At 73.6% G+C, this 57,671-nt stretch carries 48 protein-coding genes and 1 tRNA gene; 12 read left to right on the plus strand and 37 right to left on the minus strand.

Annotated elements, in window-relative coordinates:
* Window positions 1-17 precede the first annotated feature (17 nt).
* From FH969_RS01240 to uvrB, 3 genes are all read right to left on the minus strand, one after another.
* Window positions 18-995, minus strand: coding sequence for a TerC/Alx family metal homeostasis membrane protein (locus tag FH969_RS01240; protein WP_139985575.1), 978 nt, complete (start codon window positions 993-995; stop codon window positions 18-20).
* Window positions 992-2,044: a TerC family protein gene (locus tag FH969_RS01245; protein WP_139985576.1), complete on the minus strand. Its 1,053-nt coding sequence runs from the start codon at window positions 2,042-2,044 to the stop codon at window positions 992-994. Before FH969_RS01245 ends, FH969_RS01240 begins: the two co-directional genes overlap by 4 nt.
* 334 nt (window positions 2,045-2,378) lie before the next feature.
* The gene (uvrB, locus tag FH969_RS01250; protein ID WP_108717318.1) at window positions 2,379-4,484 is read right to left on the minus strand and encodes an excinuclease ABC subunit UvrB; all 2,106 of its coding nucleotides are present in this window, start codon (window positions 4,482-4,484) and stop codon (window positions 2,379-2,381) included.
* A gap of 196 nt (window positions 4,485-4,680) precedes the next feature.
* Here uvrB and FH969_RS01255 point away from each other — a divergent pair, with 196 nt between their 5' ends.
* On the plus strand, window positions 4,681-5,112 hold the full coding sequence (locus tag FH969_RS01255) for an OsmC family peroxiredoxin (RefSeq protein ID WP_108719844.1): 432 nt from the start codon (window positions 4,681-4,683) through the stop codon (window positions 5,110-5,112).
* Between the two features lie 38 nt (window positions 5,113-5,150).
* Here FH969_RS01255 and coaE read toward each other — a convergent pair whose 3' ends face one another.
* The 4 genes from coaE to gabT all read right to left on the minus strand — a co-directional run bounded on the left by coaE (window position 5,151) and on the right by gabT (window position 9,946).
* Complete coding sequence (gene coaE / locus FH969_RS01260) at window positions 5,151-6,296, minus strand: dephospho-CoA kinase (protein ID WP_108717317.1); 1,146 nt, start codon at window positions 6,294-6,296, stop codon at window positions 5,151-5,153.
* The gene (locus FH969_RS01265; protein WP_108717316.1) at window positions 6,290-7,003 is read right to left on the minus strand and encodes a pyroglutamyl-peptidase I; all 714 of its coding nucleotides are present in this window, start codon (window positions 7,001-7,003) and stop codon (window positions 6,290-6,292) included. The genes coaE and FH969_RS01265 overlap by 7 nt, the downstream gene beginning before the upstream one ends.
* Entirely contained in the window at window positions 7,000-8,433 is a 1,434-nt protein-coding gene (locus tag FH969_RS01270) for an aminobutyraldehyde dehydrogenase (RefSeq protein ID WP_139985577.1), read from the minus strand. Before FH969_RS01270 ends, FH969_RS01265 begins: the two co-directional genes overlap by 4 nt.
* Before the next feature lie 154 nt (window positions 8,434-8,587).
* Complete coding sequence (gabT, locus tag FH969_RS01275) at window positions 8,588-9,946, minus strand: 4-aminobutyrate--2-oxoglutarate transaminase (RefSeq protein ID WP_139985578.1); 1,359 nt, start codon at window positions 9,944-9,946, stop codon at window positions 8,588-8,590.
* A gap of 190 nt (window positions 9,947-10,136) precedes the next feature.
* Between gabT and efeU the strand changes: the two genes are divergently transcribed.
* The 3 genes from efeU to efeB are packed head-to-tail and all read left to right on the plus strand — an operon-like array spanning window position 10,137 to window position 13,674.
* Window positions 10,137-11,051, plus strand: coding sequence for an iron uptake transporter permease EfeU (gene efeU / locus FH969_RS01280; protein WP_108717314.1), 915 nt, complete (start codon window positions 10,137-10,139; stop codon window positions 11,049-11,051).
* Window positions 11,048-12,367 carry an iron uptake system protein EfeO gene (efeO, locus tag FH969_RS01285; RefSeq protein WP_139985579.1) on the plus strand — a complete coding sequence of 440 codons (1,320 nt, stop codon included), beginning with the start codon at window positions 11,048-11,050 and terminating at the stop codon, window positions 12,365-12,367. The genes efeU and efeO overlap by 4 nt, the downstream gene beginning before the upstream one ends.
* Before the next feature lie 8 nt (window positions 12,368-12,375).
* A complete protein-coding gene (efeB, locus tag FH969_RS01290) occupies window positions 12,376-13,674 on the plus strand; it encodes an iron uptake transporter deferrochelatase/peroxidase subunit (RefSeq protein ID WP_108717312.1) in 1,299 nt (432 codons plus the stop codon).
* 79 nt (window positions 13,675-13,753) lie between these two features.
* Here efeB and FH969_RS01295 read toward each other — a convergent pair whose 3' ends face one another.
* From FH969_RS01295 to FH969_RS01305, 3 genes are all read right to left on the minus strand, one after another.
* Window positions 13,754-14,311 (minus strand): NUDIX domain-containing protein, encoded by a 558-nt coding sequence (locus FH969_RS01295; protein ID WP_108717311.1) that lies wholly within the window; start codon window positions 14,309-14,311, stop codon window positions 13,754-13,756.
* A gap of 119 nt (window positions 14,312-14,430) precedes the next feature.
* Window positions 14,431-15,894, minus strand: a complete 1,464-nt coding sequence (rpsA, locus tag FH969_RS01300) for a 30S ribosomal protein S1 (RefSeq protein ID WP_108717310.1) — start codon at window positions 15,892-15,894, stop codon at window positions 14,431-14,433.
* 196 nt (window positions 15,895-16,090) lie between these two features.
* Window positions 16,091-17,116, minus strand: coding sequence for a 6-phosphofructokinase (locus FH969_RS01305; RefSeq protein WP_139985580.1), 1,026 nt, complete (start codon window positions 17,114-17,116; stop codon window positions 16,091-16,093).
* Between the two features lie 68 nt (window positions 17,117-17,184).
* Here FH969_RS01305 and FH969_RS01310 point away from each other — a divergent pair, with 68 nt between their 5' ends.
* Window positions 17,185-18,030, plus strand: a complete 846-nt coding sequence (locus FH969_RS01310) for a class I SAM-dependent methyltransferase (protein WP_108719842.1) — start codon at window positions 17,185-17,187, stop codon at window positions 18,028-18,030.
* A 21-nt stretch (window positions 18,031-18,051) separates the two neighbouring features.
* On the opposite strand, the gene polA is transcribed toward FH969_RS01310, so the two are convergent.
* Complete coding sequence (gene polA / locus FH969_RS01315) at window positions 18,052-20,685, minus strand: DNA polymerase I (protein ID WP_139985631.1); 2,634 nt, start codon at window positions 20,683-20,685, stop codon at window positions 18,052-18,054.
* A 75-nt stretch (window positions 20,686-20,760) separates the two neighbouring features.
* On the opposite strand from polA, the gene FH969_RS01320 reads away from it, so the two are divergent.
* Window positions 20,761-21,195, plus strand: coding sequence for a hotdog fold thioesterase (locus FH969_RS01320; RefSeq protein WP_108719841.1), 435 nt, complete (start codon window positions 20,761-20,763; stop codon window positions 21,193-21,195).
* Here the strand turns inward: FH969_RS01320 and FH969_RS01325 are convergent.
* Window positions 21,105-21,929: a GNAT family N-acetyltransferase gene (locus tag FH969_RS01325; protein WP_180359612.1), complete on the minus strand. Its 825-nt coding sequence runs from the start codon at window positions 21,927-21,929 to the stop codon at window positions 21,105-21,107. The genes FH969_RS01320 and FH969_RS01325 overlap by 91 nt on opposite strands.
* 240 nt (window positions 21,930-22,169) lie before the next feature.
* Between FH969_RS01325 and FH969_RS01330 the strand changes: the two genes are divergently transcribed.
* The 4 genes from FH969_RS01330 to FH969_RS01345 are packed head-to-tail and all read left to right on the plus strand — an operon-like array spanning window position 22,170 to window position 26,402.
* Window positions 22,170-23,624 carry a branched-chain amino acid ABC transporter permease gene (locus FH969_RS01330; protein WP_246071634.1) on the plus strand — a complete coding sequence of 485 codons (1,455 nt, stop codon included), beginning with the start codon at window positions 22,170-22,172 and terminating at the stop codon, window positions 23,622-23,624.
* A gap of 9 nt (window positions 23,625-23,633) precedes the next feature.
* Window positions 23,634-24,620, plus strand: a complete 987-nt coding sequence (locus tag FH969_RS01335; RefSeq protein WP_108719839.1) for a branched-chain amino acid ABC transporter permease — start codon at window positions 23,634-23,636, stop codon at window positions 24,618-24,620.
* The gene (locus FH969_RS01340) at window positions 24,610-25,569 is read left to right on the plus strand and encodes an ABC transporter ATP-binding protein (protein ID WP_108719838.1); all 960 of its coding nucleotides are present in this window, start codon (window positions 24,610-24,612) and stop codon (window positions 25,567-25,569) included. The genes FH969_RS01335 and FH969_RS01340 overlap by 11 nt, the downstream gene beginning before the upstream one ends.
* On the plus strand, window positions 25,566-26,402 hold the full coding sequence (locus FH969_RS01345) for an ABC transporter ATP-binding protein (RefSeq protein ID WP_108719837.1): 837 nt from the start codon (window positions 25,566-25,568) through the stop codon (window positions 26,400-26,402). Before FH969_RS01340 ends, FH969_RS01345 begins: the two co-directional genes overlap by 4 nt.
* A gap of 187 nt (window positions 26,403-26,589) precedes the next feature.
* Here FH969_RS01345 and FH969_RS01350 read toward each other — a convergent pair whose 3' ends face one another.
* Both FH969_RS01350 and FH969_RS01355 read right to left on the minus strand, forming a co-directional pair.
* Entirely contained in the window at window positions 26,590-27,885 is a 1,296-nt protein-coding gene (locus FH969_RS01350) for an ABC transporter substrate-binding protein (protein WP_139985582.1), read from the minus strand.
* A gap of 202 nt (window positions 27,886-28,087) precedes the next feature.
* Window positions 28,088-28,675: an ANTAR domain-containing response regulator gene (locus FH969_RS01355; protein ID WP_234417997.1), complete on the minus strand. Its 588-nt coding sequence runs from the start codon at window positions 28,673-28,675 to the stop codon at window positions 28,088-28,090.
* An 86-nt stretch (window positions 28,676-28,761) separates the two neighbouring features.
* Between FH969_RS01355 and FH969_RS01360 the strand changes: the two genes are divergently transcribed.
* Window positions 28,762-28,835 (plus strand) — tRNA-Leu (locus FH969_RS01360).
* Between the two features lie 88 nt (window positions 28,836-28,923).
* Here the strand turns inward: FH969_RS01360 and FH969_RS01365 are convergent.
* The 14 genes from FH969_RS01365 to hisI form a co-directional block, all read right to left on the minus strand.
* Window positions 28,924-29,562 carry a hypothetical protein gene (locus FH969_RS01365; protein ID WP_139985583.1) on the minus strand — a complete coding sequence of 213 codons (639 nt, stop codon included), beginning with the start codon at window positions 29,560-29,562 and terminating at the stop codon, window positions 28,924-28,926.
* A 92-nt stretch (window positions 29,563-29,654) separates the two neighbouring features.
* Window positions 29,655-31,094: a pyruvate kinase gene (gene pyk, locus FH969_RS01370; protein ID WP_108719834.1), complete on the minus strand. Its 1,440-nt coding sequence runs from the start codon at window positions 31,092-31,094 to the stop codon at window positions 29,655-29,657.
* Window positions 31,095-31,260: 166 nt separating this feature from the next.
* Window positions 31,261-32,721 carry a glutamate synthase subunit beta gene (locus FH969_RS01375; protein ID WP_139985584.1) on the minus strand — a complete coding sequence of 487 codons (1,461 nt, stop codon included), beginning with the start codon at window positions 32,719-32,721 and terminating at the stop codon, window positions 31,261-31,263.
* Window positions 32,714-37,294: a glutamate synthase large subunit gene (gltB, locus tag FH969_RS01380; RefSeq protein ID WP_139985585.1), complete on the minus strand. Its 4,581-nt coding sequence runs from the start codon at window positions 37,292-37,294 to the stop codon at window positions 32,714-32,716. Before gltB ends, FH969_RS01375 begins: the two co-directional genes overlap by 8 nt.
* Before the next feature lie 92 nt (window positions 37,295-37,386).
* Complete coding sequence (lgt, locus tag FH969_RS01385) at window positions 37,387-38,472, minus strand: prolipoprotein diacylglyceryl transferase (RefSeq protein WP_108719831.1); 1,086 nt, start codon at window positions 38,470-38,472, stop codon at window positions 37,387-37,389.
* A complete protein-coding gene (gene trpA / locus FH969_RS01390; RefSeq protein WP_139985586.1) occupies window positions 38,469-39,326 on the minus strand; it encodes a tryptophan synthase subunit alpha in 858 nt (285 codons plus the stop codon). The genes lgt and trpA overlap by 4 nt, the downstream gene beginning before the upstream one ends.
* Entirely contained in the window at window positions 39,323-40,669 is a 1,347-nt protein-coding gene (gene trpB / locus FH969_RS01395) for a tryptophan synthase subunit beta (RefSeq protein WP_139985588.1), read from the minus strand. Before trpB ends, trpA begins: the two co-directional genes overlap by 4 nt.
* Window positions 40,670-40,817: 148 nt before the next feature.
* Window positions 40,818-41,630: an indole-3-glycerol phosphate synthase TrpC gene (gene trpC, locus FH969_RS01400; RefSeq protein ID WP_139985590.1), complete on the minus strand. Its 813-nt coding sequence runs from the start codon at window positions 41,628-41,630 to the stop codon at window positions 40,818-40,820.
* A gap of 278 nt (window positions 41,631-41,908) precedes the next feature.
* A complete protein-coding gene (locus tag FH969_RS01405) occupies window positions 41,909-42,466 on the minus strand; it encodes a DUF2752 domain-containing protein (protein WP_139985592.1) in 558 nt (185 codons plus the stop codon).
* A 31-nt stretch (window positions 42,467-42,497) separates the two neighbouring features.
* Window positions 42,498-43,130, minus strand: a complete 633-nt coding sequence (locus FH969_RS01410) for a DUF308 domain-containing protein (RefSeq protein ID WP_139985594.1) — start codon at window positions 43,128-43,130, stop codon at window positions 42,498-42,500.
* A 150-nt stretch (window positions 43,131-43,280) separates the two neighbouring features.
* Complete coding sequence (locus tag FH969_RS01415; RefSeq protein ID WP_108719827.1) at window positions 43,281-43,547, minus strand: hypothetical protein; 267 nt, start codon at window positions 43,545-43,547, stop codon at window positions 43,281-43,283.
* Between the two features lie 131 nt (window positions 43,548-43,678).
* Window positions 43,679-44,377 carry a Trp biosynthesis-associated membrane protein gene (locus tag FH969_RS01420; RefSeq protein WP_108719826.1) on the minus strand — a complete coding sequence of 233 codons (699 nt, stop codon included), beginning with the start codon at window positions 44,375-44,377 and terminating at the stop codon, window positions 43,679-43,681.
* Window positions 44,374-45,942: an anthranilate synthase component I gene (locus tag FH969_RS01425; protein ID WP_139985596.1), complete on the minus strand. Its 1,569-nt coding sequence runs from the start codon at window positions 45,940-45,942 to the stop codon at window positions 44,374-44,376. The genes FH969_RS01420 and FH969_RS01425 overlap by 4 nt, the downstream gene beginning before the upstream one ends.
* The gene (gene hisI, locus FH969_RS01430; RefSeq protein ID WP_139985598.1) at window positions 45,939-46,304 is read right to left on the minus strand and encodes a phosphoribosyl-AMP cyclohydrolase; all 366 of its coding nucleotides are present in this window, start codon (window positions 46,302-46,304) and stop codon (window positions 45,939-45,941) included. Before hisI ends, FH969_RS01425 begins: the two co-directional genes overlap by 4 nt.
* A gap of 172 nt (window positions 46,305-46,476) precedes the next feature.
* Here hisI and FH969_RS01435 point away from each other — a divergent pair, with 172 nt between their 5' ends.
* Window positions 46,477-47,178, plus strand: coding sequence for a maleylpyruvate isomerase family mycothiol-dependent enzyme (locus FH969_RS01435; RefSeq protein WP_139985600.1), 702 nt, complete (start codon window positions 46,477-46,479; stop codon window positions 47,176-47,178).
* A 72-nt stretch (window positions 47,179-47,250) separates the two neighbouring features.
* Here the strand turns inward: FH969_RS01435 and FH969_RS01440 are convergent, their stop codons facing one another.
* Genes FH969_RS01440 through dop form a run of 9 tightly spaced genes read right to left on the minus strand, consistent with a single transcriptional unit; the run spans window position 47,251 to window position 57,654 of the window.
* Window positions 47,251-49,029 (minus strand): ABC transporter ATP-binding protein, encoded by a 1,779-nt coding sequence (locus FH969_RS01440; RefSeq protein ID WP_139985602.1) that lies wholly within the window; start codon window positions 49,027-49,029, stop codon window positions 47,251-47,253.
* The gene (locus tag FH969_RS01445; protein ID WP_246071635.1) at window positions 49,026-50,999 is read right to left on the minus strand and encodes an ABC transporter ATP-binding protein; all 1,974 of its coding nucleotides are present in this window, start codon (window positions 50,997-50,999) and stop codon (window positions 49,026-49,028) included. Before FH969_RS01445 ends, FH969_RS01440 begins: the two co-directional genes overlap by 4 nt.
* 7 nt (window positions 51,000-51,006) lie before the next feature.
* The gene (hisF, locus tag FH969_RS01450; protein ID WP_139985604.1) at window positions 51,007-51,777 is read right to left on the minus strand and encodes an imidazole glycerol phosphate synthase subunit HisF; all 771 of its coding nucleotides are present in this window, start codon (window positions 51,775-51,777) and stop codon (window positions 51,007-51,009) included.
* Window positions 51,778-51,804: 27 nt separating this feature from the next.
* On the minus strand, window positions 51,805-52,794 hold the full coding sequence (locus tag FH969_RS01455; protein WP_139985606.1) for an FKBP-type peptidyl-prolyl cis-trans isomerase: 990 nt from the start codon (window positions 52,792-52,794) through the stop codon (window positions 51,805-51,807).
* Window positions 52,791-54,161, minus strand: a complete 1,371-nt coding sequence (pafA, locus tag FH969_RS01460) for a Pup--protein ligase (protein ID WP_139985636.1) — start codon at window positions 54,159-54,161, stop codon at window positions 52,791-52,793. Before pafA ends, FH969_RS01455 begins: the two co-directional genes overlap by 4 nt.
* A 47-nt stretch (window positions 54,162-54,208) precedes the next feature.
* On the minus strand, window positions 54,209-54,925 hold the full coding sequence (gene prcA, locus FH969_RS01465; protein ID WP_139985608.1) for a proteasome subunit alpha: 717 nt from the start codon (window positions 54,923-54,925) through the stop codon (window positions 54,209-54,211).
* A gap of 11 nt (window positions 54,926-54,936) precedes the next feature.
* The gene (gene prcB / locus FH969_RS01470) at window positions 54,937-55,761 is read right to left on the minus strand and encodes a proteasome subunit beta (protein WP_246071636.1); all 825 of its coding nucleotides are present in this window, start codon (window positions 55,759-55,761) and stop codon (window positions 54,937-54,939) included.
* Entirely contained in the window at window positions 55,758-55,937 is a 180-nt protein-coding gene (locus FH969_RS01475) for a ubiquitin-like protein Pup (RefSeq protein ID WP_108719816.1), read from the minus strand. Before FH969_RS01475 ends, prcB begins: the two co-directional genes overlap by 4 nt.
* Before the next feature lie 34 nt (window positions 55,938-55,971).
* Complete coding sequence (dop, locus tag FH969_RS01480) at window positions 55,972-57,654, minus strand: depupylase/deamidase Dop (protein WP_139985610.1); 1,683 nt, start codon at window positions 57,652-57,654, stop codon at window positions 55,972-55,974.
* Window positions 57,655-57,671 lie beyond the last annotated feature (17 nt).

The raw sequence follows: 57,671 nt of genomic DNA on the forward strand, positions 1-57,671 counted from the left end.
GCGAGCGCCGCGAGCCGTCAGGCCGGGGCGTCCTGTCGCGGCGGCTTGAGGACGCTGACCAGCCCCGCCACCCCGAGGCAGCCCGCGATCACCACGAGGGACACCCACGTGGCGATCTCGGGCGCCCACCCGACGGGCTCGCCGTGGTTGATGAACGGCAGCCGGTTGGTGTGCAGCGCCTCGAGCACGAGCTTGACGCCGATGAACGCGAGCACCGCGGCGAGCCCGTACTTGAGGTAGGCGAGCCGCTCCATGAGCCCGCCGAGCATGAAGTAGAGCTGGCGCAGACCCATGAGCGCGAAGATGTTCGTGGTGAACACGATGAACGGGTCGGTCGTGAGCCCGAAGATCGCGGGGATCGAGTCGAGCGCGAACAGCAGGTCCGTCGTGCCGAGCGAGAGGATCACGAGCGCCATCGGGGTGAGAAGCTTGCGCCCGTCGATCCGCGTGACCAGCCGGCGGCTGTCGAACTCCGTCGACACCGGCATCACGCGGCGCACGAGCCGGATCGTGAGGTTCTCCCGGTACTCCTCGACGTCGTCGGCGCGCAGCATGGAGACGGCCGTCACCACGAGGATCGCGCCGAAGAGGTAGAAGACCGCGGTGAAGCGGTCGATGATCGCGGCGCCGGCGAGGATCAGCGCGGCGCGCAGCACCAGCGCGATGAGGATGCCGATCATGAGCGCGCCCTGCTGCAGCGCGCGTGGTACCGCGAACGACCCGAGGATGAGCGCGAACACGAAGAGGTTGTCCAGGCTCAGGGAGTACTCCGTGAGCCAGCCCGCGACGAACTCCCCCGCCGGCGCCGGCCCGCCGACCACCCACACGAGGCCCGCGAACACGAGCGCGAGTCCGACGTACACGCCGACCCAGCGCGCGCTCTCCGTGAAGGTCGGCACGTGCGGGCGGCGCCCGATCACGGCCAGGTCGACGACGAGGATCGCCAGGATGACGACGAGCGACGTGACCTCGAACCAGCCCGGGAGCTGCGTCACCGCTCCTCGCCCGACGCGCCGCCGCCCGACCCGGGCGTCGTGTCCGACCCGGTCGTGCCGGCGCCGGCCGCCTCGAGCGCACGCTCGTCCCGACGGGTCTTCACGAGGCTCGCGACCGTCGTGATCACGAGGACCGAGACGATGAACGTGAGCGAGAACCCGATGCTCACCTCGGGGATCACGTCGACGTGCTCACCGCCGTTGATGAACGGCACCTCGTTCTCGTGCAGCGCGTGGATGACGAGCTTGACGCCGATGAACGCGAGGATCGCGGCGAGGCCGTAGTTGAGGTAGACGAGCTTGTCGAGCAGCCCGTCGATGAGGAAGAACAGCTGGCGCAGACCCAGCAGCGAGAACGCGTTCGCTGCGAAGATCAGGTAGACCTCCTGGGTGAGGCCGAAGATGGCGGGGATCGAGTCGATCGCGAACAGGATGTCCGCCGAGCCGATCGCGATCATCACGAGCAGCATCGGCGTGATGTGCCAGCGACCCTCGTGCCGCACCCACACCCGGTCGCCGTGGAAGCCCTCCGTGACCGGCACCACCCGACGCACGGTCCGGACGAGCCAGGTCTCCCTCTTCTCGTCGGTCTCCTCGGTGTGCCGCAGCTGCGCGAACGCCGTCCAGATGAGGAAGGCGCCGAACAGGTAGAAGATCGCGGCCCAGTTGTTGACGATCTCGGCGCCGATGAGGATGAAGACGGTGCGCAGCACGAGCGCGAGGATGATGCCGACGAACAGCACCTTCTGCTGGTTCTCCCGCGGGACCGCGAACGCGGCCATGATGAGGACGAACACGAAGAGGTTGTCGACCGAGAGCGACTTCTCGGTGATGTACCCGGCGTAGTACTCCGCGGCGAAGCCGCTGCCCCACATCCAGAGCACGAAGAGGCCGAAGAGCAGCGCGATCGCCACGTAGGCGCCGGACCAGATCGCCGCCTCGCGCAGCGTGGGGGCGTGCGGCTTGCGCACGTGCCCGAAGAGGTCGACGGCGAGCATCGCCACGATGCCGGCGAGCGTGCCGACCCAGATCCAGACGGAGACGTCCATGGGGAACCCTTCGGTGCCGTTGCTGAGGGACCGAAGGTCTTCTCCGGCCACCGGCCACCGGCCGGGTGCCCGACGACACCGGGAACCCTGCGCCGGGTGCCGTGGTGACGATGCCGTCGATTGAGGAGTACTCCCCTTCGGGGGCGACTCTAGGTGACGACGTGCGCTCGTGTCACGAACCGGGCACGCCGGTGGCGCCGGGCGGACTGCTCATGCGGCCCGTGGACGTCGCACGCCCGACGGCGTCGCGCCGGTTCCCCGCTCGTCCGCGTGACGGACGCCACATCTCAGGCGGTGGTCGACGCTGGCGCCGCGACGGCCCGCGAGGACGGCCTCAGGCCGTCGCCGCGACCATCTGCCGCAGCTCCTTCTTGAGGTCGGAGATCTCGTCCCGCAGCCGCGCTGCCACCTCGAACTGCAGCTCGGCGGCCGCGGCGTGCATCTGGTCGGTGAGGTCCTGGATGAGCTGCGCGAGGTCGGACGCTGCGGCGCCCGCGAGCCGGTCCCGCGCCGCAGATCCCTTGGCCCCGCCGCCCAGTCCGTGGCCGCCACCCTTCTTGCCGCCCGCCTGCCGGTAGCCGCCCGCGAGCAGCTCCTTCGTGTCGACGTCCTCCCGGGCGAGCTGGTCGGTGATGTCGATGATGCGCTTGCGCAGCGGCTCGGGGTCGATGCCGTGCTCGAGGTTGTAGGCGACCTGCTTCTCGCGGCGACGGTTCGTCTCCTCGATCGCCAGCGCCATCGACGGGGTGATCTTGTCGGCGTACATGTGCACCTGGCCCGACACGTTGCGCGCCGCGCGCCCGATCGTCTGGATGAGCGAGGTGCCCGAGCGCAGGAACCCCTCCTTGTCCGCGTCGAGGATCGCCACGAGCGACACCTCCGGCAGGTCGAGGCCCTCGCGGAGCAGGTTGATGCCGACGAGCACGTCGTGCACTCCGGTGCGCAGCTCGCGGAGCAGCTCGATCCGCCGCAGCGTGTCGACCTCGGAGTGCAGGTAGGCCACCTTGACGCCCCGCTCGAGCAGGTAGTCCGTCAGGTCCTCGGCCATCTTCTTGGTGAGCGTGGTGACGAGCACGCGCTCGTCCTTCTCCGAGCGCTCCCGGATCTCCCCCAGCAGGTCGTCGATCTGGCCCTTGGTGGGCTTGACGACGACCTCGGGGTCCACGAGGCCGGTGGGCCGGATGACCTGCTCGACCACGCCGTCGGACTGGCCGAGCTCGTAGGCCCCGGGTGTGGCCGAGAGGTAGACGGTCTGGCCGATGCGCTCGAGGAACTCCTCCCACCGCAGCGGCCGGTTGTCCATCGCGCTCGGCAGCCGGAAACCGTGCTCGACGAGCGTGCGCTTGCGGCTCATGTCACCCTCGAACATCGCCCCGATCTGCGGCACGGTCTGGTGCGACTCGTCGATGACGAGGAGGAAGTCCTCGGGGAAGTAGTCGAGCAGCGTGTTCGGGGCGGTGCCGGCCTCGCGTCCGTCGATGTGCCGCGAGTAGTTCTCGATGCCGCTGCACGTCCCGATCTGGCGCATCATCTCGATGTCGTACGTGGTGCGCATCCGCAGGCGCTGCGCCTCGAGCAGCCGGCCACCCCGCTCGAGCTCGGCCAGCCGTTCCTCGAGCTCGGCCTCGATGCTGCCGATCGCGCGCTCCATGCGCTCCGGCCCGGCCACGTAGTGGGTCGCCGGGAAGAGGAAGATCTCCGACTCCTGGCGCACGACGTCGCCCGTGAGCGGGTGCAGCGTCGCGAGCGACTCGACCTCGTCCCCGAACAGCTCGATGCGGATCGCGAGCTCCTCGTAGACCGGGATGATCTCCACGGTGTCCCCGCGCACGCGGAACGTGCCGCGCTGGAACGAGGCGTCGTTGCGGGTGTACTGCATCGCGACGAAGCGGCGCAGCAGGTCGTCCCGGTCGATCGTGTCCCCGAGGCGCAGCGGCACCATCCGGTCCACGTACTCCTGGGGGGTGCCGAGGCCGTAGATGCACGAGACCGACGCCACGACGATGACGTCGCGCCGGGTGAGCAGCGAGTTCGTCGCCGAGTGACGCAGCCGCTCGACCTCCTCGTTGATGGAGGAGTCCTTCTCGATGTACGTGTCCGAGGACGGCACGTACGCCTCGGGCTGGTAGTAGTCGTAGTACGAGACGAAGTACTCGACGGCGTTGTTCGGCAGGAGCTCACGGAACTCGGTGGCGAGCTGCGCCGCGAGGGTCTTGTTCGGCGCCATCACGAGCGTGGGCCGCTGCACCTGCTCCACCAGCCATGCGGTGGTGGCCGACTTGCCCGTTCCGGTGGCGCCGAGCAGCACGATGTCCTTCTCGCCCGCCTTGAGGCGCTGGGTGAGGTCGGCGATCGCGGTCGGCTGGTCGCCGGACGGCGTGTACTCCGACACCACCTCGAAGGGGGCGACGGTGCGCTGCAGGTCGGTCACCGGTCTCATACGGGCAACGGTACGTCGCACCTGTGACATCGGCTGATCGGGTCGACCGGACGGGCCCGGGCACCCGGCCGCCGGGCACCCGTCGGGCGCGCCTCGCGGCGACCGCGACCCGCGGCCGCGAGGGAATGCCGCGCGCTCGGACGAGGTTCACCCAGGAGTGCCGTGGAAGCGCCGCGGCCCCACGAAGGGAGACACCATGCCCCGTCCCGTGATCAGCGAGGCCAGCACGGTCTGGCACGGCGACCTGCTGAGCGGCTCCGGTCGCACCACCCCCGCCTCCGGCGCCTTCCCCACCGTCGACCTGGCGTGGAACTCCCGCGCCGAGGGCGCCGGCGCCACGACCACGCCCGAGGAGCTCATCGCCGCCGCGCACGCCTCCTGCTACTCGATGGCGCTGTCGCACGAGCTCGCCGGCAAGGGCACCCCGCCCACGCGCGTCGAGACGTCCGCAGCGGTGACGTTCGTCGCCGGTGAGGGCATCACCGGGATCGTCCTCACGGTCGAGGCCGAGGTCCCCGGCATCACCGAGGAGGACTTCCTCGCGGTCGCCGACGGCGCCAAGACGGGCTGCCCCGTGAGCGCCGCCCTGGCCGCGGTGCCGATCACCCTCGAGGCCACGCTCCGCTGACCTCCGTCAGCACGGCGCGCACTGGCGGCCGGCGCCCCTCAGGGCGCCGGCCGCCAGTGCGTACGACGCACCCAGTCGGCCAGGACGGGAGCGACCTCGGCGAACGAGGCGCTCGTCGTGGCCGGCGACGGCTCGGGCGGCGCGGCCCGCAGCCGGTCTCGCGCCGCCAGAGGCCACAACCAGCCCGCCGACCCGGTCAGCCGCACGGCGATCTCGACGGCGCGACCCGGGTCCGCGGCCCCATGCGTCACGGTGAGCCAGTCCTGCGCCGCCTCCTCGAACCCCGGCAGCGCAGCCGGGGTGTGGTGCAGCCGGAACTCCCCGACCCGCGGGAACCCCGCCCGCTCCAGCTGCTGCGTCAGCGCCCCGACGTCCCGCCACGACGCCACCCCCACCTGCAGCTCGATCACGTCCGGGGCCGCCGCCCCGGGGACGGCCGTGAGCCCGACGTGCGCGACGTCGTGCACCAGCTCCCCGCCCGCCCGGCGCACCCGCGCCACGAGGCGAGCGGCCGCGGCGGACCAGCGATCGCCGTCGGGCTCCACGACGGCACCCGCGTGCTCCACCGCACGACGGTGGCGGACGTTCGCCTCGTACGGGACGAGCCGGTCCCGCCACAGCTGCTCGATCCGGGCGCGCATCGCGGCCACGGGCTCGGAGGTGTCCAGCACGACGTCCGCGACCGCGGCTCGCTCCTCGTCCGACGCCTGCGCCGCGACCCGCGCGAGGACCGCCTCCCGCGTCATCCCGCGCTCCTCGACCGCGCGCCGTACCCGCTCCTCGAGCCGCGCCCACGTCACGAGGACGAGGTGGTAGCGGGGGGCGAGCCCGTTCTCGGTGAGCAGCGGGACGTCGTGCACCACGACGGCGTCCTCCCGCGCGCGGCGGACCCGCTCCTCGAACGCCGCCCCGACGGCCGGGTGCACAATCGCCTCGAGATCACGGCGCGCGGCGACGTCGTCGAACACGCGGGCAGCGAGCGCGGCGCGGTCCAGGCTGCCGTCCCCGGCCAGGACTCCGGACCCGAACCGCGCGACGACGGCCGCGAGTCCGGGCGTTCCGGGGTCGAGCACCTCGCGGGCGAGCACGTCGGCGTCGACCACGTCGGCGCCGAGCTCGGCGAGGGTGCGCGCCGCCGTCGACTTGCCCGAGGCGATGCCCCCGGTGAGCCCGACGATCAGCACGTGGCCACTCCAGCGGTCGCGTCGAGCATCGCCCGCTCGGGCCCGGCGAGCGCAGTGAGCGTGCTGGCCAGCACCGCGCGGACGGCCGCCACGACGTCGTCGAGCGGCACGAGGGGAACCGAGGCGGCGAGCGGGTCGTGGTCGGCGAGGGAGTCGGTGCCGGTCGCCGGCACGTGGACGAACCCGGCGACCGCGCCCGAGCCGGCCGTGAGGTCGAGCAGGTGGTACATCGTCGCGTTGCACACGTAGGCGCCGGCGGTGAGCGAGTCGGCGACGGCGAGGCCGCGCCCCCGGGCGTCCGCGAGGATCCGCGCGACCGGCAGGCGGGTGAAGAAGCCGTCCGGCCCGCCGGGACGCACGGCCTCCTCGCGCGGCGCGGCGCCGTCGTTGTCCGGGATGCGCGCGTGCGCGAGGTTGACCGCCACGCGCTCGACCTCGACACGGCCCCGGCCCGCCGCCAGCCCGAGCGAGAGCACGACGGCGGGCTCGACCTCCGCGATCGCGGCGGCCAGGGCGGGGCGCACCCCGCCGAACGTCACGGGCAGCCGTCGCGCCACGACGCGCGTGTCGAGCACACCGGGCTCGCGTCCGGGCACCTGGTCGTCGGCGCCGTCGCCCGCCAGCGCCTGCGCGACGTCCCACGAGGGGTTGCGCCGTGCGCCGCCGAACGGCTCGAAGCCCGTGACCAGGACGGTGCGAGCCGTCACGCGTCGTCCTCGATCGCCGTCATCACGTGCTTGATCCGGGTGTAGTCCTCGAGCCCGAAGATCGACAGGTCCTTGCCGTACCCGGAGTCCTTGAACCCGCCGTGCGGCATCTCGGCGACGAGCGGGATGTGCGTGTTCACCCAGACGCAGCCCGCGTCGATCTCGGCCGCGAGCCGGCCGGCACGCGCCACGTCACGCGTCCAGACCGATGCCGCGAGCCCGTACCGGACCCCGTTGGCGAGCGCGAGCGCCTCGGCCTCGTCGGCGAACGGCTGCACCGTGAGCACCGGCCCGAAGGTCTCCTCCTGGACGATCGGGTCGTCCTGGCGCACGCCGGTGACGACCGTCGGCGCCACGAAGTAGCCCACGTCCCCGACCCGGGTGCCGCCCGTCTCGACCCGGGCGTGCGGCGGGAGGTCCGCGAGCACCCCGGTCACCTTGGCGAGGTGCGCCACGCTGTTGAGCGGGCCGTACAGGGCGTCCTCGTCGGTCGACGAGACCACGAGCGCCTCGCTGGCGCGGACGAGCTCGGCGACCAGCGCGTCGTGCACGCCCTCCTGCACGAGCACCCGGGTGACCGCCGTGCAGTCCTGGCCCGCGTTGAAGAACGCCGCGCCGACGAGCGCGTCAGCGGTCGAGGCGAGCTCGACGTCGTCGAACACCACGGCCGGCGCCTTGCCGCCGAGCTCGAGGTGCGAGCGGCGCGGCCCGTCGGCGGCCGCGGCGGCGACGGCCCGGCCCGCGCGCACCGATCCGGTGATCGCGACGAGCCCGGGCGTGGGGTGGCGCGTGAGCAGCTCGCCGGTGGAGGCGTCCCCGAGGACGACGTTGAGCACCCCGACGGGCAGGATCCCGCTCGAGAGGCGGGCGAGGACGAGCGTGGACTCCGGGGTGGTGTCGCTCGGCTTGAGGACCACCGTGTTGCCCGCCGCCAGCGCCGGGGCGAGCTTCCAGATCGCCATCATGATCGGGTAGTTCCACGGCGTGACCTGGCCGACGACGCCGACCGGCTCGCGCCGCACGTACGAGGTGTGGCCCGGCATGAACTCCCCCGCCGCGGTACCTGCGAGCGTGCGCGCGGCGCCCGCGAAGAACCGCACGTGGTCCGCGCCGGTGAGGACCTCCTCCACCCGGATCGCCTCGCGGGGCTGACCGGTGTTGCGCCACTGCGCCTCGACGAGCTCGTCCGCCGCGGCCTCGATCGCGTCGGCCCACGCGAGCAGCGCCCGCTGCCGGTCCTTCGGGGTCGTGCGCCGCCACCCCGCCCGCGCCGCGTCCGCGGCGGCGTACGCCGCGTCGACGTCGTCGGCGTCGCTCACCGGCGAGGAGGCGACCACCTCCTCGGTCGCCGGGTTCACGACGTCGAGCCGGCCCGTGCCGTGGGCGGCGACGAACGCGCCGGCGATCCAGTTCTGCAGCTCGGTGACCACGTGTCCTCCTCGGTGCGGGTGGTGCTCGGGTTGTCGGTGGCGGGTGACGGTGCAGGTGCGGGTGCCGGGCGCTGGGCGGGGTCCGGAGCGGGTTCGGCGCGAGCCCGGGGTGGGCTCGTCGGGGGCTCGGCGCGGCGGGGCGTTCCCCCGCCGGTCAGCCCGGCTGGGCGGCGAGGGCGTCGAGCACGACGTCGAGGCCCTCGGCGAGCAGATCGGGCCCGATCGTGAGGGGCGGCAGCAGTCGCAGCACGTTGCCGTCCGTGCCGCAGGTCAGCACGATCACACCTGCGCGGTGCGCCGCTTGGGCCACCGCTCGCGTGAGCGCGGCGTCCGGCGCCCCGGTGATCGGGTCGACGATCTCGACGGCGAGCATCGCCCCCCGGCCGCGCACGTCGCCGATCCGCGGGTCGCCGGCCTGCGCCGCACGCAGCCGGTCGAGGACGAGGCGCTCGATCGCGCGCGCCGCCCCGACGAGGTCGTCCTCCTCGTACGTGCGCAGCGCGGCCAGCGCCGCCGCGCACGCCAGCGGGTTGCCGCCGTAGGTGCCGCCGAGGCCGCCCGGCCCGACGGCGTCCATCAGCTCGGCGCGCCCGGTCATCGCCGACAGCGGCAGCCCGCCGGCGATGCCCTTCGCCATCGTCACGAGGTCGGGCACCACGCCCTCGTGCTCGCACGCGAACATCGCGCCGGTCCGGGCGAACCCCGTCTGCACCTCGTCGGCGACGAGCAGCACACCGTGGTCACGGCACCACCGCGCGAGGCCGGCCAGGAAGCCAGGGGCGGGCACGATGAACCCGCCCTCACCCTGGATCGGCTCGATCACCACGGCGGCGACGTTGGCCGCGCCGACCTGCGTCGTGATCGTCGCGACCGTCCGCGCGAGCGCTTCCTCGCCGGTCAGTCCGTCCCGGAAGGGGTAGGACGCGCTCGCGCGGTACACCTCGGGCGCGAACGGGCCGAAGCCCTGCTTGTACGGCGCCACCTTCGCCGTCATCGTCATCGTGAGCGTCGTGCGCCCGTGGTAGGCGTGGTCCACCACGACGACGGCGGGCCGACCGGTCGCGGCGCGGGCCACCTTCACCGCGTTCTCCACGGCCTCCGCGCCCGACGTGAACAGCGCCGTGCGCTTGGCGTGGTCGCCCGGCGTCAGGCGGGCGAGCTCCTCGGCCACGGCGACGTACGACTCGTACGGCGTGACCATGAAGCACGTGTGCGTGAACGCCTCGACCTGCGCCCGCACGGCCTCGACGACGCGCGGCGCCGCGTTGCCGACGCTCGTGACCGCGATGCCCGACCCGAGGTCGATGAGCACGTTGCCGTCGACGTCCTCGACGACCCCGCCGCCCGCACGCGCCGCGTACACCGGCATGGTCGAGGCGACCGCGGCGCTGACGGCTACGGCGCGCCGTTCGGCCAGCGCGAGCGACCGGGGGCCGGGGATCGCCGTGCGCAGGACCCGGCGCTGCGCCAGCGCCTCGTGCGCCGTGCTGGTGCTGGTGCTGGTGCTGACCATCCGTGCCTCCTCGCTCGGCCGCGCCCGGTGCTGCTCGGTGTGGCGGCTCCCGTCACCGTATCCCGCGCCGCCCCAGGACGTGTCGTGCGCCACGTCGGAACGCGTGGACGGCCTCCGCCACCAGGAGTACCTTTCCCGAGAGTAGGTAAGCCGAACCTTCCCGGTCCGGACACCGGACACCGGGAGCAGCATGATCGCGGCATTTCTCATCGGACTGCGCGAGGGCCTCGAGGCCTCGCTCGTCGTCGGCATCCTCGTCGCCTACCTCCGCAAGACCGGCCGCAGCCACGCGCTGCCGCGCCTGTGGGCGGGGGTGGTGCTCGCCGTCGTGGGCTCCCTCGCGCTGGGCGCCGTCCTGACGTTCGGTGCCTACGGGCTCACCTTCCAGGCGCAGGAGGCGATCGGCGGCCTGCTGTCGATCCTCACCGTCGGCCTCGTGACGTGGATGGTCTTCTGGATGGTGGGCGCGGCGCGCGGGCTCACGCACGACCTGCACGCCCAGCTCGACGCCGCGGGAGACTCCGCGTGGGGCGTCGTCGTGATCGGCTTCGTGTCCGTGGCGCGCGAGGGCCTGGAGACCACGCTGTTCCTGTGGTCGACGGTCCGCTCGTTCGGCGACGGCCCGGGCGCGGTGCTCGGCGCCGTCGCCGGCCTGCTCGCCGCCGTCGGCCTCGGCTGGGCGATCTACCGCGGGATGGTGCGCATCGACCTCGCGGTGTTCTTCCGCTGGACCGGCCTGGCGCTCGTCGTCGTGGCCGCCGGCGTGCTGGCCTACGGCGTGCACGACCTGCAGGAGGCCGGCTTCCTGCCCGGCCCGTTCACGACCGCGGCCCCGATCGACCCCACGACCGGCGCCGTCGCCGTCGGGCTCGGCGCGTGGCCGTTCGGGTGGGCGTTCCAGGTGTCCGACGTCGTGGCCCCCGACGGCTGGCTGGCTGCCCTGCTCAAGGGCACCGTCGGGTTCACCCCCGAGATGACCTGGCTCGAGATCACCGTCTGGGCCCTCTACCTCGGCGTCGTCGGCACCGTCTTCGTGCGTCGCGCCTTCCGTCCCCGTCCCCACACGCCGTCGGCGCCCGCTCGGGTGCCGGAAGGAGCAGCATGATCACGCCGACAGGCACCTCCCCCACCGCCTCACCACGCACGGCACGCAGCGCCGCCCGCATCACGGCCCGCACCGGCGCGCGAGCCGGCGCCCCTGCGCTGCTCGTCCCCGCCCTCGCGCTCGCCCTCGCGGGCTGCGTGCCGAACACGCCGCAGGCCGATGCGAGCGGCGGCGCCGCCGGCGACACGTTCACGGTGAGCTCGACCGACACGGCGTGCGAGGTGAGCGGCGCCGAGGCGACCAGCGGCACGCTCGCGTTCGACGTGACGAACGACGGTGACCAGGTCACCGAGTTCTACCTCATGGCCTCGGACGGCCTGCGGATCGTCGGCGAGGTCGAGAACATCCCCCCGGGATCCTCCCGCACGCTCACGGTCACCGCCCAGCCGGGTGACTACCTCACGCTGTGCAAGCCCGGCATGGTCGGCGCCGGCGTCGGCTCGACGCCGTTCTCCGTCACCGGCGACCGGGTGGAGCTCACCGGGCCCGACGCCGAGCTCAAGCAGCAGGCCGTCGACCTGTACGCCGCGTTCGTCAAGGACCAGGTCGCGCAGCTCCTGCCCCAGACCGAGGCGTTCGCGCAGCGGTACGTCGAGGGCGACGACGACGGCGCCCGCGCCGCGTTCCCGATCGTGCGCACGTACTACGAGCGCGTCGAGCCGGTCGCCGAGGCGCTCGGCGACCTCGACCCGCGGATCGACTACCGCGAGGTCGACGCCGTGGCCGAGGGCCTGGACTGGACCGGGTTCCACCGGATCGAGAAGGACCTGTGGCTGCCCGCGCCCGGGTCGCTCAACTCCGACGGCGAGACGGACGCGTACGCGGACTGGACCCCCTCGACGCCCGACGAGCGCGCGGAGCTCGGCGGGCTGCTCGTCGACGACGTCACCGAGCTGTACGAGTACGTGCACTCCGACGACTTCACCGTCTTCCTCGACGACAAGGGTGCGGACTGGATCTCCAACGGCGCGATCGGGCTCCTCGACGAGGTCGCGACCGGCAAGATCACGGGCGAGGAGGACTGGTGGTCGGGCACCGACCTCTACGACTTCGCCGCCAACGTGGAGGGCTCGAAGATGGCGTTCTCGCTCGTCCAGGACCTCGCGTCGAGCTCGGGCGACGACGGCGAGGCCCTCGTCGCGCAGATCGAGACCGGGTACGCGGACCTCGAGGCCGCCCTCGCGGAGTACGGCTCGCTCGACACGGGCTTCCCGGCGTACTCGACGCTCACCGACGAGGACAAGAAGCAGCTGTCCGACCTCATCAACGCCCTGGCGGAGCCGCTGTCGCAGCTCACCACCACGGTGCTGTCCTGAGCGGTGCGATGACGACGCCAGACCCTGACCCTCAGCCCGCGCCGCGCGGCACGTCGCGCCGGGGCCTGCTCGGCCTCGGCGCGGCCGGGCTCGTCGGCCTCGCGGGCGGCGCGGTGCTCGGCCGGGCGACCGCCGCGCAGGCGGGACCGCTCGCCGTCGGGTCGAGCGCCGTCGGGCCGAGCGCGTCGGAGGCACACGCGTTCTACGGGGCGCACCAGGCGGGCATCGCGACCCCGGTCCAGGACCACCTGCACTTCGCGGCGTACGACCTGTCGCCGCGCGCCACGCGCGAGGACCTCGTCGCCCTGCTGCAGGAGTGGAGCTACGCGGCCGCGCGCCTGACGCAGGGCCTGGACGTCTCGGCGACGGGCGCCGTCGGGGGCAACCCCGCGGCGCCGCCCGACGACACGGGCGAGGCGCTCGGGCTGCCGCCCGCGCACCTGACGATCACGATCGGGCTCGGCTCGAGCCTGTTCAGCACGGGCGACTCGGCCGACTCCGACCGGTTCGGGCTGGCCGCGCAGCGCCCGGCGGGTCTCGCCCCGCTCCCGCCGTTCCTCGGCGACGCCCTGCAGGCGGAGTGGTCCCACGGCGACCTGTGCATCCAGGCGTGCGCCGACGATCCGCAGGTCGCGGTGCACGCGGTGCGCAACCTGTCCCGGACGGCGTTCGGGCGCGCGTCGGTGCGCTGGTCGCAGATGGGCTTCGGCCGCACGTCCCGCACGTCCGCCGCGCAGGCGACGCCGCGCAACCTGTTCGGGTTCAAGGACGGCACGCGCAACGTGCTGGGCACCGAGGAGGACCGGCTCGCCGAGCACGTGTGGGTGGGCGAGGGCGACGAGCCCGCGTGGCTGCGCGGTGGCTCCTACCTCGCGGTACGCAAGATCGAGATGCAGCTCGAGCCGTGGGACCGCACCTCGCTCGCCGAGCAGGAGCGGGTGCTCGGCCGCGACAAGGCCGAGGGTGCGCCGCTCTCGGGCGGCACCGAGTTCACCGAGCCGGACTTCGCGGCCGGCGCGATCGACGTCGCGTCCCACGTGGCCCTCGCACACCCCGACCACAACGGCGGCGCCACGCTGCTGCGCCGCGGCTACAACTTCGTCGACGGCACGAACGCGCTCGGCCGCCTCGACGCCGGGCTGTTCTTCCTCGCGTACGTGCGCGACCTCGAGCAGGTGATCACGGTGCAGCGCGCGCTCGCCACCGACCTCATGAACGAGTACGTGCGCCACATCGGCTCGGCGACGTTCGCGATCCCGCCCGGCGTCGCGCCGGGCGGCTGGGTGGGCGAGACGCTGCTCGCCTGACGAGTCGCGCGGCGAGGCGAACCCCTCGACGGGGCGAGGCGCGGGGACGACGGCGGGCTCGCCGTCGGGCGAAGGCGGATCAGCCCCAGCGGCCGAGCGCCACCGCGGCCGCCGTGAGGGCCGCCAGCGTCTCGCCGTCGCGGATCTCGCCCGCCGCGATCATGGCGCCGAGCTCGGACCACTCGACGCGCCGGACGGCGGTGATGCCCTCGGCCGCCGCGTCCGTGCCCTGGGCGTGCACGACGGCGAGCCCCTGCGCGAGCACGACGGTGCCGGGTGCGCGGCACACCCCGTTGAGCGACTCGACCCCGGCGGCGACCTGCCACCGCGTGGCGGTCAGTCCGGCCTCCTCGAGCAGCTCGCGGCGGCCCGCGGTCACGGGGTCCTCGCCGGGGTCGCACCCGCCGGCCGGCACTTCCCAGCCGGCGCCCGTCGTGTACCGGTCGACGTGGACGAGGACCACCTGGTCCTCGTCGTCCACGGCCACCACGAAGACGGCGGGTGCGCGGACGGTGACGACCCCGTAGACGCCGGGCTCGCCGTCGGGCCCGAGCACGTCGTCGTGCGACACGGTGATCCACCGGTTGCCGTAGACCTCCCGCGATCCGGTGGTGCGCCAGCGCGTCGGCGTCGTCATGGCTGATCCTCCCTGTCCTCCCTGGTAGGGCGCCGGAGACGCACGACGGCGCCCCCGCTGCTGCGGGGGCGCCGTCGTGGACCGTGCGTCGGGGCGAACGCCCCGGGCTCAGCTCCGGATCAGTTCCCGGTGAGCTTCTCGCGCAGCGCCGCGAGGGCCTCGTCCGACGCGAGCGTGCCGCTCGGGCCGGCCGGAGCCGAGCTGTAGGAGGAGCCGCCGGCCTCGGCCGGAGCCTCGCCGTCGCCCTCGGTCTCGGCCTCGATGGCCGACGCGACCTGCTTCTTGTGGGCCTCCCAGCGCGACTGGGCCTCGGCGTACTGCCGCTCCCACTCCTCGCGCTGCGCGTCGAAGCCCTCGAGCCACTCGTTCGTCTCCGGGTCGAAGCCCTCGGGGTACTTGTAGTTGCCCTGCTCGTCGTACTCCGCCGCCATGCCGTAGAGGCTCGGGTCGAAGTCGTCCGAGGACGGGTCGACACCCTCGTTGGCCTGCTTGAGGGAGAGCGAGATGCGGCGACGCTCGAGGTCGATGTCGATGACCTTGACGAAGACGTCCTCGCCGACCTTCGCGACCTGCTCGGGCACCTCGACGTGGCGCACGGCCAGCTCGGAGATGTGCACGAGGCCCTCGATGCCGTCCTCGACGCGCACGAACGCACCGAACGGGACGAGCTTGGTGACCTTGCCGGGCACGACCTGGCCGATGGCGTGGGTCCGCGCGAACTGCTGCCACGGGTCCTCCTGCGTCGCCTTCAGCGACAGGGAGACGCGCTCGCGGTCCAGCTCGACGTCGAGCACCTCGACGGTGACCTCCTGGCCCACCTCGACGACCTCGGACGGGTGGTCGATGTGCTTCCAGGACAGCTCGGAGACGTGCACGAGGCCGTCCACGCCGCCGAGGTCGACGAATGCACCGAAGTTGACGATCGAGGACACGACACCGGGGCGGACCTGGCCCTTGGCGAGCGAGGACAGGAACGTGGAGCGGACCTCGGACTGGGTCTGCTCGAGCCACGCGCGGCGCGAGAGCACCACGTTGTTGCGGTTCTTGTCGAGCTCGATGATCTTCGCCTCGATCTCCTTGCCGACGTACGGCTGGAGGTCGCGGACGCGACGCATCTCCACGAGCGACGCCGGCAGGAAGCCGCGCAGGCCGATGTCGAGGATGAGACCACCCTTGACCACCTCGATGACGGTGCCGGTGACGACACCGTCCTCCTCCTTGATCTTCTCGATCGTGCCCCAGGCGCGCTCGTACTGCGCGCGCTTCTTGGACAGGAGCAGGCGACCCTCCTTGTCCTCCTTCTGGAGGACGAGCGCCTCGACGACCTCGCCGACGGACACGACGTCCTCGGGGTCGACGTCGTGCTTGATGGAGAGCTCGCGGGAGAGGATGACCCCCTCCGTCTTGTAGCCGATGTCGAGGAGGACCTCGTCGCGGTCGACCTTGACAATGGTGCCCTCGACGATGTCACCGTCGTTGAAGTACTTGATCGTCGCGTCGACGGCGGCGAGGAAGTCCTCGCTCGAGCCGATGTCGTTGACGGCGACCTGCGGGACGGTCGGGGCGGGGGTGGAGATGGTCATGAAGGAGGGACTCCGATGCGGACAGGGATCGTGCGAACAGGGACGGGACGCCGGGCCCCGCGCGCGAAAGGTCCGCGCTGGGAGGGCATGACGACAGGCGCACCTGACGGCGCACCTGCGGAAATCCTACCTCCCGCGCACGGGAGGTAGCAAAGCGGGCGCCGGCCGGCGGCCGGTCCGACGAGCAGGGTCGGCGTCAGGCCAGGGCCGCAGCGACGTCGAGCAGCGCCTGCGGCACGTGCTTGACCTTGCCGGCGATGTCCGCGAGCGGGACGAGCTCGACCTCGCCGGCCCGCAGCGCGGTCATCACGCCCGTCTCGCCGCGGGTGACGGCATCGATGGCGGCGACGCCGAACCGGGACGCGAGGATGCGGTCGGTCGGGGTGGGGGTGCCGCCGCGCTGGATGTGACCGAGCACGGTGACCCGGGTGTCGAACCCGGTGCGCTGCTCGATCTCCTGCTTGAGGCGCTCGCTGATCCCGCCCGCGACGATCTGGCCGAACTGGCCCAGCTGCATCTCGTACTGCATCGAGGTGCCCTCGGCGGGCATGGCGCCCTCGGCGACGACGATGATCGAGAACGACGCGTGCGCGCGGTGGCGGTGCTTGAGGAAGCGGACGATCTTGTCGATGTCGAACGGCTGCTCGGGCGCGAGCACGATCTCCGCGCCACCGGCGATGCCGGACGCCGCCGCGATCCAGCCCGCGTGCCGGCCCATCACCTCGACGAGCATGACGCGGTTGTGCGACTCCGCGGTGGTGTGGATCCGGTCCACGGCGTCCGTGGCGATCGTGACGGCGGTGTCGAAGCCGATGGAGGCATCCGTGCCCCACACGTCGTTGTCGATCGTCTTCGGGATGGCCACGATCGGCACGCCGGCCTCGGCGATCTTGCTCGCCGCGTGGAGCGTGCCGTCGCCACCGATGCAGATGAGCGCGTCGACGTGCTCGTTCTCGACGGTCGCGAGCACGGCGTCCATGCCGTCCTCGGCGGAGTGCGGGTGGAACCGCGCGGTGCCCAGGAGGGTGCCGCCGATCGGCAGTACGTTGCGGATGTGGGACCGCGTCAACGGGACGATGTCGCCGTCGACGACACCCTTCCACCCGTTGCGGAAGCCGATGATGTGGTGCCCGTGCTGCCCCACCCCCCGCTTGACGACGGCCCGGATTGCTGCATTGAGGCCCGGGACGTCGCCGCCGCCGGTGAGGAGTCCGACTCGCATGAGAGCCACACTATCCGGGTGAACCTCCGCAGTCGGTGCCACAGGTCCCACGTCGGGGTGACCGCCACGTGAACGGCGGGCCACCGGCCGGTGACGTCGGCCTGCCCGCCCTCGGCGCGGCGGGGTACGAGGACTCCCCCGCGGGCGCCGGTGCGGCGGGCGTGGCGCGCACCTGGTGGGACGCGAACGCCGACGAGTACCAGGCCGAGCACGGCGACGCCCTGGGCGACGCGGACTTCGTCTGGGGCCCCGAGGGGCTGCGGGAGGCCGACGCGCACCTCCTCGGGGACCTCGACGACCTCGCCCGGGCTCGGGTGCTCGAGGTCGGCGCCGGAGCGGCCCAGTGCTCGCGCTGGCTGCGGGGGCAGGGAGTCGACGTCGTGGCGACCGACCTGTCCGGCGGCATGCTGGCGACCGGGCGCGCGCTCGACACCGCCACCGGGGTCGCGGTTCCCCTGGTCCAGGCCGACGCCCGGGCGCTGCCCTTCGCCAACGCCTCGTTCGACGTCGTCTTCACGTCCTACGGCGTCATCCCGTTCGTGCCCGACGCGCGCACGGTGCACCGCGAGGTCGCCCGCGTGCTGCGTCCGGGCGGCCGGTGGGTGTTCTCGACGTCGCACCCCGTGCGCTGGGCCTTCCCCGACGATCCCGGGCCCGACGGGCTCGTGGCCACCCGCAGCTACTTCGACGCGCGCGCGTACGTCGAGCGCGCCGACGACGGCTCACCGCTCTACGCGGAGTTCCACCGCACGCTCGCCACGCACGTCGCCGACGTCGTGGCGTGCGGCTTCGTGGTCGACGCCCTCACGGAGCCGGAGTGGTCCCGGGGCCGCGGGACGTGGGGCGGTTGGAGCGCGCAGCGCGGGGCCGTGCTGCCCGGCACGCTCGTGCTGGGCTGCCGGCTGGCGGGCTGACCCGCCGTCGCGCGACGTGGCTCAGTGACCGGCCTCGCGCCAGGTCCGCCCGACTCCGACGCTCACCTCGAGCGGCACCGACAGGTCCGCCGCCCCGGCCATCCGCTCGCGCACGAGCGCGCTGACCTCCTCGAGCTCGCCGTCGGCCACCTCGAGGACGAGCTCGTCGTGCACCTGGAGCAGCAGGCGCGAGGTGAGCCCGCGCGCGTTCAGCTCGCGGTGCACCCCGATCATCGCGACCTTGACGATGTCCGCGGCCGAACCCTGGATCGGCGCGTTGAGCGCCATCCGCTCGGCCATCTCGCGGCGCTGGCGGTTGTCGGACGTGAGGTCGGGCAGGTAGCGCCGGCGGCCGAGGATCGTCTCGGTGAAGCCGTCCTGGCGGGCGTCGTCGACGACGCCCGTGAGGTAGTCGCGGACGCCGCCGAAGCGCTCGAAGTAGTCGTCCATCAGGGCGCGCGCCTCGCCGACGTCGATCGCGAGCTGGCGGGAGAGCCCGAACGCGCTGAGGCCGTAGGCGAGCCCGTAGGACATCGCCTTGATCTTGGCGCGCATCGCCGACGTGACGTCGGCGGGGGCCACGCCGAACACCCGCGAGCCCACGTACCGGTGCAGGTCCTCGCCGGACCGGAACGCCTCGATGAGCCCCGCGTCCCCGCTGAGGTGCGCCATGATCCGCATCTCGATCTGGGAGTAGTCGGCCGTGAGCAGCGTCGCGTACCCGGGGCCGACGACGAACCCCTCGCGGATCCTGTAGCCCTCCTCGGTCCGGATCGGGATGTTCTGCAGGTTCGGGTCGATCGACGACAGCCGCCCGGTGGCGGCCACCGTCTGCTGGAACGTGGTGTGGATCCGGCCGTCCGGCGCGACCGTGCGCAGCAGGCCCTCGACGGTCTGGCGCAGCCGGATCGCCTCGCGGTGCGCGAGCAGGTGCTCGAGGAACGGCTCGGGTCGCCGGGCGTACAGGTCCGCCAGGGCGTCCGCGTCGGTCGTGTAGCCCGTCTTCGTCCGCCGGGTCTTCGGCATGCCGAGCTGGTCGAACAGCACCTCCTGCAGCTGCTTGGGCGAGCCGAGGTTCACGGTGCGCCCGATCGCGTCGTAGGCGGCCGTGGCCGCACGCTCGACCGCGCCGTCGAACTCGCGCTCCAGCCCGCGCAGGTAGTCCACGGCCGCGGCGATCCCGGCGCGCTCCATCGCCACGAGCGTCGCCTGCACGGGGAGCTCGACGTCGCGCAGGAGCGCGGCGGCGCCGCGCTTCTCGACGTCGTCGGCGAGCGGGGTCACGAGCTCGCGCACCGCGACGGCGCGCGCGGCTGCCGCGCGCCCGCCGAACGAGTCGCCCTCGAGGCCGAGGTCGAGCATGCCCTGGCCGGCGTCCTGCGCGCCGGGCAGCTCGCGGTGCAGGTAGCGCACCGCGAGGTCGTCCAGGTCGTACGTGCGCTGATCGGGGTGGCACAGGTAGGCCGCGAGCAGCGTGTCGAACGTGACGCCCGCGAGCGAGTACCCGCGCGCGGCGAGCAGGTGCGTGGCGGCCTTCGCGTCGTGGGCCACGACGGCGCGGGCCGGGTCCGCGAGCCAGGCCCCGAGCGCGGCGTCGTCGGCCGGGTCGATCTCGGCCAGGTCCACCGCCACGCTCTCCCCCGCCGGGTCGGCGATCGCCAGCGCCCAGGCGTCCCCGGACCCCTGCTGCAGCCGACCGGTCACCTCGAGCCCGCACGCGCCGTCGGGCCGGGCGGCCAGCCACGCCCCGAGCTCGCCCGGGGCGAGCTCGCGGTGCGCGAGCGTGAGCCCCTCGACCTCCTGGCGCACCTCGTCCTCGGGCAGCAGCTGGAACAGCCGGTCCCGCAGCACCCGGAACTGCAGCGCGTCGAACACCTCGTGCACCGCGTCGCGGTCCACCGGGACGCGCTCGGTGTCCGCGAGCGTGATCGGCACGTCGACGTCGCGCAGCAGCTGGTTGACCTGCCGGTTGAGCACCACCTGCGCGAGGTTGTCGCGCAGGCTCTGGCCGGCCTTGCCGGCGATGGCGTCCGCGTGGGCGATCACGCCGTCGAGCCCGTCGTAGGCGGTGATCCACTTGGCGGCCGTCTTCGGGCCGACGCCGGGCACGCCCGGGAGGTTGTCGCTCGTCTCCCCGACGAGCGCGGCGAGGTCGGGGTAGCGCGCCGGCGGTACGCCGTACTTCTCCTCGACGTCGGCCGGGGTCATCCTGACCAGGTCCGACACGCCCTTGCGCGGGTACAGCACGGTCACGGCGTCGCTCACGAGCTGGAACGTGTCCCGGTCGCCGGAGCACAGGAGCACGCGGGCGCCCTCGGCCTCCGCGCGCACCGCCACCGTGGCCAGCACGTCGTCCGCCTCGACGCCCTCGACGCCGACGTGCGGGATGCGCAGCGCGCCGAGCACCTCCTGGATGAGCGGCACCTGGCCCCGGAACTCCTCCGGCGTCGCGCTGCGGGTGCCCTTGTACTCCGCATAAGCCTGCGTGCGGAAGCTCGCCCGGGACACGTCCCAGGCCACCATGACGTGCGTCGGCTGCTCGTCGCGGATGAGGTTGATGAGCATCGAGGTGAACCCGTACACCGCGTTCGTGGGCTGGCCGTCCGTGGTCGCGAAGTTCTCCACGGGCAGGGCGAAGTACGCGCGGAACGCCATGGAGTGGCCGTCCACCAGCAGGACGGTCGGAGTGGTGCGCTGCGTCGGCTGGGTCACGGTGCCAGCCTAGGTCGCATGTCCGACATCCCGACCGCGCCCGGCGCCCCGCGCGACCCCGTACTGCCCGACTCGACCGGCACGCTGCTGGAGCGACTGGGCATCGCCGTCGTGAGCGTGTCCCCGAGCGAGTGCGTCGCGACCATGCCGGTGGCGGGCAACACCCAGCCGTTCGGGCTGCTGCACGGCGGCGCCACCGCGGCACTGGCGGAGACCGTCGGCTCATTCGCCGCGCACGCGCACGCGGGTCCCGGGCGCGCGGCCGTCGGGCTGGAGCTGTCGATCACCCACCACCGCGCGGTGCGCGCCGGCGTCGTCACGGCGCGCGCGAGCGCGGTGCACCTCGGGCGGTCGACCGCCAGCTATCTCGTCGAGGTGGTGGACGAGGCGGACCGACGCATCAGCTCCGCGCGCCTGACCTGCCTCGTGCTCGCGGAGTCGGGTCCCGCTTGAGCCAGGGCGGCCGTCGGGGTGCCGTCGGGCGCGTCGTCGTGCCCGTCGTCCAGGATCCGGCGCGCCTCGTCCCCGAGGTCGGCCGCCGGCCCGAGCGACGAGTCGGCTGCCCTGTCGTCCCGCCCGCCCCTCGAGCCGGCGGAGGCTGACTCGGGCGCGGCCGGGATGCCGTGCGCCGGCGTGGCCTCGCGCAGCACCCGGCGCCGCGCGATGAGCGACTCGAGGCCGGACCGCTGGGGGTCCCCCTCCAGCCGGCGCTGCAGTGATCCGACGTCTGCGGTGCGGCGCGCACCCACCGGGGAGAATCCCAGACGCGAGAGGAACCGCGCCTCGTGCCGCGAACCGGTGATCGGCTGCGTCACGATCCGGGACAGACCCTGCGCGACGGCGAACGCGAGCTGGTCCGCCAGCAGGGCTCGCCCGGCGCCGCGCCGGCGGCTGCCGGGTCGCACGTAGAGCACCTCGATCTGCAGCCAGGGGTCCTGGGAGAACAGGCCGGGACGCTGGGTCTGGCCGAGCGCGAGGCCGACGACCTCGCCCTCGATCGTGGCGACCGAGGCGTGCGAGGGGTAGTTCTCCAGGAACGCCCGCAGCCGCGCGAGGAGCACGTCGCGCGGGGTGGAGCCGATCGAGCCGCCCACGGGGTGGTCCAGCTGCACGTCGTCGAGCAGCACGGCCAGCCGCTCCAGGTCGGTGGGGTCGGCCGGTCCGACCACGACTCCCGCTCGCGCCACAGCGCTACTCCCTCCGGCCCCCGCCGCCGAAATCCTACGACGACTCGGCCCCGGTGGAGAGTCCTGTCCGGCGCACGTTAACGTCCGTGACACACTGCGCTACCCGGATGTCACATCCACGACCTACGTTCACGCATCGTCGCGTGCATCGCGAGACCCGCGGTGCGCAGCCGTCCAGGCGTGCGCGCACCCCCGGTGATCCGGCGCCGCGCTCGCCACCGAACCGTTGAGGAGCTGCCCGTGCAGGTCATCGCACCACCAGGGGCGCACGTGCGCAGGCGGCTGGTCCTCCTTGTGCTCGCACTGCTCACCGCACTCGCGCTGCCGCTGCTCGCGAGCGGGGTGGCGCCCGCACGGGCCGACTCGGCGGGGCCGTGCACGCCCGCCGCGGATGTCGCGTGCATCGGCGGGACGATCCGGACCGCCGCCGGCGATCCGGCCGTCGGGGTCGTCCTGACGATCGAGGGTTCGGGCGACCCGATCACCGCGACCACCGACGACACCGGCCGCTGGTCCGCGCAGGTCCCGGAGGCCGGGGAGTACACGGTGACCCTCGACGTCGCGACGCTGCCCGCCGGCGAGAGCCCGCGCGACGGCACCACGACGCGGACCGTGACCGCCGAGCTCGGCAAGACCAAGGGCGCGCTCTTCCCGCTCGGTGCCGCGGGCGCGGGCGGCGGGGCCACGTCGGGAGCCACCCCCACGGCGTCCGCCTCCACCGACGACTCGGCATCCGCCGACGCCTCCGCGGCGGCGACCGTGCCGCCGGGCAGCGCGACGGACGAGACCGGCTCGGGCGAGACCGGTGGCGCCGGGACGAACCGGGTGCTCCAGCTCATCCTCGCCGGCATCATCTTCGGCACGCTGCTCGCGCTCGCCGCGGTCGGCGCCAACCTCATCTACGGGACGACCGGCCTGTCGAACTTCGCGCACGGCGACCTCGTGACCCTCGGTGGCCTCATCGCGTTCGCGAGCGTCCAGTGGTGGCACCTGCCCGTCGGGGTCGCGATCCTCGTCGCGGTGGTCGCGGGCGGGGCGGCCGGCTGGCTGCTCAACGCCGGGATCTTCGCGCCCCTGCGCCGCAAGCGGATCGGCATCACCCAGCAGATGATCGTGACGATCGGTCTCGCGCTCGCGCTGCTGAGCACCTACATGCTGTTCTTCGGCGCCAACCCGCTGCCCATCGTGCGGACGATCTCCACGCGGCTCACCATCGGGCCGGTCCAGATCTCCGAGCAGTCGCTCTGGTCGCTCCTCATCGCCGGGGTCGTCCTCGGCGCGGTCGCCTGGATTTTGCAGGGCACCCGGGTGGGGCGCGCCACGCGGGCGGTGGCCGACAACCCCGCGCTCGCTGCGGCGTCGGGCATCAAGGTGGAGTCGATCATCCGGGGGGTGTGGATCACCGCCGGCGCCCTGGCGGCGCTCGGCGGCGTGCTCGTGGGCCTGTACCTGAGCACGATCCGGTTCAACACCGGCTCGGCGCTGCTGCTGCTCATGTTCGCCGCGATCACCCTCGGCGGGCTCGGCTCGCCGCTCGGCGGCCTGATCGGCGCGCTCATCATCGGCCTCGTGGTCGAGCTGTCCACGCTCGTCCTGCCCAACGACATGCGCTACGCGAGCGCGCTGGTCATTCTCATCGTCGTCCTGCTGGTCCGGCCCCAGGGCATCCTGGGCCGAGCCGAGCGCATCGGTTAGGCGGTCGTCATGGACTTCGGCTCCCTCTTCACCAACGTCGTCGCCGAGATGATCGGCCCGACGGCCATCGCCTACGCGCTCGCCGCGATCGGGCTCAACATCCACTTCGGTCTCACCGGACTCATCAACATGGGTCAGGCCGGCTTCATGCTGCTCGGCGCCTACGGCTTCGCGATCTCCACGATCGCCGGCTGGCCCGTGTGGGCGGCCGTGCTCGTGGCGATCGCGGCCGCGGTGGTGTTTGCGCTCCTGCTGGGCATCCCGACCCTCAAGCTGCGCGGGGACTACCTCGCCATCGTCACCATCGCGGCCGCGGAGATCATCCGCATCGTCGGGAGATCGACGTCGCTGTCCTCGTTCACCGGCGGGTCCAACGGACTCCTGGGCAACTCGTTCAAGGAGAGCTTCTCGGGGGCCTCGCCGTTCCCGGACGGGCGCTTCTCGCTCGGCCCGTTCACCTACTCGATGAACGACTCGAACTCGTGGTGGCTGCGCATCGTGGGCTGGGCGCTCGTCGCCCTGGCCTGCCTGCTCGTCTACCTCCTCATGCGCAGCCCGTGGGGCCGCGTGCTCAAGGGGATCCGCGAGGACGAGGACGCGGTCCGCTCGCTCGGCAAGAACGTCTACGGCTACAAGCTGCAGGCGCTCGTGACCGGTGGCGTCCTGGGGGCGTTAGGCGGCATCGTGTTCACGCTCGCGTCGTCGGTCCAGCCGGACTCGCTCGGCCGCCCCGTCACGTTCAACACCTGGACGATCCTGCTCCTGGGCGGCGCCGCGACGGTCTTCGGGCCGGTGCTGGGGTCGCTGCTGTTCTGGGGCGCGCTGATCCTCGTGCGCGGTCTGCTGCGCGGCCTCGTCCCGGAGACGATCCTGTCCACGCAGCAGGTCGAGCAGGCCGGCTGGGTGCTCGTGGGCATCACGCTCATGCTGCTCATCGTGTTCCGGCCACAAGGCCTGCTCGGCGACAAGAAGGAGCTGGCGATCAATGTCCGCTGACCCGCAGCTCGCCGGGAGCCACGCGCTGCCCGAGGTCGCCGAGGCCCGCGCCGCGCTCGCCGCGCTGGACCAGGTGCCCGGCGTCGCCAAGCCCGACCCGATGCTCGTGGCCGACGGCGTGCAACGCACGTTCGGCGGTGTGCACGCCGTCGACGTCGCGCACCTCGAGGTGCAGCGGCACGTCATCACGGCGCTCATCGGCCCGAACGGCGCCGGGAAGACCACCTTCTTCAACCTGATGACGGGCTTCGACAAGCCCGACTCCGGCCACTGGACTTTCGACGGCGTGAGCCTCGCGGGCGTGCCGGCCTCCCGGGTCTCCCGGTCCGGCATGGTGCGCACGTTCCAGCTCACCAAGGCCCTGTCCCGGATGACGGTGCTGGAGAACATGCGCCTCGGCGCGGGCTCCCAGCCGGGCGAGCGCATGCTCACCGCCCTGGTGAGGCCGCTGTGGGTCGCGCGCGAGCGGGAGATCACCGACAAGGCGATGGACCTGCTCGCCCGGTTCAAGCTCGACACCAAGAAGGACGACTTCGCGGGCTCGCTCTCGGGCGGCCAGCGCAAGCTGCTGGAGATGGCCCGCGCGCTGATGTCCGACCCGAAGCTCGTCATGCTCGACGAGCCGATGGCAGGCGTGAACCCCGCGCTCACGCAGTCGCTGCTCGGCCACATCATCGAGCTGCGCGACGAGGGCACCACGGTGCTCTTCGTCGAGCACGACATGCACATGGTCCGGCACATCTCCGACTGGGTCGTCGTGATGGCCCAGGGCAAGGTGGTCGCCGAGGGCCCGCCGAAGCAGGTGATGGACGACCAGGCGGTCATCGACGCCTACCTCGGCGCGCACCACGACACCGACCTCGGCGACGACAGCCTGCTCGACGAGGGCGGACGGATCGACGCCGAGGCGGACGCCGAGTCCGAGGCCGAGCTGGAGGAGCCGAAGTGAGCACCGTGATCGACCTCTCGATCGTGCATCGCGGCGCCCCCGGCGGTGAGCCGCTGCTGCGCGCCGACAACCTCGTGGCCGGCTATCTGCCCGGCGTCAACATCCTGCAGGGCTGCTCCCTCGTGCTGCACCCCGGGGAGCTCGTCGGGATCATCGGCCCCAACGGGGCGGGCAAGTCCACCCTGCTCAAGGCGCTGTTCGGGCTCGTCAACGTGCGGTCGGGGACCCTCACGCTGGACGGCGAGGACATCACCAACCTGCGCGCCGACGTGCTCGTGCGGCGCGGGGTCGGGTTCGTCCCGCAGACGAACAACGTGTTCCCCACGCTCACCATCGAGGAGAACCTCCAGATGGGCGTCTACCAGACGCCCGCAGTCTTCAAGGAGCGGCTCGAGGTGGTGCTCGATCTCTTCCCCGAACTCACCAAACGCCGCAAGCAGGCCGCCGGCGCGCTCTCCGGGGGCGAGCGGCAGATGGTCGCGATGGCACGAGCCCTCATGCCCGAGCCGTCGGTCCTCCTGCTCGACGAGCCGTCGGCGGGCCTCTCCCCCGTGCGCCAGGACGAGGCGTTCCTGCGCACCCGGCGGATCAACCGGGCCGGGGTCTCGGTGGTGATCGTGGAGCAGAACGCCCGGCGCTGCCTGCAGATCTGCGACCGCGCCTACGTGCTCGACCAGGGCCGCAACGCCTACTCCGGTCCCGGCCGCGAGCTCATGAACGACCCGAAGGTCATCGAGCTCTACCTCGGGACGCTCGCCACCGACGTCGACGCCGCACGCGCGACGGCCGACGGCGACGGCGACTCGCATCCGACCGACGCCAAGGACGCCTGAGCCGGGGCCGGGTCGCGAGCCGGGAGAGCTCGGGTCTCACGTCGAGGCCACGCCCGCGCAGCCACCACGCTGCGCGGGCGTCGTGCTGCTCGCACGACCCGCTCCCCGGGGACCGCACGCCGTCGCGCACACGCGCGAGGGCCCCGGCGCCTGTGGCGCCGGGGCCCTCGACTCGAGGCAGTCCCGATCAGCTGGCCGGGACCTCGCCCTCCTCGCTGCGGACGAACGTGTAGGTGTTGTCCTCACCGAACTGGTAGACGCCGATGAAGGCGGAGGACGGGTCGTTGGCTTCGTTGAACGGGCCGACGCCGGAGACCGCCTGGTAGGCGATGTCCTCGCCGTCCTCGATCAGGCCCGAGCACTCCTCCCACCCCGTGCACTCCGTGCCGCCGTCGGCGCCGGAGACCGCCGCCATGTTGGCCTGGATCGCCTCACCCGTGGCCTCGCCGCCCTTGAGGGCCGCGAGAGCCGCCAGCATCGTCGCGTCGTAGGACTCCGGACCGTAGGAGAAGTCCTTGAGGTCCGGGTCGATGCCCTTCATCCGGTCCTGGAACTCCTGGGCCGGGAACGCGCCGGGCAGCGTGCCCTGCGCGCCGGTGAGCGTGCCGGCCGGGAAGCCGGTCTCGCCCTCGGTGCCGAAGTTCTGCAGGTTGCCGTCCACGAAGTACGTCTTGCTCATGTCCCAGCCCTGCGCCGCGAGCTCGCGCACGATGGTCGGGGTCTGGGTCGTGAACGTGAGGATCACGACGGCGTCCGGCTGGGTCGCGAGCGCGTCGCTCACGATCGTGCCGAAGTTCGTCTCGGTCGGGTCGAACTCCTGACCGGCGTTGCCGTAGGTGATCGCACCGCCCGCGTCCTCCACGACGCCCTGCACCACGTCGCGCAGCGAGATGCCGTAGGACTCGTTGAAGACGAGCACCGCGACATTGCTCGCGCCGTCGCCGACGATGAGGTTGCCGAGCACGTCGCCCTGGACCGTGTCCGGCGGGGCGGTGCGGAAGTAGAAGTCGGAGTAGCCCGACAGCGACGTGTCGGTGTTGGCCGGGGAGATCTGGACGATCCCGGCGCCCGTGATGTCGTCGACGACGTTCTTGGTCACCGACGACGACGCTGCCCCGATGACGACCTGGACGTCGGCGTTGATGAGCTCCTGCGCCGCCGCGATGCCGACGGCCGCGTTGTCGGCGTCGGAGGAGTCGGTCTCGGTGAGCTCGATGTCGGACCCGAACACGCCGCCGGCCGAGTTGATCTCGTCGATCGCGAGCTTCACACCGGCGATCTCGGGCGGGCCCAGCTGGGCGAGAGACCCCGTGACGGGGAGGAACGTGCCGAAGTGGAGCTGACCGCCCTCGCCCGAACCACCGGCGCTGGTGCCGTCCGATCCCGCCGTGGACTCGCTGTCCCCGCCCCCGCTGCTGCAGGCGGCGAGGACCAGGGCGAGCGCCCCGGCAAGCGCCGCAACCCGCGCGACAGATCGCTTCATGTGGTGTCTCCTTCGCTTGGCCGCCCGGACGGGCGGTCGTCGTGGCAGTAGACCACCAGCGGCGTGTGTCGGACGTGTGACACGTCGGTCACACCACCATCACGATTCGCAACGATGTGGTAACGGCGCACCCCCCGCGCTCGAGACAACTCGGGCGCGGGGGGTGCGGTGCCGTGCGTCGTGCGCAACGCCGACGGGAGGCTCAGTCCTCCGAGCCGCCGACCTGGTCGATCACGGCGTCGGCGACCTCGCGCATCGTGAGGCGACGGTCCATCGACGTCTTCTGGATCCAGCGGAACGCCTCGGGCTCGGTGAGCCCCATCCGGGTCATGAGCAGGCCCTTGGCCCGGTCGACGCGCTTGCGGGTCTCGAAGCGGTCCGCGAGGTCGGCGACCTCGTTCTCCAGGGCCACGATCTCGGCGTGCCGGTGCAACGCGATCTCGATCGCGGGCAGGAGGTCCGCCTGCGTGAACGGCTTGACGACGTAGGCCATGGCGCCGGCGTCGCGCGCCCGCTCCACGAGCTCGGTCTGCGAGAACGCCGTGAGGAGCACCACCGGGGCGATCCGGTCCCGGCCGATCCGCTCGGCGGCGGAGATCCCGTCCAGCACGGGCATCTTGACGTCCATCACCACGAGGTCGGGGCGCAGGTCCGTGGCCAGTGCGACCGCGGTCTCGCCGTCGCCGGCCTCGCCGACGACGTCGAACCCGGCGTCCACGAGGGTCTCGACGACGTCCATCCGGATCAGCGCCTCGTCCTCGGCGACGACGACCCGACGGCCCCTGCCGATGCCCGGCGTCGAGGTCGACGTCTCGTCCTCGGGCTCCTGCTCGTTCTTCTTCGCTGTGCTCACCCCGGTAGCGTAGTGCCCCGCGCGCCCCGGTAGCCCAACTGGCAGAGGCAGTCGGCTCAAACCCGACCCAGTAAGGGTTCGAATCCCTTCCGGGGCACCCACGCCTCGTCGAGTGGTGTGACCGTCGACATCGCGGGACGGCTCACCGGCGTCCGGGGACGTCGCCGGGCGGCTCGAGAAGCGACTCACGACACCGTCACCGAGCCGATGAAGTCCTCGCACCCGGCCACGATCGTCGCCTCGTCGTCGACCCACTGGCAGTACAGGTGAGCCACCTGGCCGCGACCGAAGATCCAGTACCCGAGGTAGGAGTAGCCGGAGCCGGGCAGGTCCACCACCTCGCGGACCGCGGGCAGCCCCGCGACCGACGTCTGGGTGGTCTCCTCGATCACCTCGGCGCCGTTGATCTCGTGGTACGTCGCGATCCGGTCGGTGATGTCGCGCCAGGAGATCATGTCGCACGTCACCGTGAGCGGCCCGAGGTCCATCTGCGGGTACACGAGCAGGTTGATGACGTCGAGCGACGCCTGCTGGTCGTCGGGTACCCAGTAGCGGGCGGTCCAGTCTCCCTCGACCGGGTTGTCCTCGTAGTATCCCGACGCCTCGTGGAAGCGCGGCGGGTCGGGCGCGGTGAGGGTGGTGAGGTCGACGTCGGCGACGAGCTCGCCGTCCTTCGGCGGTCGGCCGTCGCACTCGATGAAGCCGGGCGGGATCGAGCGGTGCGCCGTGGGCGCGCTCGCCGCGGTCGGATCGCCGTCGCCCTGCCCCCCGCCGTCGCCGTCGCCCCCGAACGGGACGCAGCCGGCGACGGCGAGCATCGTCACGAGCGCGGCCAGCAGCCTTCTCGCGTGGCTCGCCGTCGGCCCGGGACGCGCCAGGGCGCCGCGGTCCGAGGACCGCGGCGCCCTGTGCTGGTTCAGCCCTGCTCCGGCACGTGCCGGTCGGTGTCGTCACCGATCGTGTGCACCTGGATGAGGTTCGTCGTGCCGGCGTGCCCGACCGGGGCGCCGGAGACCACGACCACGCGGTCGCCGGGCACGGCCAGGCCGCGGCCCTGCAGGCAGCGGTCGACCTCGGCGACCATGGCGTCGGTGTGCGGGACCGTCGGCGTGACGATCGTCGTGACGCCCCACGACAGCGCGAGCTGACGGCGGGTGCGGGCGTCGGGCGAGAACGCGATGAGCGGCAGCTCCGAGCGCAGGCGGGACATCCGGCGGGCGGAGTCGCCGGACTGCGTGAACGTCACGAGGTAGCGCGCGTCGAGCGTCTTGCCGATGTGGTTCGCCGCCGCCGTGATGACGCCGCCGCGGGTGTGCGGGGTCCATGCGAACGCGGCGATCCGCTCCAGGCCGTGCTCCTCGGTGGCCTCGATGATGCGGGCCATCGTGCGCACGCACTCGATCGGGAACTGACCCACCGAGGTCTCGCCGGACAGCATGACCGCGTCCGCGCCGTCGAGCACGGCGTTGGCGCAGTCGGAGGTCTCCGCGCGGGTCGGGCGCGGGGAGCTGATCATCGACTCGAGCACCTGGGTGGCGACGATGACGGGCTTGGCGTTGCGCCGCGCGATCGCGACGGCCTCCTTCTGCACGAGCGGCACGCGCTCGAGCGGGAGCTCCACGCCGAGGTCGCCACGGGCGACCATGATGCCGTCGAACGCGTCGACGATCTCGGCGAGGTTCTCCACGGCCTGCGGCTTCTCGATCTTGGCGATGACCGGGACCTTGTAGCCCTCCTCGCGCATGATCGTGGCGACGTCGTCGTAGTCCTTCGCCGAACGCACGAACGACAGCGCGATGAAGTCGGTCTTGAGGCGCAGCGCCCAGCGCAGGTCCTCGATGTCCTTCTCGCTCATCGCGGGCACGGAGACCGCGACGCCGGGCAGGTTGATGCCCTTGTTGTTGGAGACCGGACCGGGCACCTCGACACGGGTCACCACGTCGGTGTCGGTCACCTCGACGACGCGGACCTGGACCTTGCCGTCGTCGATGAGGAGGACGTCGCCCGGCTTGCAGTCGCCCGGGAGGCCCTTGAACGTGGTGCCGACGAGCTCCTTGGTGCCCTCGACGTCGCGCGTGGTGATGGTGAAGATGTCGCCCACGGCGAGGTCGTGCTTGCCCTCCTTGAACCGCTCGAGGCGGATCTTGGGGCCCTGCAGGTCGACCAGGATGGCGACGGCGCGGCCGGAGTTCTCGGCGGCGGCGCGCACGTTCTCGATGACCGCGGCGTGCTCCTCCGGAGCACCGTGGCTGCGGTTGATCCGTGCGACGTCCATGCCGGCGTCGACGAGCTCCTGGATCTTCTCGGGGGAGGCGGTCGCGGGACCGAGGGTGCAGACGATCTTTGCTCTACGCATGAGTTCAGCCTAGTTGGGTCGAAGGGATGGACGGGAAGCCGGAGGTCCCACGGCGGCGCACGCCGGTGACCGGGGCGTGGCCGGTGGACGACGGCCAGGTGGCGCGCCGGTGCACCGCTCGTCTGCGCTCATCAGGGCACGGCGGGCAGGCGCGTCCGGCAAGGGGTCAGATCTGGAAGCCGCGGTCCTGCGGACGGACCGGGACGGGCAGCTCGGTCGCACCCGTGAGGTACTTGTCGACCTCGGCCGCGACGGCCCGACCCTCGGCGATGGCCCACACGATGAGCGACTGGCCGCGTCCGGCGTCGCCGGCCACGAAGACCCCCGGCACCGTGGTCGCGTAGTCCTCACCGCGCGCGATCGGCCCGCTCGGGGCGATCGAGACACCGAGCTGGTCCGACACGGCCGTGGCGTCGGGACCGGCGAAGCCCATCGCCACCAGCACGAGGTCCGCCGGGATCTCCTTCTCGGTGCCGACCTTGGGCACGCGCCGGCCGTCGGGCAGGTAGTCCGTCTCGGCGACCCGCAGGCCCTCGACGCGGTCGGTGCCGAGGATCTGCACGGTCGAGGCGAGGAACTTCCGCTCGCCGCCCTCCTCGTGCGAGGAGGACATCTCCAGCACGCGGGGGGTGGTGGGCCAGGGCTGGTCCTGGGGTCGCTCGACGGGCGGCTGGTAGCCGATCGCGAGCGTCGTGACCGAGCGTGCGCCCTGGCGCAGCGCCGTCCCGAGGCAGTCCGAGCCGGTGTCGCCGCCGCCGATGATGATCACGTCCTTGTCCGTGGCCGTGATCTGGTCGGCCACCGTGCGGCCGGCCACCACGGCGTTGGACTGGCTGAGGTAGGTCATCGCGTTGACGACGCCCGGCAGGGCGCGCCCCTCGACCCGCAGGCTGCGCGGCAGGCTCGCGCCGATCGCGATGACGACGGCGTCGAACCGCGCCCGCAGCTCGTCCCAGGTCGGGTCCTCGCCCACGGTCACGCCGGTGCGGAACCGGGTGCCCTCGGCCTCCATCTGCGCCACGCGGCGGTCGATGTGGGCCTTCTCGAGCTTGAAGTCCGGCACGCCGTAGCGCAGCAGCCCGCCGATCGCGTCGTCCTTCTCGAACACCACGACCGTGTGCCCGGCCCGGGTGAGCTGCTGCGCGACGGCGAGACCCGACGGCCCGGAGCCGACGACGGCGACCGTGGAGTCGGTGAGCCGGTCGGGCACGACCGGGTGCACGAGACCGCGCTCCCAGGCCTCGTCGATGATCGAGACCTCGATGTTCTTGATCGTGACCGGCGGCTGGTTGATGCCGAGAACGCACGAGTTCTCGCACGGCGCGGGGCAGATGCGACCGGTGAACTCCGGGAAGTTGTTCGTGGCGTGCAGCCGCTCGATCGCCTCCTCCCACTGGCCGCGCCACACGAGGTCGTTCCACTCGGGGATGAGGTTCCCCAGCGGGCAGCCCTGGTGGCAGAACGGGATGCCGCAGTCCATGCAGCGCCCCGCCTGGCGCGTGAGGTAGGGGCTGTCGCCCACCCGGTGCTCGTGGACCTCCCGCCAGTCCTGCAGTCGCAGGGGCACGGGGCGGGACTCGGGCAGCTCCCGGTCCCTTGTCCGCAGGAACCCGCGTGGGTCAGCCATGCGCGGCCTCCAGGATCTCCTCCCAGACGCCCGGCGCCGCCGGGTCGAGGCCGTCCGCTTCCGCCTGCGCGAGCGCCGTGCGCATGCGGCGGAAGTCCGCCGGCATGAGGCGCGTGATCCGCCCGAGCGTGCCGTCGAGGTCCGCCACGAGCGAGCGCGCCGAGGGCGACTCGGTCTCCTCCGCGTGCCGGCGCAGCAGGTCGGCGACGAGGCCGCGGTCCTCGTCCGCGAGCGGGGACACCTCGAGCTCGCCCGCGGCCACCGCCGCGCCGTTGAGCATGCGTTCGTCGAGGTCGAGCACGTACGCGACGCCGCCGGACATGCCGGCACCGACGTTGCGCCCGGTCCGGCCGAGGATCACCACGGTGCCGCCGGTCATGTACTCCAGCGCGTGGTCGCCGGTGCCCTCGACCACGAGGGTCGCGCCCGAGTTGCGCACGCCGAAGCGCTCGCCCGCGAGGCCGGACAGGAAGATCTCCCCCGACGTCGCGCCGTAGCCCACCACGTTGCCCGCGATCACGTGACCCGCCGGGTCGAACCGCGCCGCGCGGTCGGGCCGCACGACGATGCGTCCGCCCGACAGGCCCTTGCCGACGTAGTCGTTCGCGTCGCCGAACAGGCGCAGCGTGACGCCGCTGGGCAGGAACGCGCCGAGGGACTGGCCGGCCGAGCCGGTGAGCGTGACGTCGATCGTGTCGGTGGCGAGCCCCGCGTCGCCGTACCGCTTGGCGACCTCGTGGCCCAGCATCGTGCCCACGGTCCGGTTGACGTTGCGCACCGGGAGCGCGATGCGCACCGGCTCGCGGCGCTCGAGCGCGTCGGCGCTCAGCGCGATGATCTGCCGGTCCAGCGCGCGGTCGAGCGCGTGGTCCTGCTCCTGCACCTTGGTGAGCGAGGAGCCGGGCGCCGGCTGAGGCACCGTGAGCACGGGTGCGAGGTCGAGGCCGTTCGCCTTCCAGTGCTCGACGGCGTCGCGTGCGTCGAGCACGTGGACCTGACCGATCGCCTCGTCGAGGCTGCGGTAGCCGAGCTCGGCGAGCAGCTCGCGGACCTCCTGCGCGATGTACTCGAAGAACGTCACGACGAACTCGGGCTTGCCGGTGAACCGGGCGCGCAGCTCGGGGTTCTGCGTCGCGACCCCGACCGGACAGGTGTCCAGGTGGCACACGCGCATCATGATGCAGCCCGAGACCACCATCGGGGCGGTCGCGAAGCCGTACTCCTCCGCGCCCATGAGCGCCGCGACGAGCACGTCGCGACCGGTCTTGAGCTGGCCGTCGACCTGCACCGTGATGCGGTCGCGCAGGTTGTTCAGCACGAGGGTCTGCTGGGTCTCGGCGAGCCCGATCTCCCACGGCGTGCCGGCGTGCTTGAGCGAGGTCAGCGGGCTCGCGCCCGTGCCGCCGTCGTGCCCGGAGATCAGCACGACGTCGGCGTGCGCCTTGGACACGCCCGCCGCGACCGTCCCGACGCCGAACTCCGACACGAGCTTGACGTGCACCCGGGCCGAGGGGTTGGCGTTCTTGAGGTCGTGGATCAGCTGGGCGAGGTCCTCGATCGAGTAGATGTCGTGGTGCGGCGGCGGGGAGATGAGGCCCACGCCGGGGGTGGAGTGCCGGGTCTTGGCGACCCACGGATAGACCTTGTGGCCGGGCAGCTGGCCGCCCTCGCCGGGCTTGGCCCCCTGGGCCAGCTTGATCTGCAGGTCGTCGGCGTTCGTGAGGTACTCGGCGGTGACGCCGAAGCGGCCCGACGCGACCTGCTTCACGCGCGAGCGCCGCTCGGGGTCGTGCAGGCGCTCGAGGTCCTCGCCGCCCTCCCCCGTGTTCGACCGTCCGCCGAGCCGGTTCATCGCCCGCGCCAGGGTCTCGTGCGTCTCCTGCGAGATCGAGCCGTAGCTCATCGCGCCGGTGTTGAAGCGCTTGACGATCTCCGAGATCGGCTCGACCTCCTCGATCGGCACCGGCTCGCGGTACGGCGCGAAGCGCAGCAGGCCGCGCAGCGTCATGAGCCGGGTCGAGGTGTCGTTCACGCGCGAGGTGTACTTCTTGAAGATGTCGTAGCGACGCTCGCGGGTGGCGTGCTGCAGGCGGAACACCGTCTCGGGGTCGAAGAGGTGCTCCTCGCCGTCGCGCCGCCACTGGTACTCCCCGCCGACGTTGAGGCGCTCGTGCGCGACCTGGTTGCCGGAGGCCGGGTAGGCCTGCGCGTGCCGCGCCGCGACCTCGGCCGCGATGACGTCCAGGCCGATGCCGGACAGGCGCGACGTGGTGCCGGTGAAGTACTTCTCCACGAGCTCGTGGGACAGGCCCACCGCCTCGAAGACCTGGGCGCCGCGGTAGGAGGAGATGGTCGAGATGCCCATCTTGCTCATCACCTTGAGCACGCCCTTGCCGAGCGCCTTGATGAGGTTGGCCACGGCCTTCTCGGGCGTGACGGAGAGGTACCCGTCGTGCGCGAGGCTCTCCACCGACTCCATCGCGAGGTACGGGTTCACCGCGGCCGCGCCGTAGCCGATGAGCAGCGCGACGTGGTGCACCTCGCGCACGTCGCCGGCCTCGACGACGAGCGAGATCTGGGTTCGGGTGTGGTTGCGCGTGGTGTGGTGGTGCACCGCGGACAGCAGGAGCAGCGACGGGATGGGCGCGTACTCGGCGTCGGAGTTGCGGTCCGACAGGACGAGGAAGCTCGCCCCGTTCGCGACGGCGCGGTCGACCTGCGCGCAGATCTCCTCGATCCGCTCGGCGAGCGCCTCGGCGCCGCCCGCCACCCGGTAGGTGCCGCGCACGACGACGGCGCGGAACTTCCCGATCATCGACGGGTCGCGGTCGACCTTGACGATCTTGGCGAGCTGGTCGTTGTCGAGCACCGGGAACGGCAGCACGAGCTTGCGCGCGTGCTCGGGCACGTCCTCGAGCAGGTTGGGCTCGGGTCCGATCGCCCCGCCGAGGGAGGTGACCAGCTCCTCGCGGATGGAGTCCAGCGGCGGGTTCGTCACCTGCGCGAACATCTGCGTGAAGTAGTCGAAGAGCAGACGCGGACGCTGCGAGAGCACCGCGATCGGCGTGTCGGTGCCCATCGCGCCGATCGGCTCCGCGCCGGTGGCCGCCATCGGCGTGAGCAGGACGCGCAGCTCCTCCTCGGTGTAGCCGAACGTCCGCTGACGGCGCAGCACCGAGGCGGCGGTGTGCCGCACGTGCTCGCGCTCGGGCAGCTGGTCGAGGTAGACGGCGTGCTCCTCGAGCCACTGCGCGTAGGGCCGCTCGGCCGCGAGCGCGGCCTTGACCTCGTGGTTGGCGATGATCCGGCCCGCGCCGGTGTCGACGAGGAACATCTTCCCCGGCTCGAGGCGGCCCTTGCTCACCACGGTGGCCGGGTCGAGGTCGAGCACGCCCGACTCCGACGCGAGCACGACGAGGCCGTCCTCGGTGACCCAGTACCGCCCCGGGCGCAGCCCGTTGCGGTCGAGCACCGCGCCGATCAGGGTGCCGTCGGTGAACGTGAGGCAGGCGGGCCCGTCCCACGGCTCCATGAGCGTGGAGTGGTACTCGTAGAACGCGCGGACCGCGGGGTCCATCGTGGCGTGGTTCTCCCACGCCTCGGGGATCATCATGAGCACCGCGTGCGGCAGGCTGCGCCCGCCCAGGTGCAGCAGCTCCACGACCTCGTCGAAGGACTGGCTGTCGCTGGCGCCGGGCGTGACGACCGGCAGGAGCGGCGCGAGGTCGCCGAGGGCGTCGCTGCGCAGCATGCCCTCGCGCGCGGCCATCCAGTTGCGGTTGCCGCGCAGCGTGTTGATCTCCCCGTTGTGGGCGATCGAGCGGAACGGCTGCGCCAGCGGCCACGACGGGAACGTGTTCGTGGAGAAGCGCGAGTGCACGAGCGCGATCTCGCTCGCGTAGCGCGGGTCGGACAGGTCCGGGAAGAAGGGCTCGAGCTGCGAGGTGGTGAGCATGCCCTTGTACACGAGCGTGCGGCACGACAGCGAGGCCAGGTACAGCCCGAGCTCGCGCTCGACCCGCTTGCGCACGCGGTAGGCGCGTCGCTCCAGGTCCACGCCCGCGAGCTCGCGCGAGGGGTCGGCGATCACCAGCTGGCGGAACGTCGGCATGGTCGAGCGGGCGGTCGGGCCCACGAGGTCCGCCACGACCGGCACGTCGCGCCACGCCAGGAGGTCCATCCCCTCGTCGGCCACGATCGCGGCCACGCCCTCCTGCGCGGCCCGCGCCTCCTCGGCGTCCTGAGGCAGGAACACGGTCCCGACGGCGTACGAGCCCTCCGAGGGCAGGTCGGCGTCGACGACGTCGCGCAGGAACGCGTCCGGCATCTGTGTGAGGATGCCCGCGCCGTCGCCCGTGTTCACCTCGGCGCCCACGGCGCCGCGGTGGTCGAGGTTGAGCAGGGCGGTCAGGCCCGCGTCGACGATGTCCCGGCCGGGGGTGCCGCGCATGGTCGCGACGAACGCGACCCCGCAGGCGTCGTGCTCGTCGGCCGGGTCGTACAGACCCTGTGCCTCGGGGGCAGCGGTACCGGCTGGCAGGCTCCACTCGTGTGCCCAGCGCGCGGTGCTCATACGGCGACCGTCCCTCCCCCCGGTCCCAAGGCCGGGATCAACTCCTACTAGGTCGGGGACGCCGTCGGCCCTGGCGGCAGAATACCGGCCGACTACCCGTGCGGCGTACCCCGTCCGCCCGATGGTCCGGGGGGCTCGACGGGGTCGCCCGGTGCCGCGACGTCAACGCTCCCCTGACGCTCCGCGGGGTCCGAGACGCCGACGCCGTGCGGGGTTGTGATCGACCCGTCCGTGGGCTCGCCGTCGGACGCCGAGTCCGGCTCACTGTCGGACGCCGAGTCGGGCTCACCGTCGGACGCCGAGTCGGGCTCGCCGTCGGACGCCGAGTCGGGCTCGTCGGGCTGCCGACCCGGCAGCCACACCGTCTCGTCCCGACCCGGGTGTCGGCGCGTGGTCACGAGGAAGGCGACGAGCGCCGTCGTGAACACGATGATCGCGGTCCACACGTTGAGCCGCAGGCCGAGGACGTGCTGCGCGTCGTCGACGCGCAGCATCTCGATCCAGCCGCGACCCGCGGTGTAGAGCATGACGTAGAGCCAGAAGACGCGGCCGTGGCCGAGGCGGAACCGTCGGTCCAGCCAGACGAGGAACGCCGCGGCCGCGAGGTTCCACAGCAGCTCGTAGAGGAAGGTGGGGTGGAACAGCGTGCCGGCGGGAAAGCCGGCGGCCCGTGCGACAGCGTCGTCCACGCGCAGGCCCCAGGGCAGGGTGGTCGGGCTGCCGAACAGCTCCTGGTTGAACCAGTTCCCCAGCCGGCCCACGGCCTGCGCCACGAGCAGGCCGGGCGCGAGCGCGTCCGCGAACGGTGCGAACCGCAGGCCCGCACGGCGCAGCCCGATCCACGCGCCCACCGCGCCGAGCGAGATCGCGCCCCAGATGCCGAGGCCGCCCTGCCAGATGTAGAGGATGCGGACGAGGTCGCCGTCGGGGCCGAAGTAGGCCGCCGGGGAGGTGACGACGTGGTAGAGCCGCGCCCCGATGATGCCGAACACCACGGCCCACACCACGACGTCCGGGACCTCCTCGGCCGGTCCGCCGCGCGCGGCGTAGCGGCGCACGAGGATGCGGTAGGCGAGGAAGCCCCCGATGAGGATCGCGATGGCGTAGGCACGCAGCGGGAAGGGGCCGAGGTACCAGACCCCCTGCGACGGGCTCGGGATGCCGTCGGCGAGGATCACCGGCGCACCCCGGCCGCCAGCGCGGCCGCCGTCTGCGCCACGGCGTCGACGCCGCCGTCGCGCAGCGACCGTACGAGCGCCGAGCCCACGATGACGCCGTCGGCGAAGGAGGCCACCTCGTGCGCCTGCTGGGGCGTCGAGACGCCGAGGCCCACGCAGACCCGCGGCGCGCCAGCCTCACGGGTGCGGCGCACGAGTTCGCCTGCGCCGGCACCCACGCTCGAGCGCGTGCCCGTGACGCCCATCGTGGACGCGGCGTAGACGAAGCCGCGGCTCGCGGCCACCGTGAGCGCGAGGCGCTCGGTGGTCGAGCTCGGCGCGACGAGGAACACCTTGTCCAGTCCGTGCCGGTCGGCGGCGACGATCCACTCGGCCGCCTCGTCCGGGATGAGGTCGGGGGTGATGAGGCCCGCTCCCCCGGCCGAGGCGAGGTCGCGCGCGAACGCGTCGACGCCGTAGCGCAGCACCGGGTTGAAGTAGGACATCACGAGCACCGGAGCGCCCTCGGCGGCGATCGCCTCGACGGCGCCCATCACCTGTGCGACGCGCGTCCCGCCGCGCAGGGCGGTCTCGACGGCGGACTGGATGAGCGGGCCGTCCATCACCGGGTCGGAGTAGGGCAGCCCGAGCTCGACGACGTCCACGCCGGCGCGCACCATCGCGCGCGCCGCGGCGACGCTCGTGGCCACGTCCGGGAACCCGAGCGGCAGGTAGCCGACGAGGACCGCGCGGTTCTCCGCGCGCGCCGCCTCGACCGTGGCGGCGCTCGTGACGCGCGCGACGACGTCGGCCGGGGCGGTGGTGCCGGCGGTGCTGGTGCTGGTGGTGGCGCTGCTCGCGCTGATGGCGGTCATCCCCGGCCCTCCTGGTTCTCGTCGACGCCCGAGTCCAGGACGTCGAACCAGCGGCCCGCGGTCGCGACGTCCTTGTCTCCCCGGCCGGACAGGTTGACGAGCACGATGGGGGGCTCGCCGTCGGGCCGCGGCGCGAGGGTGCGGCCCGCCCGCAGCGCGCCGGCGAGCGCGTGCGCGGACTCGAGCGCCGGGATGATGCCCTCGGTGCGGCAGAGAATGCGGAACGCCTCCATCGCCTCGGTGTCGGTGACCGGCTCGTACGTGGCGCGGCCGGTGTCGTGCAGCCACGCGTGCTCCGGGCCGACGCTCGGGTAGTCCAGGCCGGCGGAGATGGAGTGGGTCGGCCGGGTCTGGCCGTCCGCGTCCTGCAGCAGGTAGGAGCGCGCACCGTGCAGGACGCCCGGCTCGCCGCCGGAGAACCGGGCGGCGTGCAGGCCGGTGGTCACGCCGTCGCCGCCGGCCTCGAGACCGAGGAGGGCGACGCCGTCGTCGTCGAGGAACGCGTTGAAGATGCCCATCGCGTTCGAGCCGCCGCCCACGCACGCGGTGACGAGGTCGGGCAGGCGGCCGGTGCGCTCGAGCAGCTGCGCGCGGGCCTCGTCCCCGATCACCCGGTGGAAGTCGCGGACCATCTGCGGGAACGGGTGCGGCCCCGTCACGGTGCCGAGCAGGTAGTGGGTGTGCTCGACGTTGGCGACCCAGTCGCGCAGCGCCTCGTTGATCGCGTCCTTGAGGGTGCGCGAGCCGATCGTGACCGGCACGACCTCGGCACCGAGCAGGCGCATCCGCGCGACGTTGAGCGCCTGCCGCTCGGTGTCCTCCTCGCCCATGTAGACGGTGCACTCCAGGCCCATGAGCGCCGCGGCCGTCGCGGTGGCCACACCGTGCTGACCGGCCCCGGTCTCCGCGATGACGCGCGTCTTGCCCATCCGCTTCACGAGGAGCGCCTGGCCCAGGACGTTGTTGATCTTGTGCGAGCCGGTGTGGTTGAGGTCCTCGCGCTTGAGGAAGACCCGGACGCCCGGCACGCCGTCGGCGGTGGCGACGTGCGCCGCGAACCGCGGCACCTCCGTGAGCGGCGAGGGGCGGCCGGTGTACTCGCGGTGCAGGCGGGCCAGCTCGACCTCGAACTCCGGGTCGGTCTTCGCCTTGGCGTACGCGTCGGCGAGCTCGTCGAGCGCGGCGATGAGCGCCTCGGGCACGAACCGACCCCCGAAGTCGCCGAAGTACGGGCCCTGCACGTCCGCGAGCGGGCGCGCGCCCTCGGGCGCGGTCGGTTCGGGCGCCGCGGTCTCGGGCGCCGCGGTGTCGGGCGCTGTGGCGCGCTCCTGCGGTGTGGTCATCACGTTCCTCCGGTCCTGCGTGGTGCGGGCGCCCTCGTCGGGCGCCGTTCGTGGCGGGTGGTCGCGACGCGGCACACCCGCTCCTCTCACGCCCGCGCGGCGGGCGCGGCCGTGTCGTCCGAGCCGTGCGGCGCGGGCGTGGCCCGGTTCAGGGCCGCCGGGCGCGCAGCGCCGGGTGCGCGCCGACCGCCACGAGGTCGGCGACGGCGGCGCGGGGGTCCGCGGACCGGACGAGCGTCTCGCCGACGAGCACGGCATCGGCCCCGGCCTGGGCGTACTCGAGCACGTCGCGCGGGCCGCGGACGCCCGACTCCGCGACCCGGCAGGCCCAGTCCGGCAGCGCCTCGGCGACGCCGGCGAACGTGTCGCGGTCCACCTCGAGCGTGTGCAGGTTGCGCGCGTTCACGCCGATGATGCGCCCGCCCGCGTCGATCGCGCGGTGCGCCTCCTCGACGTCGTGCACCTCCACGAGGGCGGACATCCCGAGCGAGTGGACGCGCTCGACGAGCGACGTGAGCACGGTCTGCTCGAGGGCCGCGACGATGAGGAGCACGAGGTCGGCGCCGTGTGCCCGCGCCTCCCACACCTGGTAGGGCGAGACGATGAAGTCCTTACGCAGCACGGGGACGTCGACCGCGCCGCGCACCGCGTCCAGGTCCGCGAGGCTGCCGAGGAACCGACGCTCCTCGGTCAGCACCGAGATCACCGAGGCACCGCCGGCCTCGTACTGCTGCGCGAGCGCGGCGGGATCCGGGATCGGGGCGAGCGGGCCCTTGGACGGGCTCGCGCGCTTCACCTCGGCGATCACCGCGATCGCGGCCGGGTCCTTGAGCCGGTCGTGGCAGGAGCGTGCGCTCGGCTGCTGCTGCGCGAGGGCCTTGAGGTCGTCGAGGCTCGTCTGCGCCTGCCGGGTCGCGACGTCCTCGCGGACCCCGGCGACGATGTCCTCCAGCACTGTCACGCCGGCGTTCCTCCCGTGTACCCCTGCTGAGCACTGCTGACCGCTGCGTCCTGCCCCGGCGCCTGCGGCCGCCGACCCGGCCCGGGCCGGCGCGCCAAGCCTAGGCCAGCCGGAGGACCACTCCGGCCCACGTCCGTCGCCCGCCCGAACCACGGACACGCATCGACGCGTGCGGACGGCGGGCGTTCCGCGTGCGGACGGCGAACCTCAGGGACGGCGGTCGATCCGCGTGCGGACGGCGAACGTCAGTGACGGCGAACGTCAGCGGGCGGCGAACCTCAGGGGACGGCGAGCGGTCCAAGGTACGGCGTGAGGGCCGGGACGTTGCGCAGCACCCAGAATGCGAGGACGAGCCCGAGGCCGACCCAGGCCAGCCAGGCGGGTGGGCTCCAGGGCGGCCGGTCGGCGCGCGCGTCCGCGAACCAGCGGGCGGTGAGCGCGAGCACGAGCGGCAGCCCGACCACGACGAGCGGGTTGTACGACCACGCCGAGGCGACGTCGCCGTGCAGCAGGTCGGCCGTGGCCCGCATTCCCCCGCAGCCGGGGCACGCGATGCCGAGCAGCAGGCTCGGGCAGAACCCGTACGAGCCGGCCACGTGCGGGCTGCGCAGGACGAGCAGCACACCGCCGCCGACGGCGAGGGCCGCGATCGTGGTCGGCAGGGACCAGGAGCGCCCCGAGTCGCGCGCGGCCACCTGCGCGGGCCGGACGGTCGCCGCAGCTCCGGCCGGACCGGCCCCCGCGGCGAGGGATGCGCCGTCCGGCGACGGGCCGACCCTGCCGGCGGACGCTGCGGTCCGTGCGGGCCCGCCGCGTCCCGGACGGGTGTCGGTCATGGCAACTCCCGACGGGAGGGCTCCCGATCGCTCAGGAGAGCTGGTTCATGATGTCCTGGAACTCCGTGGAGTTCAGGACGACGACGAGCATGACGATGCCCAGCACGATGCCGACCGCGCCGGCGACGATCCCGACCATGCCGAGCCGGGAGTTCGTGGCCTGGCCCTTGCGACCCGCGCTGACCGAGACGGCCCCGGTGACGACGGCGGCGATGCCGAGAAGCACCGCGATCCAGTTCATGCAGAACAGCACGACGCTCGCGATGCCCAGGCTCATGGCCACGACGCCGACGGCGTTGCGCGGCGGGCGCTGACCCTGCGTCGCGTACGGCGCGGCGTACTGAGCCGGGGCGCCGTAGGGGCCGCCGGACTGTCCGTACCCGGGCTGCTGCGCGTAGGGGTCGAACGTGCCCTGCCCCGGCGCTCCGCCCTGCCCGCCCCAGGCGGACTGGGGCGGCTGGGTCGGGGGCGTCGGCGAGCCGTACGGGTTCGCTCCCGGTCCCGACTGGGGTCCCTGCGGGCTCTGCGCGCCCTGGCCGGCGGGCGCACCCGGTCCCGCGCTCCCCCACGCCGGCTGCGGCGCGGCGGGGCGCTGGTCCTCGGGCAGGCGGACGCCGTAGCGCGGCTCCTCGGGCGGGGTGGGCGGGGTCGGGGAGTAGCTCATCGTGTGGTGTCGTTCCCGTCGAACGGTCGGGACGCCCGGTCGGGGCGTCGGGATGCTGGGGCTGGTGTGCGGGTGCTGCAGGGTCCGTCTCGGGCCCGACGCGGGATCGACCACGTCCGGCCGGGCCGGGGCCCGTCCCGGGAGGGTGGCCTAGTCGCGCGAGCGCGCGTGCGGCTGACCGTGGCCCGCGGCGCGGAGCGCGGCGCTGCCGATCAGCGTCACCACCACCCCCACGAGCCCGGCGATCGTGAGCGGCATGACGTGCGCGATCAGCCCGGCGCCCACGAGGGCGGAGGTGATGATGAGGCCCCACGTGAGGAACCACCCGGCGAGCGTGCGACCCTCGTTGTGGAACGGTGACGCGGGCGGGAGCTTGTCGCCCTCGGGTGAGACGAGCTTGAGCTGGCGCTCGGTCACGGGGTCCTCCAGGAGTTCTCGGGCCAGGTGTCAGGCGAGGTCGCGGGCAGGTGTCGGGGCGATCACCGGCGGCTCGGTGGCGTCGACGACCGTCGACTCCCCGCGGGCGCCGGTACCCCTCACCCTACTGGTCAGCCCCGGGCGGACGGGTCCTCGCCCCGCGTCAGCGCGTCCCAGTCGTCCACGGCCGCGCGCGTCGCACGCGCGCGGTCGCTCGCCTCGGGCGGGCCGGCCGCCGTCGCCCGCCCGGTCGCGCCGGTCGCCCCGCGCGAGGCGACACCCTCGCCGTCGGGCGCCTCGCCGTCGGGCACGACGCCGTCGGGCACCTCCGCGACGGCGAGCGACGGCGCGGCGGCGCCGACGCGCTCGAACCGGTCACCCCGGACCGGCCGCGCCGGGGCGAGGGCGAGCAGCACGGCGCCCGCGAGGAGCAGCACCGAGCAGCCGACGGCGACGCCCGGCCACGGCGTCGCGCTCGGCTCCCCCGCGAGCACCGGGACGCCGGTCGCCTCCGCCGCCGCGGTCGCCAGCGCCGACTCGGCCCGGCCCGCGCCGGCCACGAGCTGCTGGACGAGCCCGGCGGCCGCGAGCACGACGAGCCAGTCCACGATCCGCGCGAGCACGCCGCGCGCGAGCAGTCGCGCGACCACCCCGGCCGCGACGACGAGCAGCAGCGGGCCGGCGAGCGGCACCGCGGTGAGCCCGTCGGCCGACACCGTGGAGGACCCGACGGCGTCCACGGGCGCGGTCCACCAGGTCGCCGCCGCGGTGGCGAGGGTGCCGAGGGCGCCCGCGACGAGCAGGAGCACCCCGAGGCGACGGGTGCTCATGCCGGGTCCACGAGCCGCGCCGCGACCTCGATCGCGCGCAGCACCGCCGCGGCCTTGTTCCGGCACTCCTCGTGCTCGGCCTGCGGGCGCGAATCGGCGACGATCCCGGCGCCGGCCTGCACGTACGCGGTCCCGTCCTTGACCAGCGCCGTGCGGATGGCGATGGCCATGTCGAGGTTGCCCGCAAGGTCGAGGTACCCGATCGTGCCGCCGTACACCCCGCGCCGCGCCGGCTCCAGGTCGTCGATGATCTCCACCGCGCGCGGCTTCGGCGCACCGCTGAGAGTCCCGGCGGGGAACGTCGCGACGAGCGCGTCGAGCGCGCCGGCACCCGGCCGCAGCGTGCCCGTCACGGTGGAGCAGAGGTGCATGATGTGGCTGAACCGCCGCACGTCCATGAACTCGCTCACGCGGACCGTGCGCGGGTCGGCGACCTTCGTGAGGTCGTTGCGGCCGAGGTCGACGAGCATGAGGTGCTCGGCGCGCTCCTTCGGGTCCGCGAGCAGCTCCTCCTGCAGCTCCACGTCCTGCGCGGCGTCCTTCCCGCGCGGTCGGGAGCCAGCGATCGGGTACGTCATCACCGCGTCGCCCGTCACCTGGGCGAGCGTCTCGGGACTGGAGCCGACGACGGCGTAGGGCTCGCCGTCAGGCCCCGCGAGGTGCACGCAGTACATGTACGGACTGGGGTTGAGCGCGCGCAGCGCGCGGTAGACGTCGATCGGCTCGGCCGGGCAGTCCACGTCGAAGCGCTGGGACAGCACGACCTGGAAGACGTCGCCGTCGCGGATGTGCTCCTTGGCGCGCAGCACGGCCGCCTCGTACTCGGCGGGCGTGCTCCGCGCGCGCACCTCGAGGGGGGCGCCGCCCGCGGGACGCACCGCGTCGACGGCGGCCGGCACGTGCGCGAGTCCCGCGTGCATGGCGTCGAGCCGTGCGAGCGCCGCGGCATGCGCCTCGTCCACGCGCTCGTCGGTGCCGTCGCCGTTGATGGCGTTGGCGATGAGCCACACCGCGCCGTCGCGGTGGTCGACCACGACGAGGTCCTGCACGAGCGCGAGCGAGACGTCGGGCACGCCGAGCTCGTCCGGTGAGGAGGGCACGAGCGTCGGCTCCCAGTACCGGATCGCGTCCCACCCGATCGACCCGACGAACCCGCTGGTCAGCGGCGGCAGGCCGGCGACCGGCTCGGTCCGCAGCAGGCGCAGCGCCTCCCCGAGCACGTGCACCGGGTCGCCCTGGGTCGGCAGGCCGGCGGGGACGTCACCGCGCCAGACCGCCTCGCCGTCGCGCGCCGTGAGGATCGCGCGCGAGGACACGCCGACGAACGAGTACCGGCTCCACGTGCCGTCCGCGGCCGCGGACTCGAGGATGAACGTGCCGGGCCGCGCGTCGGCCAGCGCGCGGTAGATCCCCACCGGCGTCAGCGAGTCGGCGAGCAGCTTGCGCACCACGGGGATGACGCGGTGGGTGGTCGCGAGGTGGCGGAACTCCGATCGACCCGGCCAGGTGCCGCCCCACTCGAGGTCGGCGGGCAGAGACACGCTCGCGTGGGTCGGGATCGTCACGGCGCGCTCCCGACGACGGCGCCGAGGTCGCCGCCGGCCTCGAAGCAGCTGCGCGAGCCGGTGTGGCACGCCGCCCCGACCTGCTCGACCCGCACGAGGAGCGCGTCGCCGTCGCAGTCCAACGCCACCGAGCGCACGTGCTGCGTGTGCCCCGACGTGTCGCCCTTGCGCCAGTACTCCTGGCGTGAGCGGCTCCAGAACGTCACGCGGCCGGTGGTGAGGGTGCGGCGGACCGCCTCGTCGTCCATCCAGCCGAGCATGAGGACCTGCAGGGAGACGTCGTCCTGGACGATCGCGGCGACGAGGCCGTCGGCGTCCGGCTTGAGGCGCGCGGCGACGCCGGGGTCGAGCTGTTCGGTCACCGGATCATCCTTCCACGCGGGCGCGGGGCGGCCGGTGGCGTCGCGGTGGAGCGCGGGCGGGGCGCGGACGGAGCGCGGGCGGGGCGCGGGCGGAGCGCGGGCGGGGCGCGGGCATGGCGCGGCGGAGCGCAGGCGGGGCGCGGTCGCGGCACGGGCGGGGCATGATCGGGTCATGAGCGACGCCCCCACCCTCGACGACGACCTCACCACCGGCCCGCGCGGCACACTCGTCGCGGCGCTGCGTGGCGTCCCGCCCACGGCGCCCACGCTGTGCACCCTGTGGCAGGCGCGCCACCTCGCGGCGCACGTCGTGATGCGCGAGCGCTCGCCGCTGCGGATCGCCGGCGCGACCCTGCGCCACCGCGACGCCGCTCGTGAGCGCGGCGACGAGGTGGCGACCCTGGCCGACTACGAGCGGCTGATCGAGGACGTCGCCGCGGGTCCCTCACGACTCCTGCCGACCGCGTGGTTCCCGATGACGAACGTGCTCGAGTTCCACGTCCACGCGCTCGACGTCGTACGCGCACCCGCCGAGGACGCCGCGCCCGCCGCCTCCGCGCCGGTGCCGCTCGGCCCGCGCACGCGCGCGGCGATCTGGCGCTCGGTGTCGGGGATGGCCCGACTGCGGTACGGCCGCCCGGCGCCCCGGGGCGGCGTCGGCGTCGTGCTCGTCGTGCCCGGCGGTCCGCGCGCCGTCGTCGCGCGCGGGGACGCCTCGGTCGTGGTGACGGGCGAGGAGCTCGAGCTGGCGATGGTCGTCACCGGCCGCGAGCGTGCCAGCCTCGCGACGCTGTCGGGCCCGGACGACGCCGTCGCCGCGTTCCGCGCCGCGACCGGGTGGGACGCCCCCGGATCGGACGCCGCGGCGGGCTGACGAACGCGACCGAGCCCGGCGACGAGCCCGCACGCCGCGCTCGTCCCGGCCCGACTCGTCCCGTGCCGTCTCCTAGGTCGTCGACACCAGCCACGACCGGAACAGGTGCGCGTACACGCCGTCGGCGGCGACGAGCTCCTCGTGCGGCCCGACCTCCACGACCCGCCCGTGGTCGACCACCACGACGAGGTCGGCCTGCTGCGCCGTCGAGAGCCGGTGCGCGATCGTCACCGAGGTCCGGCCCGCGACGACGCGCGCGAGCGCGCGCGAGGTGCGCAGCTCGGTCGCGGGGTCGACGGCGGAGGTCGCCTCGTCGAGCACGAGCACCGGCGCACCCGCGAGGTGGGCGCGGGCGAGCGCGACGAGCTGCCGCTCCCCCGCCGAGAGCTGCTCGCCGCGCTGCCCCACGGGTGAGTCCAGCCCGAGCGGCAGGGTCTCGACCCAGTCGGTCAGGCCCAGCTCGGCGACGGCGCGCACCACGTCCTCTCGCGTCGCGTCGGGCCGCGCGTAGGCGACGTTGCGCGCGAGCGTCGTGTCGAACAGGAACCCCTCCTGCGTCACGGCGACGACGTGGGCCCGCAGATCCTCCTCCGCGACGTCGCGCAGGTCGACGCCGCCCACGCGCACCACGCCGGCGGCGGGGTCCACGAGCCGGGTCAGCAGGCGCGCGATCGTCGTCTTGCCCGACCCGGTGCGGCCGACGACGGCGACGCGCGCCCCCGCGGGCAGGCGCACCGACACGTCGTGCAGCACGGGCGGGGAGTCCGGGTAGGCGTACGTCACGCCCGCCAGCTCGAGGTCGAGCGGGCCGTCGGGCAGCGGGCGGGGCCGCCGCGGCGGCGGCACCGCGAGCGGGGTCTCGAGCAGCGAGAGCACACGGCGCCAGCCGGCGACGGCGTTCTGCAGCTCGTTGAGCACCTCGGTCGCGTTCTGCACGGGGCCCACGAACAGCTGCACGAGGAACAGGACGGCGAGCAGGTCGCCGACGCTCAGCTCGCCCGCGATCCCGAGGAACGCGCCCGCGACCACCACGACGGCGAGCGCCAGTCCGCTCAGCAGCACGCCGACGGAGAACGCGAGCGCGGCGAGCGTCTGGGCGCGCACGGCGGCGTCGCGGTGCTGCGCCACCGCGTGGACCAGGCGGCGTGCGGTGCGGTCCGCGGCCCCGTACGCGCGGATGGTGTGCGCCCCGACCACGGCCTCGCTGACCGCCGAGAGCATCGCGCCGACGCGCAGGCGGACCTGCCCGAAGGCCGCCGTGAGCCGGCGCTGCGCGCGCGGGGCCACGACCGCCATCGGCAGCAGGCACAGCCAGACGAGGGCCGCGAGCTGCCAGGAGTACCAGGCGATCGCGACCGTCGCCGCCGCGATCTGGAGCGAGGACAGGATCAGCGTGATCCCGCCCCACTGCACGAACATGCTGATGGTGTCGACGTCGGAGGTGACCCGGGACGTCAGCGAGCCGCGCCGCTCGGCGTGCTGGGTGAGCACGGCCAGGTCGTGCACGTGCCGGAACGCGGCGACGCGCAGCTGGGCCAGCCCCGCCTCGGTCGCGGCGAACAGCCGCGCGTTCGCGATGCCGGACAGGACCGAGGCGACGACGAGGACGAGCGCGGCCCACGCCGTCGTGCGCAGGACCACCCCGAGGTCGACGCCGCCCGCGGCGAGCAGACCGTGGTCGGTGGCGCGCTGCACGGAGAACGGGACGACGAGCCGCCCCAGGGTCGCGAGCGTCGCGAGCAGGAGCGTCACGCCGAGGCCGCGGCGCAGCGCCGGGGACTCGCGCAGGCCGCGCCGCACGGTGGCGAGCACGCCCAGCTCGGACGCCGGCGCGATCGTCGCGGCGCTCACGAGCGGTCCCGGTCGTAGGCGGTGAGCAGCGCCTCGAAGCCCGCGTCGCGGGCGAGGAGCTCCGCGACGGTCCCGACGTCGACGACGGCACCGGCCTCGAGGTGCACCACGACGTCCGCCTGGGCGATGGTCGCGGGCCGGTAGGCCGCCATCAGGACGGTGGGGCCGCCGTCGTGAGCTCCGTGCTGGTCGGGTGCGCCGTCAAAGGTCGCGAGCTCGGCGAGGATCGCGCGCTCGACCACCGGGTCGAGCGCGGACGTCGCATCGTCCAGCAGCAGCAGGCGGGGGCGGCGCAGCAGCGCGCGGGCGATCGCGAGCCGCTGGCGCTGACCGCCGCTCAGCGTGGTGCCGCGCTCCCCGAGCGGGCTGTCCAGGCCGAGCGGCAGCGCGCGGACGACGTCGTCGACGTGCGCACGCCGCAGCGCGTCCCACACGAGCGCATCGGGCACGGGTGCGTCCCCGGGCGCACTGAGCGTGACGTTCTCGCGCACCGTGTCGTCGAAGACGAACGCCTCCTGCGCGACGTAGGCGACGTCGCGGGCGAGCCGGGTGCGAGGGATCGCGCGCACGTCCTCGCCGTCGAGCTGCACGACGCCCGACGTCGCGGGCGTGAGCCGGCCGACGAGGTCGAGCAGCGTGGACTTGCCCGACCCGGTCGGGCCGACGACGGCGACACGTGCGCCGGACGGCACGGCGAGCGTGACGTCGCGCACGAGGTCGAGCGGCCCGGCCGGGCCGGGCACGCGCAGCCCGACGCCGCGAAGCTCGAGCCGGGCGCCGCGGGGCCGGGCGCCGCGGGGCCGGGCGCCGCGGGGCCGGGAGGCCGAAGGAACGTCGACCGGGTCCCGCCGGGTGGGCACTGCCTCGGACACCGGGTCGGCGACTGTGTCGGGCTGGATGTCGGGCTCACGCGGCGCGTCCAGGACGCCGGCGATCCGGGCGTGCCCCACCAGCGAGCGCGGCAGGTCCCCGAGCACGAACCCGATCGCGCGGACGGGGAACGTCATGACGCTGAGCAGGTAGGCGGCCGTCACCACACCGCCCGCCGCGACCCGGCCGACGTGCACGCCCTCCGCGCCGACCACGAGGACGAGCAGCGTGGCGAAGGCGGGGATCGCGTCGAGCACGGGGTCGAACACCGAGCGGATGCGGCCCACGCGCGTGTTGGCGTCGCGCAGCTGCTCGGTCGCGTCGCGGAAGAGCGCGACCTCGTGCGCCGCCGTGCCGAGCGTCTTGACCACGGACGCGGCCTCGAAGCTCGCGTGGGCCACGTCCGCCACGTGCGCGCGCTCGGCCTGCGCGCGCGAGACGGCCGGCGTCATCGCGCGGCGGTACACCGCGTTGGCGACGAGAACCGCGGGCAGCACGGCGATCCCGATCACGCCGAGCCAGACGTCCGCGGCGAGCATCGCGCCCGCGGCCATGACGAGCATGACGGCCACGCCGATCGCGAGCGGGAGCGGGACGAACACCTCGCCGGCCGCCTCGGCGTCGGCGCTGGCGTGCGAGAGGAGTGCGCCCGTGGGGTGGCGGCGGTGCCACGCCATCGGCAGCTCGAGGTAGGCACGGGAGACCCGGCGGCGGTGGTCGGCCTGCACGTCGAACGCCGCGATCCCCGCATAGACGCGCCGCAGCGCGACGCACGCGGCGGTGACGAGGCCGACGATCAGGAGCGCGCCGCCGGCGAGCCAGATGTCACGGTCCGCGACGCCGTCGCCGGTGAGCGCGGGCACGATGACCCCGTCGGTGATCCGCCCGAGCAGCCAGCCGGCGGCCACGGTCGCGCCGCCCCACAGCGCCGAGGCCGCGATGGCGACGGCGAACGCACGCGGGCTCGCGGCGATGCCGCGCCGCAGCAGCGTGAGGGAGCGGCGCAGGAAGCCACCGGTGATCGTCGCCGGCTGGCGAGACGGTTCGTGGGCAGCCCGATGCGTGGAGCCGGGCTCGGCCTCGGGGGTCGGGGCGGTCACTCCCCGGTCACCGGACGACGTGGCCGGCGGCGCGCAGCGCGTCCTTGACCTCGCCGACCGACAGCGTGCCGAAGTGGAAGACGCTCGCGGCGAGCACGGCGTCGACGCCGGTGGCCGCAGCCACGACGAAGTCCTCGACACGTCCGGCGCCGCCGCTCGCGACGAGCGGGACGTCGACGACGTCGCGCACCGCCGTGAGCATCTCGACGTCGAACCCGGCGGTGGTGCCGTCCGCGTCGATCGAGTTGAGCAGGATCTCCCCCGCCCCGCGGTCGGCGGCCTCCGCGGCCCACGCGACGGCGTCGAGCCCGGTGCCCCGGCGTCCGCCGTGCGTGGTCACCTCGAAGCCCGACTCGGTGGGTGTGCCCGCCGGGCAGCGCCGCGCGTCCACCGACACCACGACGACCTGGGCGCCGAAGCGCCGCGCGATGTCGGTGATGAGCTCGGGTCGGGCGATCGCGGCGGTGTTGACGCCGACCTTGTCGGCGCCGGCGCGCAGCAGCGCCTCGACGTCGGCCACGCTGCGCACCCCGCCGCCCACGGTGAGCGGCACGAACACCTGCTCGGCCGCGGCCGTCACCGTCTCGAGCGTGGTCGCCCGGCCGTCGGAGGACGCCGAGACGTCGAGGAACGTGATCTCGTCGGCGCCCTCGGCGTCGTAGCGGCGGGCGAGCTCGACCGGGTCGCCCGCGTCCCGCAGGCCCTCGAACCGGACGCCCTTGACGACCCGCCCGGCGTCGACGTCGAGGCAGGGGATCACACGCAGGGCGACACTCACCCGTCCACCCTAACGGGGCACGAGGGCCTATCCGGTGGGTGCGTCGGTGGCGCCCGCGGTGGGGTCGCCACCGGGCTGGCCCTCGGTCCCGGACGGGCCGACCGCGACGTCGCCCGTGGCGAGGATGTCGGCGACGTAGACGAGCGTGTCCTGCCCGTTGCCGTCCGCCGGCGGCACGACGACGAGGACCTGCGAGCCCACCGTCTGCTCGACGAGCCCGGCCAGGAGGCCGGTCGGCAAGTCCGCGAGCGCCACGGCGCGCGGCGCCACGCCCCACGTCGAGTCCGCGACGGCGCCGTCGGACCAGCGCACCGCCACCAGCTGCAGCACCACGGACTGGCCGAGCGTCACCTGGGGGCCCGCACCCTTGATGAGCACGGTCGAGGCGACGCTGACGGGCGGCGCGGCGTCGGGGATCGCGACGGTGGGCGCGCCGTCGTCGGCGAGCGTGACGGTCGGCATCGCCGGGAGCGGCTCGAGCGGCTCCCCCTGCGCACGCAGCGGGAGCAGGTCCAGGACCAGCACGTGGGGGTTCGGGTCGGCGTCGGTGCCGAGCTCCACGCGGAGCAGGCGCGAGCCGATCGTCGCGCCCTCGAGCAGGTCGTACAGCGGCTGGCCGAGGTCGTCGACGCTGAACGTGCGGATCTCGGGCAGGCCCTCGTACGTGTCGGCGACCACCTCGCCCGTCGTGACGTTCTCGGCCAGGTAGTCCGCGAGGACGCTCTGACCGTCCACGAGGACCGGGCCGTCGCCCGTGACGAGCGTGGCGGTCGACGTCTCCCCCACCGTGAAGCCGTCCGGGATCGTGATCGTGGGCCGGATCCCGAAGTCCCCCGCCACCTCGATCGTCGGCGCCGCACCCGGCTCGGGCGCGGTCGTCGGCGTGCAGCCGGCGACGGCGAGCACGAGGGCGCCCAGCACCGCAAGTCCGCCCAGCGCACGCCGGCCGCGGCGCACCGACCGCGCACCCGGCGCGCCCGTGGAGCGGCCGCGCGGCGTCGCGACGGCGGCGCTCACGACCGCATGCTCTCGATGAGCCGGTCCACCCGCTCGTCGTGCGACCGGAACGGGTCGGCGCACAGCACCGTGCGCTGGGCCGCGTCGTTGAGCTTGAGGTGGACCCAGTCGACCGTGTGGTCGCGCCGCGCCTCCTGCGCGGCGCGGACGAACGACCCGCGCAGGCGTGCCCGCGTGGTCTGCGGGGGCTCCTCGGTCGCCGTCTCGACCTCCTCGGGGGTGGTGAGGCGCCGCACGAGCCCGCGTGCCACGAGGGTCCCGAGCAGGCCGTCCGCGGGCGAGATGTCGTGATAGGCCAGCAGCAGCCGGGCGATCCGCGGGTCGGTGAGGCCCACGCCGTGCCGCTCGGTGTAGCGGTGCACGAGGCGCTCCTTGATCGCCCAGTCCAGCTCGGTGTGCACGAGCGTGTGGTCGCCGGTCGCGACGGCGCGCAGACCCCGCTCCCACAGGTCCAGCACCCAGGCGGTGCTCGCCGAGTCGTCTCCCGTGCTCGCGACGAAGTCGCGCGCCTTGCCGAGCAGCTCGTCCTGGATGTCCAGCGCCGTGATCGTGCCGCCCCCGCCACGCGCGAGGCTCGCGCGCCCGGTGATGTCGTGGCTGATGTCGCGGATCGCCCGGACCGGGTTCTCCAGCGTGACGTCGCGCAGGTGCACGCCGTTCTCGAGCATCCGCAGGACGAGGTCGGTGGTGCCGAGCTTGAGCATCGTGGTGGGCTCGGCCATCGTCGAGTCCCCCACGATGACGTGCAGGCGGCGGTAGGCCTCGGCGTCGGCGTGCGGCTCGTCCCGGGTGTTGATGATGGGCCGGGACCGGGTGGTCGCCGAGGACACGGTCTCCCAGATGTGGTCGGCGCGCTGGGAGAAGCAGTACCGCGCCCCGCGCGGACCCTCCAGGACGTGCCCGGCACCGGTGAGCAGCTGCCGCGTGACGAAGAACGGCACGAGCACCTCGGCGGTGCGCGCGAAGTCCGAGCGCCGGCGCAGGAGGTAGTTCTCGTGGCACCCGAACGAGTTGCCCACCGAGTCCACGTTGTTGCGCAGCAGGTGCAGCCGCCCGGGCAGACCCTCGGCGGCCATCCGGTCGTTCGCGTCCTGGGCGAGGTCGGCGAGGATCCGCACTCCGGCGGCGTCCTGCACGACCGCCTGGTGGATGTCGTCCGCCTCGGCCGTGGCGTACTCGGGATGGCTGCCGACGTCGAGGTAGAGGCGGGCGCCGTTGCGCAGGAACACGTTGCTGGACCGGCCCCACGCCACGACGGTGCGGAACAGGTAGCGGGCGGCCTCGTCGGCCGACATCCCGCGGTCGTCGGGGCTCGCGCAGGTGATCCCGTACTCCGTCTCGAGCCCGAAGATCCGCCGCGTCTGCACGCTCGGGCGAGCCACGCCGTCGGGAGCCGCCGCCGCGGCCGGCGCGCTCACGCGAGGTCCTGCGACGTGCCCCGCGAGACACTTTGCAGCACCGGGTCGTGCGGGCCGAGGCGACGGAACGCCCGGCCGGGCACGCCGCGCTCGAGCACCGCGGCCTCGAGCTGCTGCGCCTCGATCGGCGCCGGCGCCTCGCCGTCGCGCGCCTCCAGCGCGGTGCGGGCCAGGGCGAACGCGTCCGCGAGGCTGAGCCCGGCACGCCAGCCCTCGCCCACGAGGCGCGTGCGCAGCTCGGCGTCGCCGCCGATCACCACGAACCCGGGCTCCTCGCCCAGCGCACCGTCGAACGAGAGCCGGTAGAGCTGGTCGTCCGCGGGGGTCGGGCCGACCTCCGCGACGACGAGCTCGACCTCGTACGGCTTGGTCTCGGACGTGAACACCGAGCCGAGCGTCTGCGCGTAGGAGTTGGCGAGCGCGTGCACCGTGACGTCGGAGCGGTCGTAGGAGAAGCCGCGCAGGTCCGCGTAGCGGATGCCTGCCACCCGCAGCGACTCGAACTCGTGGTACTTGCCGACCGCGGCGAACGCGATCCGGTCGTAGATCTCCGAGATCTTGTGCAGCGCGCGGGAGGGGTTGTGGGTGAGGAACAGGATCCCGGCGTCGTACGTGAGCACGACGACGGAGCGACCCCGCGCGATGCCCTTGCGCGCGTAGTCGGCCCGGTCCTTCATGAACTGCTCGGGCGAGACGTAGAACGGCGTGCTCATCGGGTCGCTCCTCAGTCCCGTCGCGCCTGGCTGCGCAGCGCCAGGATCCGTTCGACGTGCCCGGCGAGCTCGAGGTCGCCGATGCGCCGGTACCCGCCCTCGTCCACGACGGCGACGACGGGGAAGATGCCGCGCACGAGGTCGACGCCCCCGGTCGCCGAGTCGTCGTCGGCGGCGTCCAGCAGGGACGCGACGGCGATCTCGACGCCCTCGGACTCGGTGAGGTGGGTGTGCCAGAGGTTCTTCAGCGTGCCGCGGGCGAAGATCGCGCCCGACCCGATCGCGTGGTGGTTGCGCTCGGCGTAGCGCCCGCCGACCGCGTCGTAGGAGTACAGGCGGGCCGCGGCCGCCGCGGCGTCGAAGCCCGCGAGCAGCGGCAGGGCGAGCAGCCCGCGCGCCGCGAGCTCGAGGTTGGCGCGCACGAGGTGCGCGAGGCGGTTGGCCTTGCCCTCCAGCGACAGCGGGGTGCCGACGATCTTCTCGTAGTGCTCGAGCTCGAGCTGGAAGAGGCGGACGAGCTCGAGGCCGATGCCCGCGGTGCCCGCGATGCCGATGACGCAGGAGCGGTCGGCGGGGAACACCTTCTCGATCTCCCGGTGCGCGATCATGCTGCCGGCCGTGGCGCGCCGGTCCCCCGCCATCACCACGCCGCCCGCGTAGGACAGCGCGACGATCGTGGTCGCGTGGGTCTGCTCCGGCGCCGGGGCGACGTCGAGCCGCGCACTCACGACGTCGGGCGCCACGACGCGGGCGAAGTCGAGGAACGACATGCCGGACACGTCGAGGTAGGCGGGTCCGAGCCCGCCGCGGGCGCCCGAGCCGTGACCGGCGGTCACTGCCCGCCCTTCTGGACGAACCCTCGCACGAACGACTCCGCGTTCTGCTCGAGGACGTCGTCGATCTCGTCGAGCAGGTCGTCGACCGCCTGCGTGTTGGCCTGCACAGCCGCGGGGACCGGGGCGTCGGGCTCCTCGCCGTCGCCGCGGGCGGGGGTGTGGTGCTGCTGGGTCATGGCCGTCTCCTCCTGCCGAACGGGCTCGTCGATCCTATGCCGAGGCGGGCGCGGCGGACGGGGGGATCGCCTCCGGCGTCGCGCCGGTGAGGCGCGCGAGCAGCGCTCCCGCGTCGGGCGAGGCGTCCAGGAGCGGCCCCAGCAGCGCGCGCGTGCCGCGGGTCGGGTCCGTCATCGGCACGCGCACCAGCGTGGGCTCGCTCGGCACGTCGAGCACGAGCCCGTTCCAGCCGGCGGCGGCCACGGCGTCGGGGTACCGGCGCACGGCCTCGCCGCGGAAGTAGGCGCGCGTGTCGACCGGGGGGTGCACGACGGCGTCGCTCACCTCCTGCTCGGTGGCGAGGGTCGCGACGGCGCCGGCGGCGCGCAGGCGGGCGTAGAGGCCGCGCTCGGGCCGCACGTCCGACCACTGCAGGTCCACGGCGGCGACCTTCGCGTGGTCCCACGCGAGGTGGTGCCGCGCCCGCAGGGCCTCGAGCACCTGGAGCTTGGCGAGCCACTCGACCTCGCGCGCGGCCGCCGGGCGGTCGCTGCGCAGGAGCCCGAGGAGCCGGTCCCAGGTCGCCACGACGCGCGCCTCGTCCTCGTCCAGCCGGTCGGTCAGCACCTGGCGCACCCCGTCGAGGTAGGCGCGCTGGATCTCCCAGGCCGTCGCCGTGCCGCCGTCGGCCAGCTCGAGCCCCTCCTCGAGGGTGAGGTCGCGGCTGACCCGGTGCACGGCGTCGACCGGGTCGGCCAGCGCCAGGCCGGCCCACGCGTCGGGCACCGCGAGGACGCCGGGAGTGTCGCCGTCGGCGGCGGGGTCTGCCGAACCGCCCAGGACCGCGGCCTCGAGCACCCCGAGCACGAGCGACGTCATCCCGAGCTTGAGGTAGGTCGCCGTCTCGGAGCAGTTGGCGTCGCCGATGATGACGTGCAGGCGGCGGAACCGCTGCGGGTCGGCGTGCGGCTCGTCGCGGGTGTTGACGATGGGGCGCCGCAGGGTCGTCTCGAGCCCGACGTGCGCCTCGATGTAGTCGGCCCGCTGCGAGAGCTGGAAGCCGGGCTCCTCCCCCGCCTGGCCCAGGCCCACCCGGCCCGCCCCCACGAGGATCGTGCGGGTGACGAGGAACGGGGTCAGGTAACGCACGAGCTCGTCGAACGGCACGTCGCGCCGCACGAGGAAGTTCTCGTGGGTGCCGTAGCTGGCGCCCTTGCCGTCCACGTTGTTCTTGTACAGGTGCACCTCGGGCGTGTGCGGGTTCGCCGCGAGCGTGCGCACGGCGGACAGCATGACCTCCTCGCCCGCGCGGTCCCACCGCACGCCGTCCAGGGCCGAGGCGACCTCGGGGCTGGAGTACTCGGGGTGGGCGTGGTCGACGTAGAGCCGTGCGCCGTTGGTGAGCAGCATGTTCGCCGCCGCGGGGTCGTCACGCTCGAGGTCCTGCGGCCGGTGCCGCCGCAGCAGAGGGCCGTCCAGGTGGCCCGGGTCCGCGTCGTCGCCGCTGGGCGCGGGCCGGTCCGGGTCGTCGGTGAGCTGGCTGGGGTGGGCCGCGGCGCCGTCCAGGCGCCACCCGCGCGCGTCGCTGAGCGGGTCCTCGCCCTCGTAGCTCCACCGCGTCCGGCTGCGCCGGCCGCTCGCCTGCGCGTACGCGGCCACGACGAGCGCCGAGAGCGCCATCGGGTTCTGCCGCACGCCGTCGCCGCCGAGGATGCCGTACTCGGTCTCGATTCCCATCACCCGCACCCGACCAG

Origin of the sequence: Miniimonas arenae (assembly GCF_006351005.1) — a bacterium.
GTDB lineage: Bacteria > Actinomycetota > Actinomycetes > Actinomycetales > Beutenbergiaceae > Miniimonas > Miniimonas arenae.

Bases quoted from the DNA above. Each gene is read 5' to 3' on its own strand.
- FH969_RS01245 (WP_139985576.1), bottom strand. From the start codon at position 2,044: ATGGACGTCTCCGTCTGGATCTGGGTCGGCACGCTCGCCGGCATCGTG.
- uvrB (WP_108717318.1), bottom strand. From the start codon at position 4,484: ATGAGACCGGTGACCGACCTGCAGCGCACCGTCGCCCCCTTCGAGGTG.
- FH969_RS01255 (WP_108719844.1), top strand. From the start codon at position 4,681: ATGCCCCGTCCCGTGATCAGCGAGGCCAGCACGGTCTGGCACGGCGAC.
- gabT (WP_139985578.1), bottom strand. From the start codon at position 9,946: ATGGTCAGCACCAGCACCAGCACCAGCACGGCGCACGAGGCGCTGGCG.
- efeU (WP_108717314.1), top strand. From the start codon at position 10,137: ATGATCGCGGCATTTCTCATCGGACTGCGCGAGGGCCTCGAGGCCTCG.
- efeO (WP_139985579.1), top strand. From the start codon at position 11,048: ATGATCACGCCGACAGGCACCTCCCCCACCGCCTCACCACGCACGGCA.
- efeB (WP_108717312.1), top strand. From the start codon at position 12,376: ATGACGACGCCAGACCCTGACCCTCAGCCCGCGCCGCGCGGCACGTCG.
- FH969_RS01295 (WP_108717311.1), bottom strand. From the start codon at position 14,311: ATGACGACGCCGACGCGCTGGCGCACCACCGGATCGCGGGAGGTCTAC.
- rpsA (WP_108717310.1), bottom strand. From the start codon at position 15,894: ATGACCATCTCCACCCCCGCCCCGACCGTCCCGCAGGTCGCCGTCAAC.
- FH969_RS01305 (WP_139985580.1), bottom strand. From the start codon at position 17,116: ATGCGAGTCGGACTCCTCACCGGCGGCGGCGACGTCCCGGGCCTCAAT.
- polA (WP_139985631.1), bottom strand. From the start codon at position 20,685: ATGGCGTTCCGCGCGTACTTCGCCCTGCCCGTGGAGAACTTCGCGACC.
- FH969_RS01320 (WP_108719841.1), top strand. From the start codon at position 20,761: ATGTCCGACATCCCGACCGCGCCCGGCGCCCCGCGCGACCCCGTACTG.
- FH969_RS01335 (WP_108719839.1), top strand. From the start codon at position 23,634: ATGGACTTCGGCTCCCTCTTCACCAACGTCGTCGCCGAGATGATCGGC.
- FH969_RS01340 (WP_108719838.1), top strand. From the start codon at position 24,610: ATGTCCGCTGACCCGCAGCTCGCCGGGAGCCACGCGCTGCCCGAGGTC.
- FH969_RS01350 (WP_139985582.1), bottom strand. From the start codon at position 27,885: ATGAAGCGATCTGTCGCGCGGGTTGCGGCGCTTGCCGGGGCGCTCGCC.
- pyk (WP_108719834.1), bottom strand. From the start codon at position 31,094: ATGCGTAGAGCAAAGATCGTCTGCACCCTCGGTCCCGCGACCGCCTCC.
- FH969_RS01375 (WP_139985584.1), bottom strand. From the start codon at position 32,721: ATGGCTGACCCACGCGGGTTCCTGCGGACAAGGGACCGGGAGCTGCCC.
- gltB (WP_139985585.1), bottom strand. From the start codon at position 37,294: ATGAGCACCGCGCGCTGGGCACACGAGTGGAGCCTGCCAGCCGGTACC.
- trpA (WP_139985586.1), bottom strand. From the start codon at position 39,326: ATGACCGCCATCAGCGCGAGCAGCGCCACCACCAGCACCAGCACCGCC.
- trpB (WP_139985588.1), bottom strand. From the start codon at position 40,669: ATGACCACACCGCAGGAGCGCGCCACAGCGCCCGACACCGCGGCGCCC.
- FH969_RS01405 (WP_139985592.1), bottom strand. From the start codon at position 42,466: ATGACCGACACCCGTCCGGGACGCGGCGGGCCCGCACGGACCGCAGCG.
- FH969_RS01410 (WP_139985594.1), bottom strand. From the start codon at position 43,130: ATGAGCTACTCCCCGACCCCGCCCACCCCGCCCGAGGAGCCGCGCTAC.
- FH969_RS01420 (WP_108719826.1), bottom strand. From the start codon at position 44,377: ATGAGCACCCGTCGCCTCGGGGTGCTCCTGCTCGTCGCGGGCGCCCTC.
- FH969_RS01435 (WP_139985600.1), top strand. From the start codon at position 46,477: ATGAGCGACGCCCCCACCCTCGACGACGACCTCACCACCGGCCCGCGC.
- prcA (WP_139985608.1), bottom strand. From the start codon at position 54,925: ATGAGCACGCCGTTCTACGTCTCGCCCGAGCAGTTCATGAAGGACCGG.
- FH969_RS01475 (WP_108719816.1), bottom strand. From the start codon at position 55,937: ATGACCCAGCAGCACCACACCCCCGCCCGCGGCGACGGCGAGGAGCCC.
- dop (WP_139985610.1), bottom strand. From the start codon at position 57,654: ATGGGAATCGAGACCGAGTACGGCATCCTCGGCGGCGACGGCGTGCGG.